Origin of the sequence: Roseibium polysiphoniae, from assembly GCF_014842925.1 — a bacterium.
Classification (GTDB): Bacteria; Pseudomonadota; Alphaproteobacteria; order Rhizobiales; family Stappiaceae; genus Roseibium; species Roseibium polysiphoniae.
Genome location: NZ_JACYXJ010000007.1, coordinates 339,044 through 395,027, shown reverse-complemented (window position 1 = coordinate 395,027; position 55,984 = coordinate 339,044). Strand labels below are relative to the sequence as shown.

General features: G+C 59.3%; 57 protein-coding genes and 1 other RNA gene (2 of these 58 cut by a window edge). 39 read left to right on the top strand and 19 right to left on the bottom strand.

The window, feature by feature from the left end:
- The 3 genes in view from IG617_RS20135 to IG617_RS20125 are tightly spaced (at most 53 nt apart) and all read right to left on the bottom strand, a layout consistent with a single transcriptional unit that may run on beyond the window.
- On the bottom strand, nt 1-999 hold the 5' portion of the coding sequence (locus tag IG617_RS20135) for an adenosine kinase (protein WP_192111005.1). 3 nt of this gene lie to the left of the window's left edge; 999 of the gene's 1,002 nt are visible here — the first part of the coding sequence; the start codon lies at nt 997-999; its stop codon lies off the left edge, out of view.
- Nucleotides 1,000-1,024: 25 nt separating this feature from the next.
- The gene (locus tag IG617_RS20130) at nt 1,025-1,915 is read right to left on the bottom strand and encodes a prephenate dehydratase (protein ID WP_192111004.1); all 891 of its coding nucleotides are present in this window, start codon (nt 1,913-1,915) and stop codon (nt 1,025-1,027) included.
- A 53-nt stretch (nt 1,916-1,968) separates the two neighbouring features.
- Entirely contained in the window at nt 1,969-2,703 is a 735-nt protein-coding gene (locus IG617_RS20125) for a 3-deoxy-manno-octulosonate cytidylyltransferase (RefSeq protein ID WP_338110046.1), read from the bottom strand.
- 196 nt (nt 2,704-2,899) lie between these two features.
- Between IG617_RS20125 and IG617_RS20120 the strand changes: the two genes are divergently transcribed.
- The 8 genes from IG617_RS20120 (at nt 2,900) to IG617_RS21860 (ending at nt 13,146) form a co-directional block, all read left to right on the top strand.
- Nucleotides 2,900-3,457 carry a c-type cytochrome gene (locus tag IG617_RS20120; protein WP_192111002.1) on the top strand — a complete coding sequence of 186 codons (558 nt, stop codon included), beginning with the start codon at nt 2,900-2,902 and terminating at the stop codon, nt 3,455-3,457.
- Nucleotides 3,458-3,757: 300 nt separating this feature from the next.
- Nucleotides 3,758-5,638, top strand: coding sequence for an extracellular solute-binding protein (locus IG617_RS20115; protein ID WP_192111001.1), 1,881 nt, complete (start codon nt 3,758-3,760; stop codon nt 5,636-5,638).
- Nucleotides 5,635-7,509 carry an extracellular solute-binding protein gene (locus IG617_RS20110; RefSeq protein WP_192111000.1) on the top strand — a complete coding sequence of 625 codons (1,875 nt, stop codon included), beginning with the start codon at nt 5,635-5,637 and terminating at the stop codon, nt 7,507-7,509. Before IG617_RS20115 ends, IG617_RS20110 begins: the two co-directional genes overlap by 4 nt.
- A gap of 30 nt (nt 7,510-7,539) precedes the next feature.
- A complete protein-coding gene (locus tag IG617_RS20105; protein ID WP_153770354.1) occupies nt 7,540-8,658 on the top strand; it encodes a microcin C ABC transporter permease YejB in 1,119 nt (372 codons plus the stop codon).
- Between the two features lie 3 nt (nt 8,659-8,661).
- The gene (locus tag IG617_RS20100; protein WP_254170636.1) at nt 8,662-9,807 is read left to right on the top strand and encodes an ABC transporter permease; all 1,146 of its coding nucleotides are present in this window, start codon (nt 8,662-8,664) and stop codon (nt 9,805-9,807) included.
- An 11-nt stretch (nt 9,808-9,818) separates the two neighbouring features.
- Nucleotides 9,819-11,459 (top strand): ABC transporter ATP-binding protein, encoded by a 1,641-nt coding sequence (locus tag IG617_RS20095; RefSeq protein WP_192110999.1) that lies wholly within the window; start codon nt 9,819-9,821, stop codon nt 11,457-11,459.
- Between the two features lie 59 nt (nt 11,460-11,518).
- Complete coding sequence (locus IG617_RS20090) at nt 11,519-13,027, top strand: BCCT family transporter (RefSeq protein WP_192110998.1); 1,509 nt, start codon at nt 11,519-11,521, stop codon at nt 13,025-13,027.
- Nucleotides 13,024-13,146: a hypothetical protein gene (locus IG617_RS21860; RefSeq protein ID WP_274611799.1), complete on the top strand. Its 123-nt coding sequence runs from the start codon at nt 13,024-13,026 to the stop codon at nt 13,144-13,146. Before IG617_RS20090 ends, IG617_RS21860 begins: the two co-directional genes overlap by 4 nt.
- Here IG617_RS21860 and IG617_RS20085 read toward each other — a convergent pair whose 3' ends face one another.
- The 5 genes from IG617_RS20085 to IG617_RS20065 all read right to left on the bottom strand — a co-directional run bounded on the left by IG617_RS20085 (nt 13,147) and on the right by IG617_RS20065 (nt 17,440).
- Nucleotides 13,147-14,349, bottom strand: coding sequence for a lytic murein transglycosylase (locus IG617_RS20085; RefSeq protein ID WP_338110045.1), 1,203 nt, complete (start codon nt 14,347-14,349; stop codon nt 13,147-13,149).
- 76 nt (nt 14,350-14,425) lie between these two features.
- Nucleotides 14,426-15,016, bottom strand: coding sequence for a histidine phosphatase family protein (locus tag IG617_RS20080; RefSeq protein WP_192110996.1), 591 nt, complete (start codon nt 15,014-15,016; stop codon nt 14,426-14,428).
- A 15-nt stretch (nt 15,017-15,031) separates the two neighbouring features.
- Nucleotides 15,032-15,979: an NAD(+) diphosphatase gene (nudC, locus tag IG617_RS20075; protein WP_209008631.1), complete on the bottom strand. Its 948-nt coding sequence runs from the start codon at nt 15,977-15,979 to the stop codon at nt 15,032-15,034.
- Nucleotides 15,980-16,066: 87 nt separating this feature from the next.
- Complete coding sequence (locus tag IG617_RS20070; protein ID WP_246542438.1) at nt 16,067-16,498, bottom strand: HIT domain-containing protein; 432 nt, start codon at nt 16,496-16,498, stop codon at nt 16,067-16,069.
- A 75-nt stretch (nt 16,499-16,573) separates the two neighbouring features.
- Entirely contained in the window at nt 16,574-17,440 is an 867-nt protein-coding gene (locus IG617_RS20065; protein ID WP_192110995.1) for a Rossmann-fold NAD(P)-binding domain-containing protein, read from the bottom strand.
- A 150-nt stretch (nt 17,441-17,590) separates the two neighbouring features.
- Between IG617_RS20065 and ffs the strand changes: the two genes are divergently transcribed.
- From ffs to recR, 4 genes are all read left to right on the top strand, one after another.
- Nucleotides 17,591-17,688: signal recognition particle sRNA small type (ffs, locus tag IG617_RS20060), an RNA gene on the top strand.
- 186 nt (nt 17,689-17,874) lie between these two features.
- Complete coding sequence (locus IG617_RS20055) at nt 17,875-19,785, top strand: DNA polymerase III subunit gamma/tau (protein ID WP_192110994.1); 1,911 nt, start codon at nt 17,875-17,877, stop codon at nt 19,783-19,785.
- Nucleotides 19,786-19,879: 94 nt separating this feature from the next.
- Nucleotides 19,880-20,200: a YbaB/EbfC family nucleoid-associated protein gene (locus tag IG617_RS20050; protein ID WP_192110993.1), complete on the top strand. Its 321-nt coding sequence runs from the start codon at nt 19,880-19,882 to the stop codon at nt 20,198-20,200.
- 117 nt (nt 20,201-20,317) lie between these two features.
- Nucleotides 20,318-20,926, top strand: coding sequence for a recombination mediator RecR (recR, locus tag IG617_RS20045; protein WP_192110992.1), 609 nt, complete (start codon nt 20,318-20,320; stop codon nt 20,924-20,926).
- Between the two features lie 30 nt (nt 20,927-20,956).
- Here recR and IG617_RS20040 read toward each other — a convergent pair whose 3' ends face one another.
- Nucleotides 20,957-21,715 (bottom strand): hypothetical protein, encoded by a 759-nt coding sequence (locus tag IG617_RS20040; RefSeq protein ID WP_192110991.1) that lies wholly within the window; start codon nt 21,713-21,715, stop codon nt 20,957-20,959.
- A 128-nt stretch (nt 21,716-21,843) separates the two neighbouring features.
- Between IG617_RS20040 and IG617_RS20035 the strand changes: the two genes are divergently transcribed.
- The 11 genes from IG617_RS20035 to IG617_RS19985 all read left to right on the top strand — a co-directional run bounded on the left by IG617_RS20035 (nt 21,844) and on the right by IG617_RS19985 (nt 31,272).
- Nucleotides 21,844-22,131 carry an ArsR/SmtB family transcription factor gene (locus IG617_RS20035; RefSeq protein ID WP_192110990.1) on the top strand — a complete coding sequence of 96 codons (288 nt, stop codon included), beginning with the start codon at nt 21,844-21,846 and terminating at the stop codon, nt 22,129-22,131.
- Nucleotides 22,128-23,186, top strand: a complete 1,059-nt coding sequence (locus IG617_RS20030; RefSeq protein WP_192110989.1) for a permease — start codon at nt 22,128-22,130, stop codon at nt 23,184-23,186. Before IG617_RS20035 ends, IG617_RS20030 begins: the two co-directional genes overlap by 4 nt.
- Nucleotides 23,187-23,244: 58 nt before the next feature.
- Nucleotides 23,245-23,481, top strand: coding sequence for a thioredoxin family protein (locus IG617_RS20025; protein WP_192110988.1), 237 nt, complete (start codon nt 23,245-23,247; stop codon nt 23,479-23,481).
- Between the two features lie 271 nt (nt 23,482-23,752).
- On the top strand, nt 23,753-24,925 hold the full coding sequence (locus IG617_RS20020; protein WP_192110987.1) for an ATP-binding protein: 1,173 nt from the start codon (nt 23,753-23,755) through the stop codon (nt 24,923-24,925).
- Between the two features lie 114 nt (nt 24,926-25,039).
- Nucleotides 25,040-25,795, top strand: coding sequence for an Abi-alpha family protein (locus IG617_RS20015; RefSeq protein WP_192110986.1), 756 nt, complete (start codon nt 25,040-25,042; stop codon nt 25,793-25,795).
- A gap of 163 nt (nt 25,796-25,958) precedes the next feature.
- On the top strand, nt 25,959-26,627 hold the full coding sequence (locus tag IG617_RS20010) for a sulfate transporter family protein (protein WP_192110985.1): 669 nt from the start codon (nt 25,959-25,961) through the stop codon (nt 26,625-26,627).
- Between the two features lie 315 nt (nt 26,628-26,942).
- The gene (sdhC, locus tag IG617_RS20005; protein ID WP_153770371.1) at nt 26,943-27,341 is read left to right on the top strand and encodes a succinate dehydrogenase, cytochrome b556 subunit; all 399 of its coding nucleotides are present in this window, start codon (nt 26,943-26,945) and stop codon (nt 27,339-27,341) included.
- 11 nt (nt 27,342-27,352) lie between these two features.
- On the top strand, nt 27,353-27,736 hold the full coding sequence (gene sdhD, locus IG617_RS20000) for a succinate dehydrogenase, hydrophobic membrane anchor protein (protein ID WP_192110984.1): 384 nt from the start codon (nt 27,353-27,355) through the stop codon (nt 27,734-27,736).
- Between the two features lie 5 nt (nt 27,737-27,741).
- Nucleotides 27,742-29,568 carry a succinate dehydrogenase flavoprotein subunit gene (sdhA, locus tag IG617_RS19995; protein ID WP_192110983.1) on the top strand — a complete coding sequence of 609 codons (1,827 nt, stop codon included), beginning with the start codon at nt 27,742-27,744 and terminating at the stop codon, nt 29,566-29,568.
- A gap of 15 nt (nt 29,569-29,583) precedes the next feature.
- Entirely contained in the window at nt 29,584-30,429 is an 846-nt protein-coding gene (locus tag IG617_RS19990) for an FkbM family methyltransferase (RefSeq protein ID WP_192110982.1), read from the top strand.
- 60 nt (nt 30,430-30,489) lie between these two features.
- Entirely contained in the window at nt 30,490-31,272 is a 783-nt protein-coding gene (locus IG617_RS19985; RefSeq protein WP_192110981.1) for a succinate dehydrogenase iron-sulfur subunit, read from the top strand.
- 426 nt (nt 31,273-31,698) lie between these two features.
- Here the strand turns inward: IG617_RS19985 and IG617_RS21970 are convergent, their stop codons facing one another.
- Nucleotides 31,699-32,103: a type II toxin-antitoxin system PemK/MazF family toxin gene (locus IG617_RS21970; RefSeq protein ID WP_192110980.1), complete on the bottom strand. Its 405-nt coding sequence runs from the start codon at nt 32,101-32,103 to the stop codon at nt 31,699-31,701.
- 203 nt (nt 32,104-32,306) lie between these two features.
- Nucleotides 32,307-32,951 carry an NADPH-dependent FMN reductase gene (locus IG617_RS19975; protein ID WP_192110979.1) on the bottom strand — a complete coding sequence of 215 codons (645 nt, stop codon included), beginning with the start codon at nt 32,949-32,951 and terminating at the stop codon, nt 32,307-32,309.
- A 168-nt stretch (nt 32,952-33,119) separates the two neighbouring features.
- Here IG617_RS19975 and IG617_RS19970 point away from each other — a divergent pair, with 168 nt between their 5' ends.
- The 3 genes from IG617_RS19970 to IG617_RS19960 all read left to right on the top strand — a co-directional run bounded on the left by IG617_RS19970 (nt 33,120) and on the right by IG617_RS19960 (nt 34,950).
- Nucleotides 33,120-34,097: a DUF808 domain-containing protein gene (locus IG617_RS19970; RefSeq protein ID WP_192110978.1), complete on the top strand. Its 978-nt coding sequence runs from the start codon at nt 33,120-33,122 to the stop codon at nt 34,095-34,097.
- 74 nt (nt 34,098-34,171) lie between these two features.
- Complete coding sequence (locus tag IG617_RS19965) at nt 34,172-34,555, top strand: VOC family protein (protein ID WP_192111128.1); 384 nt, start codon at nt 34,172-34,174, stop codon at nt 34,553-34,555.
- Nucleotides 34,556-34,572: 17 nt separating this feature from the next.
- A complete protein-coding gene (locus IG617_RS19960) occupies nt 34,573-34,950 on the top strand; it encodes a VOC family protein (RefSeq protein WP_192110977.1) in 378 nt (125 codons plus the stop codon).
- Nucleotides 34,951-35,041: 91 nt separating this feature from the next.
- Here the strand turns inward: IG617_RS19960 and IG617_RS19955 are convergent, their stop codons facing one another.
- Nucleotides 35,042-35,410, bottom strand: coding sequence for a hypothetical protein (locus tag IG617_RS19955; protein ID WP_192110976.1), 369 nt, complete (start codon nt 35,408-35,410; stop codon nt 35,042-35,044).
- A gap of 1,359 nt (nt 35,411-36,769) precedes the next feature.
- Nucleotides 36,770-37,213 (bottom strand): hypothetical protein, encoded by a 444-nt coding sequence (locus IG617_RS19950; RefSeq protein WP_209008629.1) that lies wholly within the window; start codon nt 37,211-37,213, stop codon nt 36,770-36,772.
- A gap of 100 nt (nt 37,214-37,313) precedes the next feature.
- Between IG617_RS19950 and msrA the strand changes: the two genes are divergently transcribed.
- Both msrA and IG617_RS19940 read left to right on the top strand, forming a co-directional pair.
- Nucleotides 37,314-37,955 carry a peptide-methionine (S)-S-oxide reductase MsrA gene (gene msrA / locus IG617_RS19945; RefSeq protein ID WP_192110975.1) on the top strand — a complete coding sequence of 214 codons (642 nt, stop codon included), beginning with the start codon at nt 37,314-37,316 and terminating at the stop codon, nt 37,953-37,955.
- Nucleotides 37,956-38,154: 199 nt separating this feature from the next.
- On the top strand, nt 38,155-38,700 hold the full coding sequence (locus tag IG617_RS19940; protein WP_192110974.1) for a hypothetical protein: 546 nt from the start codon (nt 38,155-38,157) through the stop codon (nt 38,698-38,700).
- A 28-nt stretch (nt 38,701-38,728) separates the two neighbouring features.
- Here IG617_RS19940 and recQ read toward each other — a convergent pair whose 3' ends face one another.
- The 3 genes from recQ to IG617_RS19925 all read right to left on the bottom strand — a co-directional run bounded on the left by recQ (nt 38,729) and on the right by IG617_RS19925 (nt 42,096).
- Nucleotides 38,729-40,606, bottom strand: a complete 1,878-nt coding sequence (gene recQ / locus IG617_RS19935) for a DNA helicase RecQ (protein ID WP_192110973.1) — start codon at nt 40,604-40,606, stop codon at nt 38,729-38,731.
- 85 nt (nt 40,607-40,691) lie between these two features.
- On the bottom strand, nt 40,692-41,588 hold the full coding sequence (locus IG617_RS19930) for a GNAT family N-acetyltransferase (RefSeq protein WP_338110044.1): 897 nt from the start codon (nt 41,586-41,588) through the stop codon (nt 40,692-40,694).
- Between the two features lie 127 nt (nt 41,589-41,715).
- The gene (locus tag IG617_RS19925) at nt 41,716-42,096 is read right to left on the bottom strand and encodes an MAPEG family protein (protein ID WP_192110972.1); all 381 of its coding nucleotides are present in this window, start codon (nt 42,094-42,096) and stop codon (nt 41,716-41,718) included.
- A 159-nt stretch (nt 42,097-42,255) separates the two neighbouring features.
- Between IG617_RS19925 and IG617_RS19920 the strand changes: the two genes are divergently transcribed.
- On the top strand, nt 42,256-42,606 hold the full coding sequence (locus IG617_RS19920; protein ID WP_192110971.1) for a carboxymuconolactone decarboxylase family protein: 351 nt from the start codon (nt 42,256-42,258) through the stop codon (nt 42,604-42,606).
- 35 nt (nt 42,607-42,641) lie between these two features.
- Here IG617_RS19920 and IG617_RS19915 read toward each other — a convergent pair whose 3' ends face one another.
- A complete protein-coding gene (locus IG617_RS19915) occupies nt 42,642-43,022 on the bottom strand; it encodes a rhodanese-like domain-containing protein (protein ID WP_192110970.1) in 381 nt (126 codons plus the stop codon).
- A gap of 179 nt (nt 43,023-43,201) precedes the next feature.
- Between IG617_RS19915 and IG617_RS19910 the strand changes: the two genes are divergently transcribed.
- On the top strand, nt 43,202-43,663 hold the full coding sequence (locus IG617_RS19910; RefSeq protein ID WP_209008628.1) for an arsenate-mycothiol transferase ArsC: 462 nt from the start codon (nt 43,202-43,204) through the stop codon (nt 43,661-43,663).
- Between the two features lie 20 nt (nt 43,664-43,683).
- On the opposite strand, the gene IG617_RS19905 is transcribed toward IG617_RS19910, so the two are convergent.
- Nucleotides 43,684-44,298 (bottom strand): GNAT family N-acetyltransferase, encoded by a 615-nt coding sequence (locus IG617_RS19905; RefSeq protein WP_192110969.1) that lies wholly within the window; start codon nt 44,296-44,298, stop codon nt 43,684-43,686.
- A gap of 184 nt (nt 44,299-44,482) precedes the next feature.
- On the opposite strand from IG617_RS19905, the gene IG617_RS19900 reads away from it, so the two are divergent.
- Both IG617_RS19900 and IG617_RS19895 read left to right on the top strand, forming a co-directional pair.
- On the top strand, nt 44,483-45,004 hold the full coding sequence (locus IG617_RS19900; RefSeq protein ID WP_192110968.1) for a protease inhibitor Inh/omp19 family protein: 522 nt from the start codon (nt 44,483-44,485) through the stop codon (nt 45,002-45,004).
- A gap of 73 nt (nt 45,005-45,077) precedes the next feature.
- Complete coding sequence (locus IG617_RS19895; protein ID WP_192110967.1) at nt 45,078-45,863, top strand: DUF7662 domain-containing protein; 786 nt, start codon at nt 45,078-45,080, stop codon at nt 45,861-45,863.
- 17 nt (nt 45,864-45,880) lie between these two features.
- Here IG617_RS19895 and IG617_RS19890 read toward each other — a convergent pair whose 3' ends face one another.
- Nucleotides 45,881-46,438 (bottom strand): GrpB family protein, encoded by a 558-nt coding sequence (locus IG617_RS19890; RefSeq protein WP_192110966.1) that lies wholly within the window; start codon nt 46,436-46,438, stop codon nt 45,881-45,883.
- A gap of 225 nt (nt 46,439-46,663) precedes the next feature.
- Between IG617_RS19890 and zapE the strand changes: the two genes are divergently transcribed.
- The 7 genes from zapE to IG617_RS19855 all read left to right on the top strand — a co-directional run.
- On the top strand, nt 46,664-47,818 hold the full coding sequence (zapE, locus tag IG617_RS19885; protein ID WP_192111124.1) for a cell division protein ZapE: 1,155 nt from the start codon (nt 46,664-46,666) through the stop codon (nt 47,816-47,818).
- 173 nt (nt 47,819-47,991) lie between these two features.
- On the top strand, nt 47,992-48,954 hold the full coding sequence (gene mdh, locus IG617_RS19880) for a malate dehydrogenase (protein ID WP_153770389.1): 963 nt from the start codon (nt 47,992-47,994) through the stop codon (nt 48,952-48,954).
- 69 nt (nt 48,955-49,023) lie between these two features.
- Nucleotides 49,024-50,223, top strand: coding sequence for an ADP-forming succinate--CoA ligase subunit beta (gene sucC / locus IG617_RS19875; RefSeq protein WP_192110965.1), 1,200 nt, complete (start codon nt 49,024-49,026; stop codon nt 50,221-50,223).
- The gene (gene sucD / locus IG617_RS19870; RefSeq protein WP_153770391.1) at nt 50,224-51,132 is read left to right on the top strand and encodes a succinate--CoA ligase subunit alpha; all 909 of its coding nucleotides are present in this window, start codon (nt 50,224-50,226) and stop codon (nt 51,130-51,132) included.
- Nucleotides 51,133-51,334: 202 nt separating this feature from the next.
- Complete coding sequence (locus IG617_RS19865) at nt 51,335-54,316, top strand: 2-oxoglutarate dehydrogenase E1 component (protein WP_192110964.1); 2,982 nt, start codon at nt 51,335-51,337, stop codon at nt 54,314-54,316.
- 70 nt (nt 54,317-54,386) lie between these two features.
- Nucleotides 54,387-55,892 carry a 2-oxoglutarate dehydrogenase complex dihydrolipoyllysine-residue succinyltransferase gene (gene odhB / locus IG617_RS19860; protein ID WP_192110963.1) on the top strand — a complete coding sequence of 502 codons (1,506 nt, stop codon included), beginning with the start codon at nt 54,387-54,389 and terminating at the stop codon, nt 55,890-55,892.
- Nucleotides 55,893-55,921: 29 nt separating this feature from the next.
- Nucleotides 55,922-55,984, top strand: the start of a protein-coding gene (locus tag IG617_RS19855) for a LysE family translocator (protein WP_192110962.1). Its footprint extends 555 nt past the window's final position; the window shows 63 of its 618 coding nt (coding positions 1-63); it begins with the start codon at nt 55,922-55,924; its stop codon lies off the right edge, out of view.

The following is a 55,984-nucleotide window of genomic DNA, read 5'->3' as shown; positions in this document are numbered from 1 at the left end:
GACTTCGAAGCCGCCCTGCTCCGCGATCGTCTTCAGCGGTTTTTCGGGGCGTGCGCCCACATGTCCGATCACGTTCGAGGCGCACAGGCAGCCCAATTCCGTTGAGGACTTCAGGTCGTAATCCCGCGCCAGGCCAAATAGGAAGCCGGAGGCGAAAAGGTCTCCGGCGCCAGTGAGATCGACCACTTCATCGACAACCTTGGCCTTGGCCTTGACGATCTCGGTTGAGGTGATTGCCATCGCGCCTTCTTCGCCGAGGGTCAGAGCTGTCAGGGCGCCGCAGTCGCGGGCTGCGCCAATGGCCGTGTCCAGATCAGCTGTCTCGTAGAGGGCTTTCAGTTCATGCTCGTTGGCGAACATGACGTCGACCACGCCGTCCTTCAAGAGGCCGAGGAACTCGGACCGGTACCGGTCAACGCAGAAGGAATCCGACAGGGTAATGCCGACCTTGCGGTCATTCGCGTGGGCGATCTTGGCGGCTTCCAGGAACGCCTTCTTCGCCTCTTCAGGATCCCACAGATAGCCTTCCATATAGGTGATCGCGGAAGCCTTGACGATTTCCGGATCGACGTCGGCTGGGCCAAACCGGGTGCAGGCACCCAAATAGGTGTTCATGGTCCGCTCACCGTCCGGAGTGATCAGGATCATGGAGCGGGCGGTGGGGTCACTGTCGACAAGACGAGGCGTTTCGAAGTGAACTCCAGTGCCCTTCATGTCGTGGGCATAGCTGTCGCCCAGTTCATCCTCGGCCACCTTGCCGAAAAACGCCGGTTTCCCGCCAAGAGAAGCGATGCCTGCGGCCGTATTGCCGGCGCTGCCACCGGAAATGCGCACCGTCTGTCCCATCTTGTCGTAAAGGCGAACGGCCTCTTCGGTGTCGATCAGGCGCATGGAGCCTTTGACAAGACTTTCCTGAAGCAGGAAGTCTTCTTCCACATGGGCGAAGACGTCACAGATGGCATTGCCGATGCACAGGGCATCATACTTGATTTCGGTCATATAGATTTCCTGATGGTCGACTTCATTAAATTTCAGGCGTCGGGCGCAGGGCCCGGTTGGCTTCAGGTTCCCTGATCTTCTCGCGGAACGGGCTGGCGTTGTAAACGCCAAGCATCTTGAACTCGGCGCAGTAGAAACGCAGCTCCTCGAGGGCGAGGCTAACGGAGGGGTCGTCCGGATGGCCCTCGATGTCCGCATAGAACATCGAGGCAAAGAACTGGCCTTCAAGCTGGTAGGATTCCAGCTTGGTCATGTTAACGCCATTGGTCGCGAAGCCGCCAAGCGCCTTGTAAAGCGCAGCGGGCACGTTGCGGACGCGGAAGATGAAGGTTGTGATGATCGGTTGCCCGGAATTGGCCGCCTTGCGATCGTCCCGGGACAGGATCAGGAACCGTGTGGTGTTGTGGGCAGCGTCCTCCACATCCTCGCGCAGGATATCGAGGCCATAGACGTCGGCCGCCATGCGTGGTGCAAGAGCTGAGGCCGTCGGGTCATTGCGTTCGGCGATCTGACGTGCAGATCCCGCGGTGTCCGCGCCGACGACGGCGTTAAGACCGAGTTCGCGGATGATGTTGCGGCATTGTCCAAGGGCCATGACGTGGCTCTGCACGCTCTTCAGGCCCTCAAGCGGGGCTCCCTTGGGCGCCATCAGCTGAAAGCGGATCGGCATGAAGTATTCGCCGATGATGTGCAGGCTGGACTTGGGCAGAAGGTGATGAATGTCGGCCACGCGCCCGGCGACCGAGTTCTCGACCGGGATCATGCCCAGTTCCGCATCTCCATGTTCCAGAGCCGAAAAACAATCCTCGAAAGTCGCGCAAGGGATGGCTTCAAAGTCAGGGTAGGCGTCGCTGCATGCCATATGTGAGTTGGCGCCGGTTTCGCCCTGAAAGACGATCTTCTTGCGGTCAGACATCGGTACTCTTCATTCCTCGATCAAGTTTGGCGATACATACCAGAGAATGGCAATCATTGCGCGGAAACAGCGGCTCGGGCCCGTTCCAGGTCGTCAGGGGTGTTCACATCCATGGGCGCCGTGTCGATCAGCGAGACATCAATGCGCATGCCGTTTTCAAGGGCACGCAGCTGTTCCAGCTTCTCGCGAACCTCCAAAGGAGAGGCCGGCAGCGCGACGAACCGGTCGAGGGCTGCCCTGCGATACGCATAGACACCAATGTGCTGAAAGAGCGGACCGTCGCCCGTGGGGGCCGTGGCTCTGGTAAAATAGAGCGCCCGATAGGCTGTAGAACCCAATGGCGTGACGACGGCTTTGACGAAACTCGGATCGTCGCGGAATTGCTCCTCGCGAATTTCCGTCATGATCGTGCCGATATCAACGCTTGCGTCAGCCAGGGGAGCAAAGGCGGCCCGAATCGCTTCAGGGGCAATCAACGGCACATCGCCTTGCAGATTGAGGACCACATCGTGGTTTCTGGCAGGGTCGATTGCGTCGGCTGCTTCCTGAATCCGGTCAGAGCCTGATTCATGATCTGCACGGGTCATGACAGCCTTGCCGCCATGATCGCGCACAGCCTGTGCAATGCTCTCATCGTCACAGGCAACGACAACGGGACCGATGTCCGCGTTTTGAGCCTGTTCCAGAACCCGGACAATCATTGGTTTTCCGCAGATATCTGCCAAGGGCTTGCGCGGGAGACGGGTGGCATTGAGGCGGGCGGGAATGACGACAAGGGCGCTGGTCACGAGGGACTCCGGTTCAAAAACAACGTGCGGGACACTGCGGCGCGCATAGCCGCGTCCGAATGTCGTACTGCGAGTTCTTTTATACCTATGGACAGCGGCGTCAAAAAATTTGTAGGGTCCGCCCAAATCGAAAAGCTTAATGGGTCCGTGATGCAAGTCGCGGACCCGGACGCGTATTAGCTTGGAGCCGGAGAGAATGGATTCCTTCACGCTGAATAAGGCCGCAGGCGCGGTCTTGATGGTGCTTCTTCTGACCATGGGTGTCGGAATTGTATCGGACATCATCTTTGAACCGACGATTCCGGGCAAACCTGGGTATGAAATCGTGGTTGCGAGCGCTGACTCGCAGGCCGCAGGCGCGGCGCCCGATGTCGAAGAGGTCGAGCCAATCGCCATCCGCCTTGCTTCGGCAACCGCTGATGACGGTTCGAAGGTCGCCAAGAAGTGCGCTGCCTGCCACTCCTTCGATGAAGGTGGCGCCAACAAGGTTGGTCCTGCGCTCTGGGGCGTCGTCGGCCGCGCGCCGGCCTCTCACGAAGGCTTTGCCTATTCGTCCGCTATGACCGCTTATGCCGAAACGCATCCGGCCTGGACGTTCGAAGAACTCGAAGCCTTCCTGATCAAGCCGAAGGATCACATCCCGGGCACGTCCATGGGCTTTGCAGGTCTGCGCAAGCCTGAAGATCGCGCCAACATGATTGCCTATCTGCGCGAGCAGGCCAGCGATCCGGTTCCGCTGCCAGCTGCCGAGTAAGGCTGGAGCTTCCAGGGCATGACCCTGTTGAATTGAAAGGCTGCGCCATAAGGCGCAGCCTTTTTGCTATCTGGATGCGGTCGTGATCATGAGGTCACAGGTGGGGGCATTGAGATCAAACCACACGCTCCGGCCTCGTGAAAAGCGACAGGCCTTTTTGTGCATTGCCTTAAATTTCTGTCATGTGTCGCCGGAACAGGTGACGGCGCCCTATTGTCTCCCCTAGTATCGCAATAAGAGATGTATTCGATGCCGGTTCGAGATTGAGCCGCAGCCCATGGGCGAAGACGGAGGAATTGGATGACAGGCCACACACGGCGATCTGGGGCGTTGAAGAGCCTTCTGACAGGCGTTCTGCTTGGGCTGTCGGTGGCAGGCGCCACAGCACCGGCTCTTGCATCCGAACCGGAGTGGCATCAGGCAACGGCGCTGACCGGCGAACCGAAGTATGGCGCTGACGCATCCCATTTCGACTATGTGAACCCGGACGCACCCAAGGGCGGCCTTGTACGTCTGTCCACGTCCGGTGGCTTTGATACCTTCAATCCAATTCTGCCCAAGGGGAATCCGGCGCCCGGCGTCGGCCTTGTCTATGAGACCTTGATGGAGAGTTCTCTGGACGAGCTCAATATCAGCGCGCAATACGGGCTCATCGCAGAAGCGCTCCGCTACCCGGAAGACTTTTCCTGGGTCGAATATCGCCTGAACCCGAAAGCCCGTTGGCACGATGGCGAGCCGATCACCGCAGCCGACGTCATCTGGTCGTTCGAGAAGGCCACGGAATTAAGCCCGCGGCAGAAATTCTACTACAAGAATGTCACCAGCGCCGAGGAGCGTCCCGGCGGCGTCATTCGCTTTGAATTCGATACGAAAAACAACCGCGAATTGCCCCACATCATGGGCCAGCTGCTGATCTTGCCAAAGCATTGGTGGGAAGGCACCAACGCCAGCGGCAAGCCGCGCGACATCGCCAGCGGCCTGCAGGAAGCCCCGCTGGGCTCCGGTCCCTACAAGGTCAAGGATTTCTCCTTCAATCGCCGCGTCACCTATGAGCGCGTCAAGGATTATTGGGCCGAGGATCTGGCGGTAAAGGTCGGGACCAACAACTTCGATGAAATTCGCTATGATTCCTATCGGGACAGCGCAGTTCTGCTGGAGGCTTTCAAGGGAGACCAATATGATTGGCGCCGGGAGAACATCGCCAAGAACTGGGCGACGGCCTATGATTTTCCGGCAGTGAAAGACGGCAAGGTCGTTCTGGAAACATTCCCCGACCACGGCTCCGGCATCATGCAGGCGTTCATTCCCAACCTGCGTAGGGAGAAATTCCAGGACGAGCGGGTGCGCGAGGCACTGAACTACGCTTTTGATTTCGAGAGCATCAACCGCACGTCTTTCTTCGATCAGTACAAGCGCATTTCGTCCTTTTTCGCGGGGACCGAGTTGGCGCAGACGGGTCTTCCGGAAGGACGGGAACTTGAAATCTTGGAAAGCGTCCGCGACCTGGTTCCGGCCTCGGTCTTCACCGAGGAATACAAGAACCCGGTTGGCGGCGGACCACAGCAGCAGCGTCAGAACCTGCGCGAGGCCCTGACCTTGATGAAGGCCGCAGGTTACAAGCTTGAAGGGCGCAAGCTCGTCAACGCCGACACCGGCGAACCCTTCACGATCGAGTTTATTGCCCAGGACCCAAGTGCTGAGCGATATGTTCTGCCCTTTGCCAACAATCTCAAGCTGATCGGCATCGATCTGACCATCCGCGTCCTCGATACCCCGCAATATATCAATCGCATTCGCAGCCGTGACTTCGACATGGCGACCCTGCTCTGGGCCCAATCCCTGTCACCGGGCAATGAACAGCGCGACTACTGGGGCTCTGAAAGCGCGGACAAGCAGCAGTCCTACAATTATGCAGGCATCAAGGATCCGGGCGTCGACGCTCTGATTGAAAAGGTGATCTTCGCAGAGGACCGCGAGGAGCTCGTCGCCGCGACGCGTGCGCTCGACCGGGTGCTGATGCACCACCACTATGTCATTCCGCAATGGTATCTCGACGTCGACCGCACCGCCCGCTGGAACCGCTTTGGCCATCCGGAGAACATTCCCGAATATTCCAACGGCTTCCCGACGATCTGGTGGTACGACGAGGCGAAGGCCGCCAAGACAGGGGTCGCGAAATGACGGCGCCCCTGGAGACAAATCGCCGGCGGTTTCTGAAGCTGACCGGTGCCGGTGCCCTGGCTGCCAGCCTGCCGCTCGGCCTGGAGAGCGCTTTCGCCAGCGACAGGCGCCACGGACTGTCTGTCTTTGGTGACCTGAAGTATCCGGCGGATTTCCAGCATTTCGACTACATCAATCCGGATGCGCCGAAGGGCGGCACCTTCGTCTTCCGGGCGCCGAGCTGGTCTTACAATCAAAATCCGCGCACCTTCAACACGCTCAACTCCTTCATCCTGAAAGGCGATGCGCCTCCACGCATGGAGCTCTGCTTTGACAGCTTGATGGCGCGCGCTCTGGATGAACCGGACGCGCTCTACGGGCTCATTGCGGAAAGCGTCGAGATCGAGGAGGACGGCAACACCTACATCTTCAACCTGCGTCCCGAGGCCCGTTTTCATGACGGGTCGAAGCTCACGGCCGAAGATGTTGCCTTCTCGCTGATCCTGCTCAAGGCCGATGGTCATCCTCAGATCAGTCAGGTTCTGGGCGAACTTCTCGATGCCGAAGTTCTGGAGACCCACAGGGTCGCCGTTCGCTTCACGGGCAAACAGACACGGCAGCTGCCGCTGGTGGTTGCGGAACTGCCGATCTTTTCCAAGCGGTACTACACCGCCTACGACTTCAAGCAGACGACCCTGACGCCGCCGCTGTCTTCAGGCCCTTACAAGGTCGGCAAACATGCCGTCGGCCGCTACCTCGAGTATCACAAGGTCGAGGACTATTGGGGCAAGGACTTGCCGGTTTCCGTCGGTCATTCGAATTTCAACGTGCTGCGCCTTGAATTCTTCCGCGAGTATCAAGTCGCTTTCGAAGCCTTCAAGAAGGGCAACGTGACCTTTCAGGAGGAGTTCAGCTCGAAGATCTGGGCGACGGAATACAATTTCCCGGCGGTCGAGGACGGCCGGGTAATCCGCAAGGAGTTTCCGGACAACAGGCCTGCAGGTGCGCAAGGCTGGTTCTTCAACACCAGACTGGACAAATTCTCCGACCCTCGCGTGCGCCGGGCCATTGGCTATGCGTTTGACTTCGAATGGTCGAACAAGTCGCTGTTTTACGGGCTCTACACCCGCACCCAGTCCTTCTTCCAGAATTCGGACATGATGGCTCAGGGCATGCCTTCTCCGGAAGAGCTTGCCTTGCTTGAACCCTTCCGTGGTCAGGTGTCGGATGAGGTCTTTGGCGAGCTCTATGTCCAGCCGGTCTCGAACGGATCGGGCTTTGATAGGTCCATGCTTCGCGAAGCCTCGCGCTTGTTGACTGAGGCGGGCTACACTCGTGACGGCTCTGTGTTGGTGGGGCCGACCGGCGAGCCGCTCACAATCGAGTTCCTCAACAATTCCCCCGGATACGAGCGCATCGTCCTGCCTTACATCAAGAACCTTGAACGGCTCGGGATCAAGGCGAACTTCCGATTGGTAGACCCTGCCCAGTATCAGGCACGGCTGAATGACTTCGACTTTGAAGTGGCCAGCCGCCGGTTCTCGCTGACGGCGACACTGAGTGACAGCATTCGTCAGTTCTGGGGCTCAAAAGCTGCCGGAATCAAGGGCAGCTACAATCTAGCGGGAATTGCCGATCCGGTGGTCGACGCCTTGATGGAAACGGCATTGTCGGCCAAAAGCCGTGAGGAAATGACGGTGGCGGCCCGCGCCCTCGACCGTGCCCTCAGACCGGGTCATTACTGGGTGCCTCAATGGACCAAGCCGGTCCATACAGTGGCCCTATGGGACATGTTCGGCTATCCGGAAAAGCCGCCATTTTACGATTTCCCGGTCGAGACCACCTGGTGGCTGGATCTGGAAAAGGCAAAGAAGATCGGCAAGGCCGGCTAGGCGCACAACACGAGGCGATAGAACAAGAACATGGGCGCCTATATCCTTCGACGGCTCCTGCTGATGATCCCGACCCTTGTCGGCATCATGGCGATCAACTTCTTTATCATCCAGTTCGCGCCCGGCGGGCCCGTGGAGCGTGTGATTGCGCAGCTCTCGGGCACCGACGTCTCCGCGACCGCCCGCATCAGTGGCGGCGGATCGGACATGGGCGGCGGCGGTGGCGACGCAGTGGGCGGCAGCGCTGCCGGAGAGAGCGTCAGCTCCAAGTACCGCGGCGCGCAAGGGCTCGACCCTGATTTCATCAAGGAGCTCGAAGCGCAATTCGGTTTCGACAAGCCTCCGCTTGAGCGGTTCCTGACGATGCTCTGGGACTACGCCAGGTTCGATTTCGGCGAGAGCTATTTCCGTGACATCAAGATCATCGATCTGATCGCGGAAAAAATGCCGGTCTCGATTTCGCTCGGGCTCTGGATGACGCTTCTATCCTACGCGGTGTCGATCCCGCTTGGGATCCGCAAGGCTGTGTCCGATGGGTCGCGCTTTGACGTGTGGACTTCAGGTGTGATTGTCGTTGCCTATGCCATACCGGGCTTCCTTTTCGCGGTCCTCTTGATCGTCCTGTTTGCCGGTGGGTCCTTTCTGGATCTCTTCCCCTTGCGCGGGCTGACTTCCGAGAACTGGGAGGCCATGTCCTGGCCGGCGCGCATTCTGGACTACTTCTGGCACCTGGCCCTGCCGTTGACTGCGATGGTGCTCTCGGCCTTTGCCACGACCACATTGCTGACCAAGAACTCCTTCCTCGACGAGATCCGCAAACAATATGTGGTCACGGCCCGGTCCAAGGGCCTGAACGAGCGTCAGGTGCTTTACGGGCACGTTTTCCGCAATGCCATGTTGATCGTCGTTGCCGGATTTCCGGGGGCTTTCATCTCGTCCTTCTTCGCCGGGTCTCTCCTCATCGAAACGATCTTCTCGCTCGACGGCCTTGGGCTGCTCGGCTTTGAATCGGTGATCAACAGGGACTACGCGGTGGTCTTCGCGACGCTTTATATTTTCTCGCTCATGGGCCTGCTTGTGAACCTGATATCCGATCTGACCTACACCTGGATCGATCCGCGCATCGATTTTGAAACGCGGGAGGTCTGAGCAATGGAAACCATGGTTCAAGGTGCGATGACCGGCACGCAAGACGAGCGCAAGCGGCGATTGTCGCCGATCAACCAGCGCCGTCTGGCGAACTTCAAGGCAAACCGCCGGGGGTTGTGGTCCCTCTGGATCTTCCTCGTCCTCTTCGTTCTGGCGATGGGGGCGGAGTTCCTGACCAACGACCGGCCGATCCTCGTGTCCTACAAGGGCGAGCTCCTGGTCCCGACCTTCGTCAACTATCCGGAAGAGAAATTCGGCGGTTTTCTGGCTGTGACCGACTACCGCGATCCCTTCATCCAGGAGGAGATCAACGCCAACGGCTGGATGATGTGGCCGTTGGTTCGCTACTCCTATCGGACTGTGAACAACGAAATTCCTGTGCCGGCCCCGGCGCCCCCGTCCTGGATGCTCGACAAGGAAACCCGCTGCGTACGCTATGCTGAGGGCGCCGAGGATCCAAACTGCGTGATCGGCAACTGGAACTGGCTGGGCACGGACGATCAGGGACGCGACGTGCTTGCGCGGCTGGTCTACGGCTTCCGCATTTCGGTCCTGTTCGGTCTGGCACTGACGCTCGCATCGTCGGTCATCGGCATCGCCGCCGGCGCGGTGCAGGGCTACTACGGCGGATGGGTCGATCTGATTTTCCAGCGCTTCATCGAGATCTGGACGGCAATCCCGACGCTCTATTTGATCCTGATCGTGTCTTCGGTGCTCATACCGGGGTTCTGGACGCTGTTCACGATCCTGCTTGCTTTCTCCTGGGTGGCGCTCGTTGGTGTGGTGCGCGCGGAGTTCTTGCGGGGCCGGAATTTTGAATACATCGCGGCGGCTCGCGCGCTGGGCGTTTCCAACCGCACAATCATGTGGCGGCATCTCCTGCCCAACGCCATGGTCGCCACGCTCACCTTCATGCCCTTCATCCTGAATGGATCGATCTCCACACTGACCGCGCTCGATTTCCTCGGCTTTGGCCTGCCTCCGGGATCTGCCTCTCTGGGGGAACTTCTGGCGCAGGGCAAGAACAACCTTCAGGCGCCCTGGCTCGGCATCACCGGCTTCATCGTCATCTCGCTCATGCTGAGCTTGTTGATCTTCATTGGCGAAGCCGTTCGCGACGCCTTTGATCCGCGCAAGAGCTTCGCCTGAGGAGAGCGGCCATGAACATACAAGCAAACACTCCTCTTCTGTCTGTTGAAGATCTCTCTGTCGCCTTCGGTCAGGGCGACAAGCAGAACCTCGCGGTCAAACGGATCTCCTTCTCCGTCAACAAGGGCGAGACGGTTGCGCTGGTCGGCGAGAGCGGATCGGGAAAATCCGTTTCGGCACTCTCGGTCTTGAAACTGCTGCCCTATCCGTCGGCCTCTCATCCCTCAGGCAAGGTGTTGTTCAATGGAACAGACCTGCTGCATGCGGATGAAAAGACCATGCGCAAGGTGCGCGGCAATGAGATCTCCATGATCTTCCAGGAGCCGATGACGTCGCTCAACCCGCTGCATAGTGTTGAAAAGCAGGTCGCGGAAGTTCTCAAGATCCACCAGGGCATGAGCGACACCAAGGCGCGTCAACGCGTTCTGGAGCTTTTGACACAGGTCGGTATTCGCGACCCGGAAACCCGCCTGAACTCCTATCCGCATCAACTTTCCGGCGGCCAGCGCCAGCGCGTCATGATTGCCATGACCCTCGCCAATGAGCCGGACCTCCTGATTGCGGACGAACCGACCACAGCGCTTGACGTCACGGTTCAGGCCCAGATTCTGAAACTTCTGAAGGAGCTTCAGGCCGCGCGCGGCATGGCCATGCTTTTTATCACCCACGACCTGGGCATAGTCCGCAAATTCGCCGATCGGGTCTGCGTGATGACGGGCGGTGAGATCGTCGAACAGGGACCGGTCGCCGAGATTTTCGACAACCCGCAGCATCCTTACACGCGCCATCTCCTGGCCGCCGAGCCGAAGGGCATGCCACCGGTCCAAAATGACAGCAGACCTGTTGTGGTCCAGGCCGATGACCTGAAGGTCTGGTTCTCGATCAAGCGCGGGTTTTTGCGCAAGACCGTCGATCATGTGAAGGCCGTCGACGGCATCGACATCAAGGTCCGCAAGGGTCAGACCCTTGGCATTGTGGGTGAGAGCGGGTCGGGCAAGACAACCCTCGGACTTGCGATCCTACGGATGATTTCGTCCACGGGACGGATCTCCTTCAACGGCGCTGACATTCAGGAAAATTCTTGGAAGGAAATGCGGCCCCTGCGCCGTGACATGCAGATCGTGTTTCAGGACCCCTTTGGCGCCTTGAGCCCGCGCATGTCCGTGTCTGATATTGTCGGCGAAGGCCTGCTGGTCCATTTCCCGGATCTGAGTGCTGAGGAACGGGACCGCAAGGTCGCTAGGGCCCTGGAGGAGGTCGGGCTCGATGCCTCCACCCGCTTTCGCTACCCGCATGAGTTCTCCGGCGGTCAGCGCCAGCGCATCTCCATCGCGAGGGCCATGGTGCTTGAACCCAAGTTTGTCATGCTGGACGAGCCGACCTCAGCCCTGGACATGAGCGTTCAGGCGCAGGTCGTCGACCTCTTGCGCGACCTGCAGCGCAAACACGATCTCGCCTATCTGTTCATTTCGCATGACCTGAAAGTCGTTCGCGCCCTGGCCAATGAAGTCGTCGTCATGCGCAACGGCAAGGTGGTCGAGTCCGGTGTCTCGGATGAGATTTTCGATCGGCCCCGCACCGCCTACACCAAGGCCCTCATGGCCGCCGCCTTCAACCTGGAAACCGCTCCTGAAGGCGTGGTGAGCGAATGAGGAATAACGGTGCTACACTAGGTAGCTGACTGCACAGCTTCACTAACGAAAGACATCACATGATTGCCGCGCGCGCATTGCTGGTTGTTTCTCTGGTCGTGATTGCGGCTATTGCGATCTGGGGCGTCGTCGATGCACCGGGGCTTGTCTCCGTCGCCTCCGTCATTGTCGATGAGTATTTCCGCAGTCGTGGCTGGTTCCTGATGCTGACGGTCACCGGCATGCTGTTCTTTTGTGTCGGCCTGGCCTTTTCGCGCTACGGCGACATTCGGCTGGGCGCCGATGACGATCGGCCGGAGTTCTCCACGGCGTCCTGGATTGCCATGCTGTTTGCCGCGGGCATGGGCGTGGGGCTGCTGTTTTGGGCCGTCGCAGAACCGCTGACCCATTTTGATTTTGCCAAGGAATTCACGATCGATCCGGTCGCGGCAGAACAGGCGCTTGTGACCACCGTCTTTCACTGGGGCATTCACGCGTGGGGCATCTATGGTGCGACCGCCCTGGTCATTGCCTATTTCAGCTTTCGGCGTGGGACGCCGATGCTCGTCAGCGCTCCGGTGACCTATCTTTTTCCGCGCGAGCGCTGGGCCAGTCTTCTGGGTTGGCTCGCCGACTTCATGGCGATTGTCGCCATCGCGATCGGCGTTGGCGGCTCCATCGCCATGGGTGTCTTTCAGGTGGCCGATGGCGTGGATGTGCTTGTCGGTGGCTCAGGCGCGGGGCCCTGGCTGGTCGGCATCGTCTTCGCAGTCATGGTCGCAAGCTATATTCCGCCGCTGATGATCGATCTGGGCAGCGGCATGTCCCGTCTGTCCAACCTGGCCATGCTGCTTGCCATCGGTCTTGTGGTCTTCGTCGTGATCTTTGGGCCGACGGAATATTTGCTCAATTCAATCCTGGGCACCTTCGGACAGTATCTCACGAACTTCATTCCGCGCGGCTTTGAGACCTTCACCTTCTTTGACGATGATGTCACCCAGCAGTTCAACAGCTGGACGCTGACCTACATGGTTTGGTGGATTGCCTGGGGCCCGTTCGTCGGCGTTTTCGTCGCGCGGATTTCCAAGGGCCGCACGATCCGCGAATTCGTGCTCGGCGTCCTCATCGGGCCGACGATTTTTTCGGTGATCTGGTTTGGCGCGTTCGGCGGCATCGGACTTTATGAGACCCTGCAAGGCACCGGCGAGTTGGCGCGTCAGGCGGCCGCGAATGCCGAGCGCGCGACCTTCGCGCTGCTGGAGCGGATGCCATTCCCGGTGATAACCACGATCATCACCATCATCGCGGCGTTCTTGTTCATCGTCACCAGTGTCGTCAGCGCCGCCTTCGTCCTCGGCACTTTCTCGACGGGTGGAGACCCTGACCCCAAGCCCCGCATTCGATTGATCTGGGGCATCCTCCTTGGCGTGCTTGGCTATGCGATGATCCTGTCCGGTTCCATGGACGCGGTCAAAAAACTGATCGCGCTCGGCGCCCTGCCGTTTGTCTTCATCACCGTGGTGCTGATGGTCTGCCTGCTACGGGCTTTGGCGGAGGAAAAAACCTTGGCAGAGGAGAAAACGTCATGATCGTCGGTGATCTGCTCGACACGGTGCTCAACCTTGGCACCTTCGCCTTCATAGGATTTCTCGTCTGGCTCATGATGCGGGATTTGCCGGATCGCGATGCGGAAAGTGGTGAAGACTGACTAGCCCACCCAGCAGGTTGGGAAATAGCCACCGGCTTCCTGATCCTTGCCGATAGAGCGGCGCGTCTTGAACCCGATGAGCCCATCAGCGCCGCCGACGTCATGGCCCTTGGCTTCCAGCGCCAGCTGCAGCGTTCTGACGGCACCCCGGGTGGTCTTCTTGGTGGGTTTCCAGGCCGCGGCAAAGCCCTTGTTGCTGCCATAGCGGTCCGCAAGATGGCCGACAAAGAGCGCATAGGTGTCGCTCTCGTTGTATTCCTTGATGACGTAGAAGTTTTCGGTCGCAATGAACGCCGGTCCATAGCGCCCGGCGGGCATGAGGATATTGCCGGGACGAGCAAGCTCATGGTCCGGGAACGGACGGCCGCTGACACGCTTGACACCGGCGGCTGCCCATTTGGAGATGGACGTTCGATTGTCCGGCCCTTCGAGGGCGCAGGAGATGCTGTCCGGAATGACGACCTCATAGCCCCAGTCGCGGCCTTTGACCCAGCCATGCTTGGCCAGATAATTGGCGATGGAGGCCATCGTGTCGACCTCGGATCCCCAGATATTCGGGTGATTGTCGCCATCGAAATCGACAGCGTATTTAAGATAACTCGAGGGCATGAACTGCGGCTGGCCCATCGCACCGCCCCAGGAGCTTTTCATTGCCTTGCGCGAGACGTCGCCGTTTTGCAGGATCTTCAGGGCGGCGATCAGCTCGTCTTTGAAGAAGTCCCGCCGCTGGCCCATGAAGGCCCGGGTCGCCAGAACGCGGATCGCGTCATGGGGGATCTTCGCGCCGCCATAGCCAGATTCCCGGGCCCAGATCGCCAGAATGATGCGTTTGGGCACGCCGTAGCGCTTCTCGATGGCAGCAAGGGACCTTGCGTGCTTTTTCATCAGCCGTCGGCCGCCCGGCACCAGCGCATTGAACTGGCTGTCTTTGAAGTAATTGGCCGGGGCGCGGAACTCGGCCTGAAAATTGACCTTCGGCGGGCTCCCCTTGCCGCCGGGGCCCACAAGGCCGGGCAAGGAGGTGTCCGGTGTCAGCCCCTGAAGCTCCCGCGAGAGCGTCGCCCCCTTGACCCCTGCCGCCTGGGCAGCGGGTTTGACCTCGGCCTCTAGAAAGTGCCTGAACTCTGCGTCATGCTTTCCGGCTTGCGCAGGAGAGACAAAAAGGCAGGAGAGGGTGGCAATTGTCAGGAAAAATCGGCTCACGAAAAGGCTCCGGGACGAGGCATCAAGGTGCCAGATCCTAACATGGACCAGGTGAACCGCTGAACCTCCGCCTGATTTATTCGGTAGATAACCGTTCCCAGGAAAGGTCCGTCGCCGTTTGCTGCAAGAGGTCCGATTTTTGGAACCGGTACCAGCACCCGCCGCCGCCGGATTGGTCATGGCTCCGAGAGATCGGCACGTTCATCAAGTGGCACTTCAACAAGGTGCCGACGCCGCCATGCCCGGTGAAGAGCACCGGTTCGGTTTCCTCGATATCTGCCAGACGGGCTGAAATCCCCGAAACGATCCGTTCTTGCGCGCCTTGGGCTGTTTCCCAGCCGCGCACGCTCTGACCCGGATGTGCGAAAAACTGGTCCGCCACCTGCTCGAATTCGTCGGGAGGTAGAAAGCCGGTCGCAGACCGGTCATTTTCGTGAAGGACCTCGATCGGGGTGACCGGCAAGCCGAAGGCCCGGGCAAAGATCTCTCCGGTTTCAATGGCCTTGCGCTCGGCGCTCGAGATCACATGCCGGATCGATGCAGCCCAGGGCAGCTGCACTGCCGCTTCGGCGCGCTGGCGGCCAATCTCGGAAAGCCCCCAGTCCGGTACGGGAACCTCAGGGTCGATCTGAACCTGCGGATGGGTCAGGTAAATGCAAAAGGTCATGGTGTCCTACTGGTATCAAGAAATGCGTTCGTCCATCCAGTCTGTGATCAGCTGGTAGGCGATGGAAATGGAGGGCGGAATCTTGTCGCCATTGGGGTGCGTGCCTTCGATCATCTGTTGCACCTCGGCCCGGTCGCACCAGCGGCAGGCTTCAAGTTCATCATCCTCCAGGAAAATCTCGCTGGACGTGGCCTTGCCGTAGCAGCCGAGCATCAGGTTGGAGGGAAATGGCCAGGGCTGGTTCGACCTGATCCAGACGTCTCCAACGGAAATGCCCGCTTCCTCCATGGTCTCGCGCCGAACCGCCTGTTCAACGGTCTCGCCCGGCTCCATGAAGCCGGCCAGCGTCGTGAAGATCCCTTCCGGGAGCCTTGGTGGCCGGCCAAGAAGGGCGCGATCGTTTTCGTCGATGATCAGCATGATCACGCAGGCGTCCGTACGTGGGAAATGCTGACCGCCACAAGACGGGCATTCGCGGCGATAGCCGGCATCGGCGAGGTTCGACGGATGTCCACACCGCGAGCAGAACTTGTGCGTCCGGTGCCAGTGGATCATCGCCCGGGCCTGAGCGAGCACACTGGTGTCTTCAGCAGAAAGATCGCCTTGAATCGCAAGGGTCCTGAGATCAATCAGCGTCAGGTCATCGAGCGCTTCGATCTCCTCATCGCTCTTTTCGATGCAGGTGGCAAAAAGCGGATCACTGCCGTCGGGCTTTTGCCCGAGAAAGACCATCTCCTCGCGCAAAGCGCCAAGCTCCAGCGCTTTTTCCAGATTGTGGCGCATGTTTGCAGGTCCGGAGGTATCCAAGATGAGCTGCGTTGCCGTGGACAGAACAATCCCGGCATCCGGGGCCTGAAGACGACTTTCGATCCAGGCCGCATCTGTCCGTTTGGTCGACTGACGATCGATCGTGTTGTCGACAAAACTCATGGGTGGGCGCGGGGTGCGATCGTTGGCCGTCATGCGGTCGGGGTCCTTGACTTGCTGAAGCCGGCAGACGTGCCGGATTGCGGGCTTGCTGGGATGGGGCGGTTGAACTGCGCTTGGGGGCTATTCGGAGAGTGCCTCTTGTAGGGCGGAAATCAGGTCATTGGCCTTGCTGCCTTCATAAGGCACGGGCGGGACCGCACCCCAGACAGGGGCTGGCCAGGCCGGATCCTCGCGGAACCGCGCAACAACATGGACATGAAGCTGAGAAACGACATTGCCGATGGCTGCCACATTCAGCTTTTCGCAATTCGTCGCGGTCTTGAGGGCTTCGCTGACCGTGCCGATCTCCTCCATCAACTTGGCCCGCTCGGTGGGGTCCAGGTCGATGATTTCGATCAGGTCCTTGCGACGTGGAATGAGGAGCAGCCAAGGATAATTGGCGTCCTTCATCAGCCGGACCGCGCAAAGCTCAAGGTCAATGACAGGATGGCTGTCGCCTTCAAGGCGCGGGTTCAGGTCGAAGGCAATCATGCTGGCTCGGTCCGTTTTCATGAGAGCCCACTTGCAGATGGAGTATAGGGCCTTGGCAGGAAAATGCCGCTGAAATCACGCCCGCGCAAAACAAGATCACGCGTTGTTCAGCGCCCACTCCAGATAGGCGTTTTGAGCATGCATCAGATAGGCTTTTGCTGCCGTGGCTGCAAACGTCGGGTGAAGCATGGCGTCTGCCGAGACCTCGCGGCTACGGCTGACCGGCGGGCAAGGGATGAAATGCCCGCCCGGGCGGATCGTGTCCAGATGCGCTGCCTCGACCTGATAGCGGCGCAGGAGCGCGTCGTTGGTGTTCTTGGGCCAGCAATCCGTGATGACCACATCGGCTTCGCGGATGGCGGACATGCTATCGGTTGTCTCGATCGAGCCACCCGTCGCCTCATCCTCGTTCATGAGGTAATTGGTGTCATAGAGCTGAACAAGACGGATCGGCAGAACCCGCGCGGCCTCGACCCAGGACTGCAGGATGTTGCCGATGGGTGCAACGGCGACAACGGTCAGACCGTCCAGTGACCCGCGCTGGGCATGCAGGTAGCTCAGGTCACCGAGGGTTTCGCAAGGGTGATTGACCTTGGTTCTCAGGTTCATGACCGGGAACGGGGCAGCCTCGGCGAACGCGCGCAGTCGGCGCAGCAAGGGTGTGCGAACAGCCACAAGATCGACCCAGTTGTTCAGATATGCCGAAAGGTCTTCCAGCGTTTCGCCACCGGCGAAGGAAATCGGCAGCTTGACGCAATGGCCGCCCATGACCTGGATGCCGAGGTCCAGCGCCGATGTGTTGCGCCAACCGCTGTCATCGACGATCAGGCCGACGCGCTTGCCTGAAAGCGATTGCGGCATCTGCCGGTCCGCCCAGGCTTGCCCGAGAACCTCGGCGCGTTGGGCGAGGGACAGGAGCAAGTCCGGCGATAGGTCGTCGAGGGCAAGCAGGTCGCGTGTCATGAAGGGCTTTTCAGTCAAAAGAAAATCTGGCGGGGAAGGCCGTCAGGCCCGCGGAAGGAATGAGATAAAATACCCAATCCGGTCGTCTGGCAAACAAACTTTGTCTTGCCTCTTGCCAAGAGCCACCCTTCTCCTGATATAAGGGCCTCGGAAGGTTGGTGGTGGACGAGCCACTCGCCAACTGGGTCAGGTCCGGAAGGAAGCAGCCCTAACGAGATCCGGCACGGGTCATCGTGCCAGCCTTCCACCTACTCCCTTTCATCTTTCGCCATCATTTTTCGAATGAATCGCCAGCGTGTGCCATGCATTGACTTGGCGTGCGCATGGGCCGATCGGTGCGTGACGCTGCGGCCGGTGGAATCTGGTAGAGCATTGCACAAAAAAGTTGATGCCAAGCCGCGACAGCTCCGCGCAAAAGACGGTAAGGTGCGCCCATGGATGATATCGCCTTTCCGACAGCGGGAGAGGGGGCAGGTGCCCCGGCTTCCAAAGACAGCGCCTACCGCGTTCTGGCCCGCAAGTACCGGCCCCAGACCTTTGAGGATCTGGTCGGTCAGGAACCCATGGTTCAGACCCTGGAAAATGCGTTTGACACTGGCCGGATTGCTCAGGCCTGGATGCTCACCGGCGTTCGCGGTGTCGGCAAGACGACCACCGCGCGTATTCTCGCCCGCGGCCTGAATTATGAAGTGCCCGGCGTGGCCGACAAGCCGACGGTGCGCCTCGAGCAGGAAGGCAGTCACTGCAAGGCGATCATGGAAGGCCGCCATGTCGATGTGATCGAGATGGATGCCGCCTCCCACACCGGCATCAACGACATTCGCGAGATCACCGACGCGGCCCGCTATCGTCCGGCCACGGCGCGCTACAAGGTCTACATCATCGATGAGGTCCACATGCTGTCGAACGCGGCTTTCAATGGTCTTTTGAAGACCCTGGAAGAGCCGCCGGAGCATGTGAAATTCATCTTCGCGACCACGGAAATCCGCAAGGTGCCGGTTACGGTACTGTCCCGTTGTCAGCGCTTTGATCTGCGCCGGATCGATCAGCCCAAGCTGGTTGGCCTGCTGCGCAGGATCTCTGACGCGGAAAACATCCAGATCACCGATGAGGCCCTGACACTGATTGCCCGCGCGGGTGAAGGTTCAGCGCGTGATTCCCTGTCTCTCTTGGATCAGGCCATGGCCCATGGCGCTGGCGCGATTGAGGCGCCGGATGTGCGCTCGATGCTGGGTCTTGCAGACCGGGCCAGGGTCATCGACCTGTTTGAACACGTCATGAGCGGCAACATCGCCGCGGCCATGGAAGAGCTCGCTGCCCAATATGCCGTTGGCGCGGACCCGGCCGTGGTTCTGACCGATCTTGCCGATTTCACCCATCTGGTCACGCGCTTGAAGGTCGTGCCCAAGGCCGGGGACGATGTCTCTTTCACCGAAACCGAGCGGGTGCGCGGCCATGAGTTTGCCGAAAAGCTCTCCATGCGGCTGTTGTCGCGGGCCTGGCAAATCCTTCTGAAGGGCGTGCACGAAGTTCAGAGCGCGCCAAAACCTCTGGCTGCTGCCGATATGGTTCTGGTCCGTCTGGCCTACGCAGCTGATCTGCCGGATCCGGGCGATGCCCTGGCGCTTTTGCGCAGCGGCGGTCTTGTGCCTGCTGGAGGCGGTGCGCCCGCTGGCCAGGGCGGCCCCTCAGGCCAAGGACCTTCAGCGCAGGCTCAGTCGGGACCTGCCCAATCTGGACATGCACCGGGCGGCAATGGCGGTCCGGGTGCGATCATGACCACATCGCTCGGCCGTCCGCGGCTGGAAGCGATCGCAGGAGGTGCTGGCCAGGCAGCTGCGCAAGCGGCCCCGCAGCGGATCATCCGTCCGGAACCGCAGGCGGAGCCTGAACCGGCCGTCGCCAAGGTGGTGCTCGCCAATCTGCGTGACTGTGTGGCGCTCGCCTCTGAAAAGCGCGACATCCCCATGAAGGTCGCGATCATGCGCCAGATGCGTCTGGTGAAGTTCGAGCCGGGCCGGATCGAGATCCAGCCGACCGAAGATGCGTCGGCGGACATCGCCGGTGAATTCGGCCGCAAGCTGACCGAATGGACCGGAACGCGCTGGATCGTGAGCGTCAGCCGCACCCAGGGCCGGCCGACGATCCATGAGGAAGAGGTCGCCAACCAGGAGCAGTTGCTGTCCGATGCGCGGTCTCACCCGACGGTTTCCGCGCTCTTGAGCAGCTTTCCCGGTGCCAAGGTCATCGATGTGCGCGTTCAGGAGAGCGAGGAAGAGGATCTGGAACTGGCCGATCCGCTACTCGCTGAAGCGCTGGGCGATGATGACCCGGACGAGATTTAGTTTGCCTCTTACCGGCAGCCCGATTAAGGCCCATATCAAGCAATAAATGCCGCAGCGCGCGGTTTTGGCACAACAGACACGGAGCGTGAGGGCAATGGATTTCCTCAAGATGATGAAGCAGGCAAAGCAGATGCAGGAGCAGATGGGCTCCTTGCAGGAAGCCTTTTCCGAGATTGAAACCGAAGGCACTTCCGGTGGCGGCCTCGTCACCATCAAGATTGCCGGCAAGGGCGAAATCCGCAGCCTGAAGATCGACCCGTCCCTGTTCAAGGAAGACGATGTCGAGATCCTGGAAGACCTGATCATCGCAGCCCACAATGAGGCGCGTATCAAGGCGGAAGCCATGATGCAGGAAAAGACCCAGGAACTCATGGGCGGCCTCGGTCTTCCAGCCGGCATGAAACTGCCGTTCTAGGCGGGTGAAAGATCTGGCTGCGCCTCAATCCTTATGGTCGTCGTCCCGGGCTTGGTCCGGGACCGGCGTACAGGGGCGTAAGCGCTTCTTTCGAAATCGCACAAACGTTGAAGGCATATGTCGCAGAACAAGGTTGCAGGCCCCGAGATTGAGCAGCTGATCAAGCTCCTGGCGAAATTGCCGGGCCTCGGCCCGCGATCGGCCCGCCGCGCGGCCCTGCATCTGATCAAGAAGAAAGACCAGCTTCTGGTTCCATTGGCAGAAGCCATGGGTGTTGCCGTCGACAGGATCGGCGTCTGTTCAACGTGCGGCACCGTCGACACGTCAGACCCTTGCGCCATTTGCGCCGATCCGCGCCGGGATCAGGCCACGCTGGTCGTGGTGGAAGATGTCGCCGATCTCTGGGCGCTGGAGCGGGCCGCAGCCATCAATGCGCGCTACCATGTGCTGGGCGGTACGCTTTCGCCGCTCGACGGCATCGGTCCGGACGATCTCAACATCACGGGTCTGGTCGAGCGCTGCCGGGTGGAAGCGATCAGCGAGGTTATCCTTGCGATCAACGCCACGGTCGAGGGGCAGACCACCGCCCATTACATCACCGATCAGCTTACCGGCCTTGATGTCAGCATCACGCGGCTGGCCCATGGTGTGCCGGTCGGCGGCGAACTGGATTATCTCGACGAGGGCACCCTCGCCCAGGCCCTCAAGGCCCGCACACGGTTTTAGCCGGTTTCCGAACGGTCTGTAGGTCGTTGTCTAATTGCTTTCCCAAAGCGTTTTCGTATCGCCTTCACTGGCCGGAATGCTGAATTCCGAACTTGCCGCGTTGCGTTGCAGTGCATGGGCCGCTGCCTGGGCATATTCGAAGATGAGCTGATTGAGGCGATTGGACTTTCCGTAGGTCGGTCCCTTCTCTGGGCCGCCGGCCAGTGTGATCGCCCCGTCATCGATGCGGCTGATCGGTTCAACCTCTCGAAACGGCAGGCCGGTGTCCATATCATAGAGTGTCAATCCGGCTACGAACTGCGGGTTGTCTGGCCGTTGCTTGCCATTGACGAAAACCTGGGTGCCGGTGAGCTGCTGCAGACCGAAGCGGCTGCGGATGAACACGGATTTGACAGTCACGACGGCGCGAACCGGGCGTGTGCCGGTCATCAGTGGCTTGAGCGAGTCCTCCACGTGCGGTTTGACGTTGGCGGCAATGGCCGTTTCCAGGGCCGCTTGTCGTCCTTGCTGATTGGTCAGGCCGAAACGTGTGCCAAGTGCGCCGAGCGTCGACCCGCCGGAAACGCTCTCGCTGATTTCACCATCCAGATCTGAGACAAGAAGCGGCCGTTCCGCGCTGGAAAAATCGACGTCCACCTGCGCGAGGCTGACCTCATTCAGATAGCTTGACTGCGGCGTGCTGGGCACGCTTTGGCACGCGGCCAGCAACAGTGCCAACGCCGCCATCATACCCGCACCGGCAAAACGCTTCAAAGACCGCGCGTGAGATTCGAAATCTGCAATCGCCACAGAAACCCCCAATTTATGTCCGTGGAAATGCGTATATCAGATTTGCGTCACGGCTAATATCGCTGATGGCTATGGGTCTATTGATATGGGTCAAAGCGCATATGCGCTAAGGCGCATAAGAAAGATCCATGCAGGATATTTTGACCGCCCTTTGTGACCCCACCCGCCGTGCGGCTCTGGCCATCGTCTGGGACGGCGGCGAGCACTGCGTTTGCGAACTGATGGAACGGCTTGATGCAAGCCAGAGCCGGATGTCCCGCCATATGAAGGTGCTGCGTGAGGCTTGCATTGTCGTCGACCGACGCGATGCGCAGTGGGTGCGCTTCCGGCGCAACCCCGGTCTTGCGCCGGAGATCGTGGCGATCATCACGGCCATATTGAAAGCGGAAAAATTACTCGAACTGGAAATCGCATGAGCACCGAAATTCAAGGCAGTGCCTATCACCGCGAGATGCCGGACTGGGGATGGTATCTGGGTGTGGTCGTCGCAGCTATCCTGTGGTGGCTGGTCTACGGACAATTGTCTGCGTTTTCCGAATGGGTGACGTCGCTGTTCCCGGTTGCCCGCGACAGCCATACCGGCGAGGCCATCGCCTTTTTCGTCTACGACGTGCCCAAGGTGCTGATGCTGTTGACCGGCATCGTCTTTGTCACTGGCGTGCTGCGCAGCTGGTTCAGCCCGGAGAAAACCCGCGCCATTCTGGCTGGCAAGCGCCAGATCTGGGGGTATCCGTTGGCAGCCTTTCTGGGCGTTTTGACGCCATTTTGCTCCTGTTCTTCGGTGCCACTCTTCATCGGCTTCGTCTCGGCGGGCATCCCGCTTGGCGTGACCTTTTCCTTTCTGATTGCGGGGCCGATGGTCGGCCCGGTCGGCCTCGGGCTGCTCTATGGCCTGGTCGGCTGGAAGATCGCCACGATCTATCTTGTCTTCGGGTTCTCCATTGCCACGACCGCAGGTTACGTCATGGGCCGGATGGGTCTGGAACGTTACCTGCAGGACTGGGTCCGGGACCTGAACGCCGGCCCGGTAGGAGATCTGCCAGAGGAGAGCCTGACACTCGCCGACAGGCTGAAGATCGGCCTCGAGCAAGTGCGTGAGATTGTCGGCAAGGTCTGGATCTGGGTGCTGGCCGGCATCGGCATCGGAGCTGCGATCCACGGTTATGTTCCCGAAGCCATGATGTTGAAGATCATGGGCGGTGAAGCCTGGTGGTCGGTGCCCTCTGCCGTTGTTATCGGTGTGCCGATGTACACCAACGCCGCCGGCGTTATCCCAATCGTCGAGGCCCTGCTGGGCAAGGGGGCAGCCCTTGGAACCACACTGGCCTTCATGATGTCGGTGATTGCCCTGTCACTTCCGGAAATGATCATCCTCAAGCAGGTTTTGACGCTTCGGCTGATCGCAATTTTCATCGCAGTTGTGTCGACCGGCATCCTCGCCACTGGTTACCTCTTCAATTTTCTGCTGTGACCGCCGATCCCGTCTTCCGTGGGCTCCTGGCCGGCAGCATTTTTCGAAAGGACATTCCATGAAATCCGTCAAGATTTACGGACCAGGTTGCAAACGCTGTGCGGAGACCGAGGCGATGGTGAAAGAGGCCGCGACCAGGCTCGGTATCGATCTTGATCTGGAAAAGGTCACGGACGCCAAATCCATCGCAATGGCCGGTGTCATGTCGACGCCGGGCATCTCGGTGGACGGCAAACTCGTACATGCGGGCGGCCTGCCCGTGGCCTCGAAGCTGGAGCAATGGCTCACGGCCTAATGCGTGGCTCCAAATTCCACCGTCATTGCCGGATCAAGTCCGGCAATGACGGTGGAGCAAAGGTCGCGTCCTTGCACCTACCCGCGCTGCCACAAATTCCGACGTCATGCCATGACTTGATCATGGCATCCATGCCGTGAACTTGCCTTTTGGGGAGCGCGTCGTTGAGGGAAGGGATAAAGGGCGCACGACAGCTCAGAAGAATTGACGTTTACGGATTTATTCATAAGTATAAGGTAACAAGAGTATACTATCGCCTAAAGAGATAAATATGGATCCAGTTCGAAATCCGTTTGCGCCTGGAGCAGGCTCTCAACCGCCGGAATTGGCGGGTCGGGAGGAAATCATTGCCGCCGCTGACACCGCGCTTCAACGTATTCTAATTGGGCGCCCGGCCCAGTCGCAAATGCTCCTGGGTCTGCGTGGCGTTGGAAAAACCGTTCTTCTCAACAAAATAGAGCAGATCGCAGAAAAACACGGCTATCTGACTTCTTTCATAGAAGCGCCAGAAGACCGCAAACTTGTCGACCTGCTCTATCCGAAAATTCATCAAGTCGTCCGGAAGCTGTCTCTTATCGAGTCTGCGAAGAACACCGCGCATGCAGCCTTGCGAGCACTTCGCAGCTTTGCAAGTGCATTCAAAGTTAACATGGGCGACTTTGAGGTATCCGTCGATCCAGAACCGGGTGTCGCTGATAGTGGCAATCTAGAATACGATATAACTGAGCTATTTCTTAAAGTTGGGGATGCCGCGAAAGCGGCTGGGAGGGGCTGGGTACTTCTGATCGATGAAGTGCAATACCTCTCGCCTGAAGAGCTCGGAGCGCTAATCGTTGCGATCCACCGGATTAACCAGAAAGCATTGCCCGTACTTTTGTTTGGGGCCGGACTTCCCGCAATTGCGGCCTTGTCTGGAGATGCCAAATCCTACGCAGAAAGGCTTTTCATCTTCCCTCGGGTGGATGCTCTCGAAAACGCCGATGCTGCGAACGCAATCCGTCAGCCAATCGAAGAAGAAGGGGAAACCATAGACGGGGAGGTACTTGACGAGATTATCGCGTTGACGATGGGATATCCCTATTTTCTGCAAGAATGGGGTTACCAAGTCTGGAATTCCTCGGCCCAATCCCCAATCGAAATGAGCTGTATTGAAGTTGCTGGGAAGGAAGCCCTTCGAAGGCTTGACGAAGGCTTTTTCAAAGTTCGAATAGATAGGCTAACCCCTAAAGAAAAAGAATACGTGATCGCCATGGCGCGTCTGGGGTCTGGGCCTTATCGGTCGTCGGATGTAGCCGAAATGCTGGGCGAAAAACTCACGACGCTAGGACCTCGGCGCGCGCAGATAATTGCAAAGGGAATGATTTACAGCCCAGCACATGGAGATATTGCATTCACGGTTCCTATGTTCCACGAGTACCTCGGACGTCACTGGATCAGGGACTGACCTTCGAAGCTGGCGCGTGGCTATGTACGAAGTCGTCGCCTGTTCTTCGAAGAGGCGAGTAAATTTTGCTCGAGAAGAAATCATTTCTAATAGGTTCTTTGGGAGAAGGAATTTATGGAAGAAGAGATCAAGGTTGTAGGCAAATCGGCGGACGCAGTTGCGGAGGCGGCAAAGACGGCGGGGAAGTTAATTGATGCCGCGAGTTCATTTGGCCGATGGCTTGATCGAATATTCGGCGATGCCGTTGAAAGTGGGGTTGGTTTAGCTTCCCAAGAATTGCGCTATCTAGAGATCCAAAGAGCAATTCGGTTAAGTGAAAAAGTCCAGAGAAAGATGAACGACGCGGGAGTGGTAGACATTCGCGCAGTATCGCCGAAGATTGGTCTGCCAATTCTGCAAAATGCCGCTATGGAGGAAGACGAAAAACTCCATGACTTGTGGTCAAATCTTCTTGCTGCCGCGCTGAACCCGAAGGGCGCCAAAGTGGAGCGTTCTTTCGTTTCCATTTTGAAAGACTTTTCTAGTGAAGACGCAGCAACTTTTCATAGGATTGCGATTGCGTGGAACGAAGAAAAATTCGTTTCTTTACCGCATAACCTGGATACGATTAGGACCGAGAATTGTGTGGTTTCGGTGGTTCAATCCGCAGAAGGGCCTCCATTCCCAGAGCAAATGATCTCTGTTACCAATTTGGCGCGCTTGGGCCTAATACGACCTTCAAATTCAACTGCAAAACTACATACAATCGTACCCGACAAATTTCACCGTTCCGACCCACGAATTCAAGAAATCACAGTTCGAGTAGCAAACGACCTAAATTTGGTAGTTTTGACGCCGCTTGGTTTTGAATTTTGGAACGCGATACGGTAGGGGTGAATAAATTTATTATTTTCGTTAGTATAATCTATGAATATGTTCTTATTTTTAAGAGTTATTATAGTATATTTTCGATTCAATTCTGCAGCGTCCCCTTGCACCTACCCGCCATTCCCCCTATGTCGAGGGCACTGATGACAAACCGTTGAAAGTGCCCATGTTCGCAGCTGCCTCCCGTGCCATGTCCCAGGTCTTCGAGCCGCAGTTTCGCAAGATCTTCCTGAAGATGCTCGGGTTCACGCTGGCCGTTCTCTTGGTGATATGGATTGCGCTTCAGGGGCTGGTCGCCGGCTTCGTCGAGCTGCCCTATCCCTGGCTGGAGACGGTGCTTTCGATACTGACCGGCATAGGCGCCGTCATCGGCCTCGGCTTTCTGATTGCACCGGTCTCGGCGCTCTTCGCCGGCCTCTTTCAGGATGAGATCGCCGATATTGTCGAGACACGGGACTATCCGCAGGACGCGCCAGGCAAGGCCATGGCGGTGATCCCGTCCATTATTCTGGCGCTGAAGTTCACCGGCATCGTTCTCCTGGGCAATCTCTTTGCCCTGTTCCTGCTGTTGATCCCGGGGATCAATCTGGTCGCGTTCTTCGTGGTCAACGGCTATCTGCTTGGCCGTGAGTTCTTTGAGTTCGCGGCGACCAGGTTCATGCCGGTTGAGGACGCCAAGCGACTGCGCCGGGCGAAAAGTGGCACGGTCTTCATGGGCGGGCTGGTGATCGCAGGGGTTCTTGCGGTGCCGATCCTCAATCTGGTGACACCGATTTTTGCGACAATTTTCATGATGCATCTGTTCAAGCGCGTGCAGGCGAATGCGCCCATCTGACGCAGATACCGCTCAACATCGCAAAATGTGACGGTGTTTGACGGGCTTTGGCGACAAAACGCTGACGTTTTCACCTCAAAAATCACCGGCCGCACAAAAACCTTTGGCAAAACTGAAACGGTTGAAGTCTGAAAAATCAGCGAAAACCGTCTCATGCACCGTCAAATTTCCCGAGAAAGCGCAGAACTCGTTTAACATTCACCCTTAGGATGCTTTGACGAGATGAGGTGTTGGCGCTAGAACCCTTCTAGACAACGCCTTGAATTGCTTACGCTTACGTGAACGTAAGATGGCGTCGTACGGGAGAGATATTCCATGTCGAATGCCGACCTGAAGGGCAATCGCCCTCTGTCGCCCCATCTTCAGATCTATAAGCCGATCCTGACGATGGTCATGTCGATCCTGCACCGCATCACCGGTGCGGCCCTTTATTTCGGGACGATCCTGATGGTCTGGTGGCTTGTTGCCGCCGCTGCCGGCCCGGCCTATTTCGAATTCGTCAGCGAGGTCTTCGGCTCGATTATCGGCCGGCTGATCCTGTTCGGCTTCACCTGGGCCCTCGTGCACCACATGCTTGGTGGTTTGCGCCACTTCGTCTGGGACATGGGCGCCGGTTTCGGTGCCGAGGCAAGAGAGTGGATGGCGCGGGCCACGATCATCGGTTCTGTCGCTCTGACCGTGGTCCTTTGGATCATCGGCTACATCGTTCGCTGAGGGAGACTGACATGACTGATATGCGCACGCCCCTCAACAAGGTCCGCGGCCTTGGCTCTGCCAAGGAGGGCACGGACCACTTCTGGAAGCAGCGTCTGACGGCTGTCGCCAACGTTTTCCTGATTTCCTTCTTCGTCATCCTCGTCATTTCCCTGCAAGGGGCTGGCTATGAGGAAACGGTCAAGGCGCTCGGAAATCCGCTTGTCGCGATCCTGATGCTGCTGGTGATCCTCTCCGGCGTCGTCCACATGAAGCTGGGCATGCAGGTGATTATCGAGGATTACGTTCATGGCGAGGGCGCCAAGGTGCTCTGCCTGATCGGCAACATCTTCTTCTGTGCCCTCATCGGATTCGGCGCGATCTTCGCCGTGCTCAAGATTGGCTTTGGAGGCTGACCCGAATGGCCAAGACATATGAATTCGTCGAACACACCCATGACGTGGTTGTGGTCGGCGCCGGCGGCGCAGGTCTTCGCGCCACCCTCGGCATGGCCGAGCAGGGCCTGAGAACGGCCTGTATCACCAAGGTTTTCCCGACCCGTTCCCATACTGTTGCGGCACAGGGCGGCATCGCTGCCTCGCTCAAGAACATGACGCCGGACAGCTGGGAATGGCACATGTACGACACGGTGAAGGGCTCCGACTGGCTCGGTGACACCGACGCCATGGAGTATCTTGCTCGCGAAGCGCCCAAGGCGGTTTACGAGCTGGAGCACTACGGCGTTCCCTTCTCGCGCACCGAGGACGGCCGCATCTATCAGCGTCCCTTCGGCGGCCACATGCAGAACTACGGCGACGGCCCGCCCGTGCAGCGCACCTGTGCCGCGGCCGACCGGACCGGTCACGCCATCCTGCACACGCTTTATGGTCAGTCCCTGCGCCACAATGCCGAATTCTACATCGAGTATTTTGCGCTCGACCTGATCATGTCGGAAGACGGCGTCTGCCAGGGTGTGATCGCCTGGAACCTCGATGACGGCACCATCCACCGCTTCTCCGCCAAGATGGTCGTTCTGGCCACCGGCGGCTACGGCCGTGCCTATTTCTCGGCAACCTCCGCCCACACCTGTACCGGTGATGGTGGCGGCATGGTGGCCCGTGCGGGCCTGCCGATGCAGGATATGGAGTTCGTTCAGTTTCACCCGACCGGTATCTATGGTTCGGGCTGTCTGATCACCGAAGGGGCCCGCGGCGAGGGTGGCTATCTGGTCAACTCCGAAGGCGAGCGTTTCATGGAACGCTATGCGCCTTCCGCCAAAGACCTTGCCTCTCGTGACGTTGTCTCGCGCTGCATGACCATGGAGATCCGCGAAGGACGTGGTGTCGGCAAGGACAAGGATCACATCTTCCTGCATCTGGATCACCTGGATCCGGCCATGCTGGCCGAACGCCTCCCGGGCATTTCGGAAAGCGCGCGTATCTTTGCAGGCGTCGATGTGACCAAAGAGCCGATCCCGGTCCTGCCGACGGTTCACTACAACATGGGCGGCATCCCGACCAACTACTGGGGCGAGGTGCTGAACGCGAACGCTGACAATCCGGACCGCATCCAGCCGGGCCTGATGGCGGTGGGTGAAGCCGGCTGTGCCTCCGTTCACGGTGCCAACCGTCTGGGCTCCAACTCCCTCATCGACCTTGTGGTCTTCGGCCGTGCGGCCGCGATCCGGGCCGCTGAAGTGGTTGATCCCAAGGAAGCTGTGCCGACCCCGAGTGAAGCCTCCTGTGAGAAAATCATGGATCGCTTCGATGGTCTGCGCAACGCCAGCGGCTCGATCGCGACGGCAGACCTTCGCGACAAGATGCAGCGGACCATGCAGGAGGACGCAGCCGTCTTCCGGACACAGGAAAGCCTGGAGCAGGGTTGCAAGCGCATGAGTGCGATCTGGGGCGAGATGAAGGACCTCAAGGTCTCCGATCGCTCCATGATCTGGAACTCGGACCTTGTCGAAACCCTCGAGCTGGAAAACCTGATGGCCAACGCCATCACCACGGTTTACGGCGCGGAGGCCCGCAAGGAATCCCGTGGCGCCCATGCCCGCGAGGACTACAAGGACGGTCCGCTTGGCGGTCGTAATGACGATGAATGGCGCAAGCACACCCTCTCGTGGGTGGATGAAGCCGGCAACGTCAAGCTCGACTACCGCGCAGTTGTCACCGAACCCTTGACCAAGCTCGAGGACGGCGGCATCGACCCCAAGAAGATCGCGCCGAAAGCGCGAGTCTACTAAGGAGCGGCGGAACCCTTGAGCGCACAGGCGACCCTCACGGACACGGTCAGCCCCTTCGGCACCTACAAGGTCGAAGGGCTGGTCCGCTACGCCTGGAAGCTGGCGGATCATCACGATCTGTCGGCCTCCCTGCGCAAGCGCATCCGTGCCCTGGTCGCACATCTGTTCAAGGGTCCCTATGACACGGAAGCCGATGGTCTGAAGTTCCGGATCTATCCGGGTCAGAACTACGACGACCGCAAGATCCTGGCCAAGGGGCGCCTCCCGGAGCGGGCCGAGCACAAGCTGCTCAAGCCTTATCTGGCCCCTGGTTCTGTCTTCGTCGACGTTGGTGCCAACATTGGCAGCTATGCGCTTTTCGCCGCCCATTGCGGCGCCGAGGTTCTGGCCGTGGAAGCCAATCCGGAAACGGCCGCGAAGCTGCGCTTCAACCTGACGGCCAACGGCCTTGGCAAGGTGCAGTTGGCGGAAGTTGCCATCGGCGACAAGGCCGGCACCCTGTCTCTGTGGTCCGAGCCAACCAACTGCGGCTTTGCAACGCTGGTGGAAGATCTGACCACCGGTGAATGGGCTGGCGACTGGTCGCCGAAGGACGTGGCCGTGCGTCCGTTGGCCGATGTGGTTGCCGACAAGGGCCTGAGCCGGATCGATGTCCTGAAAGTGGACGTGGAAGGTTTCGAGGACCGTGTGGTTCTTCCCTTTCTGCGCACCTCGGACCGGGCGCTTTGGCCCCGTGTCATCATGCTTGAAACAAACTGCCGGCCGCATTGGGCTGAGGACTGCACTTCCGAACTGGAAGCCCTCGGATACCGCGCAGCCGGATCGACACATGACAATACGGTCTTTGAGCTCGCAAGCTAGAGATCGGTGACTTAAGCGGCCCGGACGCGAAACCAGGGCCCAAACGCGGAGCGATGAAAAATGGTTCAGCTGACGCTTCCCCGGAACTCACAGGTGACGGAAGGCAAGGTTTGGGACAAGCCTGCCGGCGCGACAAACCTGCGTGAGTACCGCATCTACCGCTGGAATCCGGATGATGGCCGCAACCCGCGGGTCGACACCTATTTCGTCAACGCCGACGATTGCGGTCCGATGGTTCTGGACGGTCTTATCTACATCAAGAACAAGATCGACCCGACCTTGACCTTCCGCCGGTCCTGCCGCGAAGGCATTTGTGGCTCCTGCGCCATGAACATCGACGGCACCAACACCTTGGCCTGCACCAAGGGTACGGATGAAGTCGCCGGCGATGTGGTGAAGATCTACCCGTTGCCGCATATGCCGGTGGTCAAGGATCTGGTGCCTGATCTCACCAACTTCTACGCCCAGCACCGCTCCATCGAGCCCTGGCTGCAGACGGTCTCGCCGGCCCCGGAGAAGGAATGGCGTCAGTCCCACGAAGACCGCGCCAAGCTGGATGGTCTCTATGAGTGCATTCTCTGCGCCTGCTGCTCGACCTCTTGCCCGAGCTACTGGTGGAACGGCGATCGCTACCTCGGCCCGGCCGTTCTGCTGCAGGCCTACCGCTGGCTCATCGACAGCCGCGACGAAGCCACCGGAGAGCGTCTGGACAACCTGGAAGACCCCTTCCGCCTCTACCGCTGCCACACCATCATGAACTGCTCTCAGGCATGCCCGAAAGGCCTCAATCCGGCCAAGGCCATCGCCGAGATCAAGAAGATGATGGTCGAACGCCGCGTCTGATCTTCAGCCGCAGCCCGCATTTCGAAAGGCCGCCCCTCGGGGCGGCTTTTTTGTTGGGATTCGGATTCGCCGCACCGTGGATTGGATTCCCGCACAAGGCGGGGATGACCGTTTTTGTTTGAGGTCAGCATCGCCGCGTGTAGGAGAACTACCCTCACTAGTGGCTGGTCATTCCACAGGGTTTGAGCACCAGTGCTGCAAGAGCAGTGGCGAACCGGCGTGTAGTGCGCGTGGACCATACGACTATTCGGAATTGTAAATCATATTGGCTGCGGGAAATTGAAAAAAGCCCCGCTGTTGCGGAGCTTTTTTCTGACACTGAGGACAGCTTGTCATGGCCGTGGACAGCGGCCCTTTCGGGACTTAAATCCCAGATATCTCTGGGGCCACCTAGATAGATGGGCTTATTCTCTATCTAAGTCAACCTCACATACCAAGCGAGTGCTTAATGCATTCTTTAATTTCTACAATTTTGTCGTCATCTAACACTCGTATGTCATAAATACGCTGTCCATCGCCATCTTTGCCTGCGTGCAATAGCTTCAGACGATGAAATGCGACGCACATGACCATATCGGCCTTTACCCACATACGTTGAGAGTCATACGGAAAGGGCAAAGGTGGATCGAGTTCAATGATACAGTTAAATGGCTGCATGCGGCGTGGTGCCGTAGTGCTAAGTGGAACAATCGTACAAAGTTGCTGTCTGTCCTGCAGTTCAGGAGATATAACTACGCAAGGACGGCGTTTTCGCATTTCTGGTGTACGAAAGCCCTCATTCAAATCAACTCGAAGAATTGTCCCTACCTGAGGGTGTTTAACAATGGCCATACAATTAAATATGCATGATTCCTTGCGGGTTATGGAAGCCTATTGTTAAGCGGTCGCTATAACAGCAGTCTCTTCCCGTCCTTATAAGAAGTAATGAGACCTTGCAAACCGAAGTTCCTCAGAATGAGGGATACGTAGTTTGTGAGCCGGACCAAATACTTATGGTTGTTAGGCCCGTACGGAGGAGCGGCCGCGACGCCGCTCTACGGCGCGTTGCGCTGGGACGGGTCCTTGGCAAAGGCTCCGGTTCCGGCCGCTTGCTGGCGCTGCCGCGCGGCAGCCTCGCCCCACCAGACAAGCTGGTCGAAGGTGCGCGCGAGATAGGTTTGCCACCGGCCGGCTTCGACATCCTCGGCATAGTCGCCGTCTTCGGTGAAGACCTCCTGGGCTTTCGGCACATGGATCATGGCCGACACCGGCAGGCAACCAAGTTCGCTCAGAAACGTGCGCATGTTGACCGCCGCCCGTGCGCCGCCCCATTGGCCGGCGGAATAGGTCGCGATGGCGCTTGGCTTGAAGGCAAACAACGAGGCGCCGAAATGGTTTAGCAGATTGGCGAGCGCCGGGCTCATGGAGTGATTGTATTCCGGGCTCACCATGACATAGCCGTCTGCTGCTTCGATCTTCTGCGCGAGCCTGTCCAGAGCCTCCGGTGCCTTGCCCGCCGCATAGGAGAAGTGCGGCTTGAAGACGGCATCGAGCTCAAGCTCCAGCGGATCGACCAGCTCCACCGCGTGACCCTGCCTCGCCCACTGGTCTACACAGGCGCGCGCGACCCGCTCTCCTAGTCTGGCCGGACGCGGCGGCGTGCTGTCGCGCACGGATCCCAGGAACACAAGGATTTTCATGACGATGTCTCCGGCTTTGGCGTGTGTTGATCGGCACAATGGAAGGTGGGGCGGCAGTTGGCCAGAGGGAAAATTCCGGCTGGACCGGGTGCCGGATCTTTCCGCATTTGGCTTGTCGCAAAATCAGGCTAAGTTCCCCGAAAGCATGAAGATGATTCTGGAGCACGCATGAGCGGACTACTTGCCCTTCTCGATGATGTCGCCGGCATTGCCAAGGTGGCGGCGGCCTCCGTCGATGATGTGATCGGTCAGGCCGCCAAGGCCGGGTCCAAGGCCGCTGGCGCGGTGATCGATGATGCGGCCGTCACGCCCAAATATGTCGCCGGCTTTCATCCGGCCCGGGAGCTTCCGATCGTCTGGCGCATCGCCAAGGGATCGCTCAAGAACAAGCTGATTTTCCTGTTGCCGATCGGCCTGCTGCTCAATGCCTTCTTGCCGGGGATCATCACGCCTTTGCTGATGATTGGTGGCAGCTATCTGTGTTTCGAGGGCGCGGAGAAGATCATCCACATCTTCAGTCCGCATCACGTCGACGCGGACCAGCCGAAGGATCTCGTTCAGGATCCGACCCATCTCGAAGAGCAGAAAGTCGCCGGCGCGATCAAGACCGATTTCATCCTCTCGGCGGAGATCATGACCATCGCCCTGTCCGAGATCCCGGACGGCAGCATCTGGATGGAAGCAGCGACCCTTGCCGTGGTCGCTGTCGGCATCACGGTCATGGTCTATGGCTCCGTGGCGCTGATCGTCAAGGCAGACGACATGGGCCTGATGATGGCGCAAAAGGGCGCGCTGTCGATTGTTCGCGGCCTGGGCCACGGCATCGTCAAGGCCATGCCCTGGTTGATGAAACTCCTCATGGTTGTCGGCACGGCCGCGATGCTCTGGGTCGGCGGTTCCATCGTCATTCACGGGCTGAAGGACCTGGGGGTGAAGAGCCTCTACGACACCATCCATGATCTGGCTCATGGCTTTGCGCAGTCCATCGGCACCGCTGAAGGTTTTCTCGCCTGGTTCGCCACGGCGACCATGGACGGCATTCTCGGGCTTGCTCTCGGCATGATCCTGGTTCCGGTCGTAACCAAGCTCATTGAGCCGCTCTGGACGCTGGTGCGTGGCAAATCGGGTGCGGCGAAAGATCATTAAGGGCTTGTCAAAAGCGCTTAAATGTTCTTGTATTGTTCTTGCTTATGACCTTCATGTAGGAGCAATCCTTGGCCATCATCGATCACATTGGCTTTGACGTGTCCGACTACGCCGCCGCCAGGGCGTTTTACGACATGGCACTGGCGCCACTCGGGATCACCATGCTGATGGAAGTCGGCCCGGAGCAGACCGGCAGCATTTCCTTTTGCGGCTATGGCACGGACAAGCCGGAATTCTGGATTGGCGGTGCAAACGCGATGGGCGGTACCCTGCATGTCGCCTTCGCAGCCCCGACCCGTGCCGTCGTCGACGCCTTCTACGAGGCCGCGATCGCTGCTGGCGGCAAGGACAATGGCGCGCCGGGTCTTCGTCCGCACTACCATGAGCATTACTACGGCGCCTTTGTGCACGATCCGGATGGTCACAACATCGAAGCCGTCTGTCACCTGCCCGAATAGCGCATAAGGAGCCTGTCATGCACAAGAGCCGTCTGGGCGTCATGGTGATCGACTGTGAGGCCGATGACCTGAATTCTCACGAGACTTTCTGGGCCGGTGTGCTGGGCCGCGAACGGGAGGCCGGCTCCAAGGATCCGAAGTACCGCGACCTGAAAGGTCCGCCGTCCGAGCTGCGGGTGCTGCTTCAGTCCGTCGACCACGCGCCCCGTGTCCACCTGGACATCGAGACCGACAACATTCCCGCCGAAGTCGCGCGCCTGAAAGCGCTTGGCGCAGAAGAGGTCGGCGCCTGCAAGGGCTGGGTGGTCATGCAGGCCCCCAGCGGTCACCGTTTCTGTGTCGTTTCTCCCCAGCGCCCGGACTTTGCAGAAAACGCCAACGTCTGGAACGACTGAGCAGGGGCAGCCCGGCCTTAGGGCCAGAGAGTGCAGATCCAGAAATTGCAAAGCGGCGGGCTAGCTCGCCCGCCGCTCATGGATGCAAGGGTTAGGGTTTCGCGGCGTAGTAATAGCGGACGATCCAGCCTTCGTTGGTCAGATCCGGGCCTTCGCCAAGTTGCCAAAAACGTGCGTCGTGGCCGGTTTCGGCTGGAATGATGGTCAAGCCAGTCGGTCCGTTGAGACTGGTGGTGAAGCTCAAAAGTGTGTTTCCATCATCCGGAGTATAAACCCACTCGGCGCTATAGGGCGTTTCTGAGCTCGGCAATCCAAGGCCGCCGTAGGTTCCCCTGGTAAGCGTTTCGGGAAGTTTGAGCGTGCTTGCACTGCTGGAGCCGATCACTTTGCATGACTTTAAGGTCAGGTTCTGTGAGGAAGAGTTTGTCAAAAGGATTGTCAACGCTGCAGTGGTGGTCATGGCATTTCCTCCGAGTTCAGCCGATGGTGGCTCGGAAATGTGTATCAAGGCGAGAATAACAATAAATTACAACTATAGATAAACTTCTCATGCATGATGCACCCGCCATCGTCTTGTGGAGGGCGTGAGCAGAAACGCCTTGCCTCCACCTCTGCCGTCATCCCCGCCTTGTGCGGGGATCTATTGGCACACGAGGCATCAAGCTCATCGCGGCGACAGCACGGCGGTTCCTGGCACCAAGCCTTACACACAACACCAGATCCGCCGCAGGATCTCTCCCCGGCGTTTTGGCTGGTCTCAGTTTCCCGTGAGAGACGGGATGGCAGGCGCTCCGGACTTGCCCGGCGGTGGTTGGGAATATGGGAGGTGACAAGGCCGTTACGCCTGCCCAGGTTCCGTGTCCCATATGACTAACGTGCGTCTTTCTCTTTTCTGCGCGCCGGAGGTAGAGCGTCCTCCGGTTTGCCAGATACGAAACGCGCCTGAAATCTGCGGCGTCACTCCCCGCTGCAGGTCCAAGCTGCCAGTCATCGGATAGGGGCTGGTCCGTTATACCAGACCCCATCCTCGAAACCCGGTCCCAGCCACCGCGAACGGACGGTCCATAAGCGGCCCCGTGATGGCAGGAACGAGATCAATGATACGCTAGGTCCGGCGAGGGAGGATAAGTTTCAGCTATTCAAAGCCAGTGGGTGTGTTTTCAATAGTTTGAGAGGTGCCTATCCCCACCCGAATGAGGGATAAGGTCTGTTCAACCCTCTCGTTGCCTTCCCTGCGCAGGCAGGGATCCAGTAATCGCTGGCGGTGCCGCATGAACCGTGAGGTTCCGGTGTACTGGATCCCGGATCTGCGCGTTGCTCGTCCGGGAAGGCGCGGAGTTTGTGGCAAGGCCCACCATAGCAACTGGCGTCATCCTCGGGCTCGTCCCGAGGATCCACTCCTCCAGTCTTTTTCCGTGGTGCTATTTGGATTGCCGGGACAAGCCCGACAATGACGAAGGAGGGGGTGTTTTCAGCGGATAGGATGATGGGGTCTCGCGCCATTCTCTCAGCCGTCATCCCCGCCTTGTGCGGGGACCAATTGGCTCCCGAAGCGCGGCGACGAAAGCAGGACGCCTGCGGCCAGTCTCACCCCCCTAACACCCGTCCGGCCTGCCGCAATGAGGACTGGATCCCCGGACAAGGCGGGGATGACCGCCGGTGGTTCGTGGAGTGCTAATAGATCTGCCATACCCCCGCCCATTGCAGGGCGGAACGATCGGCAAGGCGTAAGCAAACCCTCAGCCGCATCCAAAGGACCCACCTTCAAACCGTGCCTGCTTGGGTGCTCGCGCCATAACATATGCAGTCAACAGACATCTTAGCCGATCAGCCCGCCCAAACGCGCGGTGTCGCCATGCAGAACGCCGGCCGAGATGGCCAGGGCCTCGAGCCGGCAAGATTGCTCGCCGACGGGAAAGAGATAGACAACCGGCTTCCCGAGCGCATGGGCGCAGGCCGCTTCCATCAGGGAGTTTGCACCGATGTATCCCGGGATGCCGTGTTTTTCGAAATTGGCGATCAGGACGATGTCGCTGCGGCGGATCTCGTCAAAATAATCATTCAGAAAATCAGCCTTGCGGGCCACGGCAGCTTCGAGTGAAAGCGTCTCCCAATGAAGGTCGCTCTCCTCCCGTTCCGGTGTTGAGACCAGAAATCCGATGGCGGACAATCGCGCTGCCAAGGCTTCCATGTCTTCGATGAACGCCATGGAGCCGCAGATGCAGACACGCCTGGCCTTGGGGCCTGCCGCTTCATAGCTCATGATCGATGTCCTCACCGCGGAGTGTCGGTTTCGTGTTTCAGGTTGAATTGCCTTTTCCCACCCATGGTCTAGCTATCAGATAAACAGTGGAGCGAACATCATGATCAAATTTCTTGCCCTCGCCCTCATCGCCAGCGGCGCCCTCGCAGCGCCTGCAAAGGCTGAGACCGCCGTTTTTGCTGGCGGGTGTTTCTGGTGTGTCGAGTCTGATCTGGAGGCAGTGCCCGGCGTGCGCGATGTGGTCTCGGGCTACGGCGGCGGAAGCACCGAAAACCCGACCTACAAAACATACAGGAAAGGTGGCCACCGGGAGGTGGTGAAAGTCGATTTCGATGAAACCAAGCTCAGCTACCGTGATCTTGTCGGTATCTTTCTGCGCACCATCGACGTCACCGATGCCGGCGGGCAATTCTGCGATCGCGGCCACACCTATTCCTCTGCGCTTCATCCTTTGAACGCGGCACAGGCCAAAGCCGCGCGCGCCGCTGTCGCGGAGGGTGAAGCGGCTCTCGGGCGCGAGATCGTGACGCCGGTGGAAGGTGCCGTGCTGTTCTGGCCTGCCGAGGACTATCATCAGGGCTACTACAAGAGCGGCCAGCGAACCCTGACCCGCTTCGGGTATGTCACCCGCGCCACCGCCTACAAGGGGTACCGAGGTGCTTGCGGCCGGGATGTGACCGTCAAAAAGGTCTGGGGCAAGGAAGCCTACAAAGGTGTGCCGAAGGGCGCTCACGGGTCTTGATGTAAGGCGAGAGGAACTGCGGAAAGGTGTCGGCGTATATTCGTCGCCGATGCCGCAAAGTCATCTTCTTAGATAGTGATGTAATGATTTGCATTACGGTGCGAAAAACTTGTGCGATCGGCCTATTTGCCAGGTGAGAAAAAGAAAGTTACCATAGAACAATTATTCCGTGGGTCTCCGGTTATAGGGAGATGGTCGCATGGGCAGTTTGTTTTCAAATGGATTGTTTAATTCGGGCAAGAGTTCAGGCCTGCCTCAGGAACCGGACTTTGTTTCCGAGTTGAAGCTCGCCGAGGTGGAAGACCGCTTGAGGCGAAACATCAGCGCGGTTCTCGCGGCCCACGACCGCGAGCTGCCGGAGGTCGGCTCGCCGACCGAGTTTGCTGTTGCGGCCACGGTCGAAACGGTCGAACTGATTATTGTCTGTTCTGGCCGCAGACGAAGCCATCTCAGCTTTGAACAGCGTTTTGTCGTTGGCCTTTTCGCATTCCTCATCGCCCACGAGCTCGGGCGGCGAACTCTGGCTGATCTGGGCGTCGTTCTGGCGGCCTCGGCTCTGGAGCTTTTCACGACCGACGAGATTGCCGATATCTACCGGCTCGGGGCCTCCTACCGTCGCTTGCGCGAGCACAAGAAAATGCACCGCTTCCTGCATCAAAGCATCAGCGAATGGTTCAATGATCCGTCCGAGGAACGTCTGCAGGATCTGGTCGAGATTTTCGACCTGTGCTGCACACCGAATTGAGCAAATGCTTCAAAGGGGAAAAGAGCGGCTACACGCCCGCCTCAAAGGCTTCGACGACTTCGATGAACTCGCGACCGTATTTTTCCAGCTTGCTCTGGCCGACGCCGGAAACTTCAAGAAGAGACGTGTAGGTCCCAGGCCGTGCCTTGGCGATGCCGGCGAGCGTGGCATCTGGAAAGACCACATAAGGCGGGACTTCCGCGTCACGGGCCAGTTGGGTTCTGAGCCGTCTGAGGCGTTCGAACAGAAGCCGGTCATCCGGATCCAGATCATCGGCAAGGCTGGCGGACCGAGCGCCGCGCGTTTTCTTCAAGCTTGAAGCGGCGCGGTCCTTGCGCAGCGGAACTTTCCGTTCGCCCCGGAACACGGCGCGGGCCTCTTCGGTCAGCACCAGCGCCCCGAAATTGGCGTGGTCGACGTCAATGAGACCGGCCGCGACCAGCTGACGCGCAACCGATTGCCAGACTTTGGCATTGTGTTCCTGGCCAATGCCGTAGACGGACAGGGTGCCGTGGCCGAACCGCGTGGTCTTGTCGGTTTCCTTGCCCAAGAGCACGTCGATGACATGCCCGGTGCCAAAGCGCTGCTCGGTCCGATACACCGCCGACAGGAATTTCTGCGCCGCTTCCGTGCCGTCCCAGGTCTCGACCGGGGACAGGCAGGTGTCGCAATTGCCACAGGGCTCGGGATAGGTCTCGCCGAAATGGGCCAGCAGCGCCTGACGGCGGCAGCCGGAGGTTTCGCAGATGCCGAGAAGGGCGTTCAGCTTGCCGTTTTCCGCGCGCTTGATCTCGTCCGGGGCGTCGCCCTCGGCAATCATGCGCCGGCGTTGCACCATGTCGGCCATGCCGTAAGCCATCCACGCCTCCGAGGGCGCACCATCACGTCCGGCCCGGCCCGTCTCCTGATAATAGGCCTCGACCGAAGACGGCAGGTCCAGATGGGCGACAAACCGCACGTCCGGCTTGTCGATGCCCATACCAAAGGCGACCGTGGCGACGAGGCACAATCCCTCTTCAAGCAGAAACGCATCCTGATTGGATGCGCGGGTCTCGGCCGGCAGTCCGGCGTGGTAGGGCAGGGCGCGCACGCCCTTGGAGTTCAGCCATTCGGCAATGTCCTCCACCTTGGCGCGGGACAGGCAGTAGACGATGCCGCTCTCGTCCTTGTGTCGCTTGAGGAAATCCAGAAGCTGTTGGCGCTGGTTGGTGCGCTCAACGATCTCGTAGCGGATGTTGGGCCGGTCAAAGCTGGTGGAAAAGACTTCCGCAGTGTCCAGCTGCAGCCGCGCAATGATGTCCTCACGGGTGTGAGGATCGGCGGTCGCGGTCAGCGCCACACGCGGCACACCCGGATAACGATGGCCGAGCGCGGCCAGAGACAGATATTCCGGCCTGAAGTCGTGGCCCCACTGGCTGACGCAATGGGCCTCGTCAATGGCGAAAAGTGAAATCTCCAGCGTGTCGAGGAACCGGCGAAAGCTCTCGCTCGCCAGCCGCTCCGGCGTCACGTAAAGCAGCTTCAGTTCGCCGGACCGCGCCTTGTCGCGAACCGCGTCCTGTTCGTCCGGTGACAGCGAGGAATTCAGCGCCGCGGCAGAAACGCCAGCACCTGTAAGTGCGCCGACCTGATCCTTCATCAGGGCAATCAAGGGCGAGATCACGATGCCGATGCCGGACCGGCAAAGAGCCGGGATCTGGAAACAGAGCGACTTGCCGGCGCCGGTCGGAAACAGAACCACCGCGTCCTTGCCTTGAACCAGCGTGTCGACCACCTCCGCCTGACGGCCGCGAAAGTCCGGATAGCCGAAGACATCGCGCAGAACGTCACGCGGATCAGCGCCATGGGGCGCTATGGAGTGACTCTGGTCCTGTGCGCTGGCCGGTAACGGCTGCGATGCAAGCATGTGCGGCTGATTCCCTGATTTGCCGCAGTCTCCCTTATTCGCAAGGGTTCGGCAATCTCGGCCTGTGGATGATTTTGTCCCGCGCTCAGCCTTCTTCGAACACCGCCTTGGGGTTCTGACCGAGCGTTTCCGCGCAATGGGTTCTCATCCGTTCCGTCAGGCTGTTCAGATCGCCTTCCAGCATCTTCGGGTCGATTGGCTGGCCGAAGTGCACCTTGAAGGAGGCCTTCTTCTTGTTCAGAAGTTCGTTGAACACCGTCATGTCCCGCAGTTCGGTTGAGACGCGCGCCAGGAAATAGAACAGGCCTGAATTCCGCCCTCCCATGTGAACCGGGATGACGGGAACCTTGTTGCGCCGGGCAAGGGCAAGCGCGGATGTCATCCACGGCCGCTCGGTCAATCGTCCCTCGTTCCAATAGGCCAGCCGGCCGGAGGGAAACAGGACGATGGCGCGGTTCTGCGCGAAGGCATCTGCGGCGAGTTTCAGGGTTTCCCGTGTTTTTTCGCGGTTCTTGAAGTCGGGCCGCCACTCCACCGGAACGATCATTTCGGCAAGGCGGGGATTGATGCGAATGGCATCGCGGTTGGCGAAGATCGACAGATCCTTGCGCCGGGAGCCGATGGCGTCATAGAGCACGACGCCATCTGCGATGCCGGTCGGATGGTTGGAGACCAGCACGATCGGGCCGTTGGCGGGAACATTTTCCAGACCGGCCACCTCGACGTTGAGCTGCAACAATTCGCTCAGATGGTCGAAAACATCCTCGGCGGGCAGGGGGGCAATGGCATTGGCCATCTCCAGCGCCTGGCGATACCGCAGAATGCGAAAGGCGATGGGCCGCAAGAGCGGCCACCAAGGGGCTGCCATGACCTGCCGGCCGCGTTCGTCAATCAAGGTGTCGACGATGTGCTGGTGCCCACGACCAACGGAAGTCTCTCCCTCTTTCGAGAGCGCCAGGGTCGTCTGGTGCGGGTAGGCCACTGGGTATTCCTAATCTGCTTAGTGCGTTCGATGAACACCGGATTGTTAACGAAGCTGTAAGGATCAAGCAATGGAAGCCGTCTTACGATCGCAAACTTTCATCGAAACGTCATGGTGGAACTTTGTCTCACACGCTCCAGATCGGGCTCGTGAAGATCGCGATTGTGGCCAGGAAAGAGGCCGCCCAGGCCAGGGACCGCGGCCCGGACCGATCCATGTAGTAACAGAAGATGTAGATCATTCTGAGGCCGATGAAGAGCACCGACAGCCGGTCGATCCAGTCCGGTGAACCGCCCTGCCACAGCCCGATGATGACGGCGACCGCGAAGAACGGCAGGGCCTCGAAGCCATTGGCCTGGGCCGCGTTGGCACGTGCCCGGAAGCCTTCGCGCCAGTAGTCCGGGTTGCGCGGATTCGCGTTGTCGAAATCCTTGCTGAGCTTAGCCGGGAATACGGTGGCGATCGGGAGAATGGCGGCAATCAGAATGCACCAGATGGCAAGAGGCATAATTGTTTCCTGGCTCAGCTCTTCAAGTCGGCGCGCCGGGAACGACACGGCGACCCTGTTAAAATGAGGACGTTTTGAGTGAAATCAACGTTCTTTGTTCCCATCGGCTCTAACTCGGAAAAGCAATTGATTGCACCGATGCATACAGGAGAAGATCCGATGGCCGTCAGCGACTGGCAAGCTTTCATTTCCCAGACAGACCAGCGTATGGGTGAGCTCAGGGGCGGCATCCCTGGTGTCACCAAGGGATTTCACGAGGTCGCCCGGTCTGCGATCCAGGAAGGTGCGCTGGATTCCAAGACAAAGGAACTCATTGCCCTGGCGATCGGTATCACGGCGCGCTGCGACGGCTGTCTGGCCTATCATTCCAAGGCCGCTGCCAAATACGGCGCAAGCCGCGAGGAGGTCATGGAGACCATCGGCGTCGCGGTCTATATGGGCGGTGGTCCGTCGATGATCTACGGTGCCGAGGCGCTCGCAGCCTTCGACGCTTTTAGCGCCAAAGACTGACCGCAAGACTGGCCAAAAGCCTGGCGGCGAGGTTGTCAGGGCCGCGGGACGTTGGCGCCAGTCGCCGGGTCGGTGCCAAGGAATCCATTGCCGGCCTGTTTCCATGCACCGAAGCCGCCGGCCATATGGGCGATTTTGGCGAAGCCGGCTGCAAGGTATTTCTCGGACATTTTCCGCGAGCGCATGCCGGACCCGCAATAAAGAACGATCGGCCGTTCCTCGGTCGGGGTTGGCAGGCGAGCGGGATCAAATCCGGACATGGGCGCGAGCAACGCGCCGCCGATGTGCTCAAAGGCATATTCGGCCGGTGTTCTGACATCGATCAGAACGACTTCGTTCTTCTCATAGAGAGATTTCACTTCGTCGACGGTCAGGGTTGTCAGCGTGCCGCCGCTGACTGCTTCTGTTTCCGACATGCTTTGAGCCTCCATTTGCGTGATCGCAGCGAGAGTGCCGTGCTCTCCGACCTGCCGACAATCCGCAGTACTGCGGATGTGATTGTCTGCTTCTCGCATAAATTTCAGTCATTTCGCAATTTGTCACAAAGGCTCATGAACGCAGCGGTAGATGAAGGGCGAACCACACCGAATCACGTTTGCCGAAACGGAGATCCGACCTGCGCAAGACAACGGTTCTGTTCGTGTGTCCCGACAATGCCCTGTTGGGGCCGCTTGCCGAGGCATATCTCAACGCCCAAGGAGCAGGCCTGGTGAGAGCCTTCTCCGCAGGGCTGAAGCCCCGGTCCGAGCTGCATCCCTCTGTGGCCAAGCTCTTGTCTTCGCGGGCACTGTCCGCCGAGGGGCTGGAGCCCAAGAGCCTCGACATCTTTCTGATGCCGCATGCGCCCAAACCGGACCGGATGATCTATCTGGCCGACATGGAGAAGCCCGAGCTTCCGGATGATTGGCAAGAGAGTGTCCGCGAACATGCCTGGGCCGTGGCGGGCAAGCCGCCGTTTCCGGCTTCATTCGCAGCGTCAGTAGAATACTTCAGGCGCATCCGGCAGGCGATTGATGACGCCGTCGCACCTGCAATGGCGACTATTCCCGCTGCGTGACGGTCGCCCGAGGAATTTGTCTAGCTCCAGCGGGAGAGCGTCGCCTGTGCCTTCGGCATCTGCCGCAGAACCCATTGGCGCAGCCGGTCCGTCGGTGCTGCTTCGGGCGGCGAGATATGCCCGATGACATCGCCGGCCTCAAAGCTCATGTCTGCGGAGAATTTGCGCGCAAGCGCCTGCATCTTGCGGTTCGTGGCAAGGCAATTGATGTAGATATGCCGTGTTTCGCGCGCCCTGGCTTCCTGAAGCAGGAGATCCATCAACCGGGTGCCGATGCCCAGGCGGCGCCAGTCTTGCTCGACGCAAAAGGCGGCTTCGGCGGTGTCGGCGTTGCCAAGGGAGCGCAGTTCGGCAGTTCCGCGCACGATCCCGTTCTCGAGATAGGCGTAGATCACCGTATCGAGCGTGAAGGAGGTTTCGACATAGGAACGCAGGAAAGCATCAGTCGCATGCATTGCGAAACGGCTACGGCGGGTGTCGCCGTCAAGCCGAAGCAAGTGGTCGCGAAACAGGTGTTTCTCGGAGGCGTCCAGCAAACGGATCTCACCGCCCGCGAAGAGTTCGGGGACGCGTCGGGGCTGCTCGGCTGGGAACAGCCGGCTCAGCAGGGATCGAATGTAGACAGACAGCTGCATGGAGCGCTCCTGATGACAACACTGTCCTCCCTGCGCTCCTCCAAACGCTTATGAACATATATCAGTCGTATTGGTCTTGTTTCAATAAGCTTTGGTCTACTACTTGAGTCGAGTTTTGCCATCTGGCGAGGTGGTGCGGTAAAACGGTGGACAGTGTTCGCGGCGGAACGGGGATTGATTCGATATGAAACGGAATGTGGCAATTGCACTGGCGTTGACCTGTGCGGTGGTTGTGACGGGGTGTCAGCGCTTTTCCGGCAGCCGAAATTATGCGGCGCCCTTGCCTGCAACGCCGACCACGCCGGTCGGGCAGGGAGATCTGCAACCTCTTGATCCGCTGGCGCCGGCGCCGGGGACCGTCGACACGGGCGTGCCCGGTACCGATGTTGCCGCTGCACCTGTCGTTGCACCGGCCGGCGCGCTCGAAATCGGCCGCAGCGATATGGCCGGCGGCTGGAAGATCGCCTCTGCAGGCGACAACTGCATGGCCTTCATGGCGCTGACCACCTGGTCCGGCGGGTATCGCGCCAACACCAGGGGCTGCTCCTCACCGGCGCTTTCGGGCATCTCCGCGTGGGATCTGAACGACAAGCAAGTCGTGCTCAAGGACGGCAGCGGCAGTATTGTGGCCCAGCTTTACGCCACTTCGGCGGAGCAGTTTAACGGTCAGACGTCAACCGGCGTGCCGATCTCGCTGTACCGTTAACAACCCTAGGTAAAAATATCTGGACGTTTCGCGCGTTAGCTGCAAAACTCGGTTATCCGAGGAGGCGGTTCGCATGTCCAAATATGATCCTTTGAGAGAACACCTGGCCCGACTGGATGATGTGGTCTGGGCTGCAAAGCTGGGCGACCTGGAATCAATTCTTGGCTCCGGCCTGCCCAAAAGCGCGCGTGAACACAGAACCTGGTGGGCAAATTCTGGCGGAAGCCTGGTTCACCAGAACGCGTGGCTCGATGCAGGTTGGCGCGTCGAGAGAACGGACCTTCCACGCGATGTGGTTGTGTTCCGGCGCCGCAGGATCGCCGGCACCTCGCTTGCAGTCTCGTCCCGGACCAATGCCGCCAAGCTGGCCGACGGGGGCAATTTACGCGAAAGACGGCTCGCCAAGGAAATGCCGGCCCTGCGGCAGCCGGTGACGGTGACCCTTCGCGTTGAATGGACTGCGCTGGGCGCTGTTCACAAGGTGCCGTGCTCGACGGCCGCAATTCCTGCAGGTGCCGGTGTGGCGCGGATCGTCTATCTCGATGGCGATCAGCCCCGTTCGGTGATCATTGAAACGACGAACATTCAGCCATTCTACCGAGCATTGCGTCTTGAACTGAAAGCCGCATCAGAGGGTGGGCAGGAACAAGCTCAGTGTGCGCTCTGGGATCGTCTCGGACTCAATGTGTCGGATCCGATGGAATTCGATCTGATCCGTGCCGGCAATGCCTGGCTCCTTACGGATGGGCGCGGCCGCAAGGCGGATCTTGAGGTCGATGAGGAACGGGGACTTGTCGCGCAGTTGCTTGTGCTTCAGGAGCGCCAGGCCGGCATTCCGACCAGCTTCGTCAGGCTCTGACCAGAGAACGGATGGTTTTACAGGCTATCGGTGAAGCCGAGGTCTGCGCGGTTCAGGTTGCGTAGAGCGGTCTCAATGAACTGCGTCTTCCCTGCCGAATAGGCATCCCAATCCTGATTGTCTTGCGCGATCAGTCTGCGCTTCAAGGCTTCATAGTCATGGCGAAGGTTGCTGTCTGTGGTCAGTGCATCGCGAAAGGCCGCGCGCCTGCGGGGCGCCAGAGCGTTCGGGAAACAGAGGCAGACCCGGTGAGCGGGTTGGAGCACGCACACGCCGTTCTCTTCGGGCATGTTTGTGCTGGCGCGTGTCAGATGAAAGACATCGCGCTCATACAAAAAGCCCAGAGGCGCGTACTCGGCTGCCTCCAGCCGGGAAACAGCCTCGCCCAGATGATTCGCATCGTCCAGGATGACATCAAGATGAAACTTCGGCTTGGCCGGCAGGTCTTTGACAGCGGTGCTGCCGACGTGATGGATGCGTGCGATCAAATCTTCCAGAACGAGCCTCACTAGCGCCATCAGCGCATCGGCCTGCTGGTCCCGGAGCGGCGTATAAGCGCCGAGTTCGATAGGCATTGTTGCGTTTCCGATGCGAGCGGTGAGCATGGAAAAATCGTCAAACAAAAGTGGTCCAACGGTGATTTAAATGGATTCGACTGGGGTTTCCAGAAGCTGTGCACAGGAGATGCGCTTGCATCTTGTTCGGTTTGACCTTATGCGAGCAGGCAGGGCGACAGTTTGGCGCAGCCTGAGGTCTTGGGCGCGCGGACGAAATGTCAGGAACGGAGCGCCAAGGTGAAAGTGGAACTGCCGGTCAGTCGGGCTCTTCAGAACCGATATGAGGCATTGGTATCCTCGGGAGAGATCAGCGAGGATCCGATCCAGTTGGGTATTGTGCGCCAGCTTGATCTCCTGAACACCGAGCTCTCCAATCTCCGCCTTGCCTCCAAGAAAAGCTCCCTCGGCTGGCTCTTTGGCCGCAACAAGAAGAACGAACGCAGCACCAAGGGACTTTATGTCTGGGGCGGCGTTGGCCGCGGCAAGACGATGCTCATGGACCTCTTCATGGAAGTGGCCGTGGTCAAGCGCAAGCGCCGCGCACATTTTCACGAATTCATGGCGGACGTGCACGAGCGCATTCATGCCTATCGTCAGGCGTTGAAGTGCGGTGAGGTAAAGGGCGATGACCCGATTCCGCCGGTGGCAGAGCAAATCGCCGATGAGACGCGTCTTCTGTGCTTCGATGAATTCTCGGTAACCGACATTGCCGATGCGATGATCCTCGGCCGTTTGTTCACCCAGCTCTTTGCCCGCGGCGTTGTCGTGGTCGCCACGTCGAACGTGGACCCTAAGGATCTTTACCGCGACGGCCTAAACCGACAGCTGTTTCTGCCCTTCGTGGCGCTGCTTCAGGAGCATGTCGATGTGGTCATGCTCGACAGTCCGACGGACTACAGGCTGGAGAAGCTGGCAGGTGCGCCGATCTACCTGACGCCGCTCGGAGCGGAAGCCGAGAGCGGAATGGACGCTCTCTGGCGCAAGCTGACCCACGGCGTGACGCCTCATGCAGAGGAACTGGAGCACAAGGGCCGCAAGATTCCGGTTCGGGTCGCTGCAGCAGGTGCCGCGCGCTTCTCCTTCGATGACTTGTGCATGCAGCCTCTTGGGGCGGCTGACTACCTGCGCATTGCCCATGCCTATGGAACCGTCTTCCTGGAAGGCGTGCCCGTGATGAGCAAGCAGCGGCGCAACGAGGCCAAGCGCTTCATCAATCTCATCGATACGCTCTATGACAATGGTGTCAAACTCGTCGTGTCCGCGGAGGCCGAGCCCACGGGGCTCTATGTATCGGGCGACGGCACAGAGGCATTTGAATTCGACAGGACCGTGTCTCGTTTGATCGAAATGCGGTCTGAAGCTTATCTTGCGGGAGACCAAACGCGCTTGCGCGCATAAGTATGCGTTCCCAATACGTCACCTATAAAGACGGGAAGGCAGTCAAATATTTCCGTTCCGTTCGCAATATTCTTTTGGTTAGCTTGCACGGAACGAACAAAGGGAGTAGTGCCATCCGCAGTCATCAGCGGATGGCATAAGGTTCCATCTTACGTAAAGGGAAACTTTCGGATATGGCGCGGAACAAGATTGCTTTGATCGGCTCTGGTCAGATCGGCGGTACGCTCGCTCATCTTGCTGGCTTGAAAGAACTGGGAGACATCGTTCTCTTCGACATCGCGGAAGGCACACCGCAGGGCAAGGCCCTCGACCTGGCTGAATCTTCCCCGGTCGACGGATTTGATGCCAAGCTCGCCGGTGCAAATGACTACGCAGCCATCGAAGGCTCCGACGTTGTCATCGTCACCGCAGGCGTCCCGCGCAAGCCGGGCATGAGCCGCGACGATCTTCTCGAGATCAACCTGAAGGTTATGGAGCAGGTCGGTGCCGGCATCGCCAAATACGCTCCCAACGCTTTTGTCATCTGCATCACCAACCCGCTCGACGCGATGGTCTGGGCTCTGCAGAAGTTCTCCGGCCTGCCGAAGAACAAGGTCGTCGGCATGGCTGGCGTTCTCGACAGCGCACGGTTCCGCTATTTCCTCGCCGAGGAATTCAACGTTTCGGTTGAAGACGTCACCGCGTTCGTTCTTGGCGGCCACGGCGACACCATGGTGCCGCTGACCCGCTACTCCACCGTTGCCGGCATTCCGCTCACCGACCTGGTCAAGATGGGCTGGTGCACGGCCGAGCGCCTGGAAGAAATCGTCCAGCGCACCCGTGATGGCGGCGCAGAGATCGTTGGCCTGCTGAAGACCGGTTCGGCCTTCTACGCGCCTGCATCCTCCGCAATCGCCATGGCGGAAAGCTACCTCAAGGACAAGAAGCGCGTTCTGCCTTGCGCAGCTGCCCTCGACGGCCAGTACGGCCTCAAGGACACCTACGTCGGCGTTCCGGTTGTCATCGGCGCCGAAGGCGTCGAGCGCGTCATCGAGATCGACATGGCTTCCGACGAGAAGGCCATGTTCGACAAGTCCATCGCATCCGTCGATGGCCTGGTCGAAGCTTGTAAGAAGATCCAGCCGGCGCTCGCTTAAGCGTCTGCCGAATGTAAAGATGGCCGCCACTGATCCTCGGTGGCGGTCCTCCGACAACGGGGGAAACTGATGAACATCCATGAATATCAGGCCAAAGCGGTTCTGAAGGAATACGGCGCGCCGGTTGCAGAAGGTGTCGCCATCTTCTCCGCCGACGAGGCAGAAGCTGCTGCCAAGAAGCTTCCCGGACCGCTCTGGGTCGTGAAGTCGCAGATCCACGCTGGTGGACGCGGCAAGGGCAAGTTCAAGGAACTGCCTGCAGATGCAAAGGGCGGTGTTCGCCTCGCATTCTCGCTGGATGAAGTGACATCCCACGCGAAAGACATGCTCGGCAACACCCTGGTCACCGCTCAGACCGGTGACGCGGGCAAAGTCGTCAACCGTCTCTACATCGAAGATGGCGCCGACATCGAGCGCGAACTCTACCTCTCCATCCTGGTTGACCGCACCGTCGGTCGCCCGGCTTTCGTGGTTTCCACCGAAGGCGGCATGGACATTGAGGCGGTTGCGCACGACACCCCGGAAAAGATCCACAATGTTGCGGTTGATCCGGATACAGGCGTCACCGAAGCCGATGCTGCCGCACTCTGCGACGCTCTTGAGCTGACCGGTGTTGCCCGCGAAGACGGCATGAAGCTCTTCCCGATCCTCTACACGGCCTTCGTGGAAAAGGACATGGCGCTTCTGGAAGTCAACCCGCTGATCGTTATGAAAGACGGCCGCCTGCGTGTTCTTGACGCCAAGGTCTCCTTCGACGGCAACGCGCTCTTCCGCCACGACGACATCATGGCCCTGCGCGATGAGACTGAAGAAGACGCCAAGGAAATCGAGGCGTCCAAATACGACCTGGCCTACGTTGCCCTCGACGGCGACATCGGCTGCATGGTCAACGGTGCCGGTCTCGCCATGGCGACCATGGACATCATCAAGCTCTACGGCGCTGAACCTGCCAACTTCCTTGATGTTGGTGGTGGTGCGACCAAGGAGAAGGTGACGGCTGCGTTCAAGATCATTACCTCCGATCCGAACGTCAAAGGCATCCTGGTCAACATCTTCGGCGGCATCATGCGCTGTGACATCATCGCGGAAGGCGTTTTGGCCGCCGTGACTGAAGTTGGACTTCAGGTTCCGCTCGTTGTGCGCCTCGAAGGCACCAACGTCGAGCTCGGCAAGAAGATCATTTCCGATAGCGGAATGAACGTCATTGCCGCTGACGATCTCGACGACGCCGCCCAGAAAATCGTGAAAGCCGTCAAGGGGGGCGCGTAAATGTCGATCCTCGTCAATAAAGACACGAAAATCATCGTTCAGGGCCTGACCGGCAAGACCGGCACGTTCCACACGGAACAGGCGCTGCAGTATTACGGCACCCAGATGGTTGGTGGCGTGCATCCGAAGAAGGGCGGCGAAAGCTGGACGTCCAGCCTCGACGCTGATGCCAAGCTGCCGATCTTCGCGACTGTTGGTGAAGCCAAGGAAGCCACCGGTGCAGACGCGTCGGTGATCTATGTTCCGCCAGCAGGTGCAGGTGCAGCCATCATCGAAGCAATCGATGCGGAAGTTCCGTTCATCGTCTGCATCACCGAGGGCATCCCGGTTGCCGACATGGTCAAGGTCAAGCGCCGGTTGGAAAAGTCCAACTCCCGCCTGCTCGGCCCGAACTGCCCCGGCATCCTGACCCCTGAAGAGTGCAAGATCGGCATCATGCCGGGCTCCATCTTCAAGAAGGGCTCTGTCGGCGTTGTTTCCCGCTCCGGCACGCTGACCTACGAAGCGGTCTTCCAGACCTCGAACGCAGGCCTCGGCCAGACCACAGCTGTCGGCATCGGCGGCGACCCGGTCAAGGGCACCGAATTCATCGACGTCCTGGAAATGTTCCTGGCGGATGATGAGACCAAGTCGATCATCATGATCGGTGAAATCGGTGGTTCTGCTGAAGAAGAAGCCGCTCAGTTCCTGAAGGACGAGGCCAAGAAGGGCCGCTCCAAGCCGATGGCCGGCTTCATTGCGGGCCGTACGGCGCCTCCAGGCCGCACCATGGGTCACGCAGGTGCCGTGATCTCTGGCGGCAAGGGCGGCGCGGAAGACAAGATCGCCGCGATGGAAGAGGCCGGTATCAAGGTTTCTCCGTCTCCGGCCAAGCTTGGCGAGACCCTTCTCGAAGTCTTGAAGGGCTAAAGTATAATTATGCTGGTGCCGAGGCGTAAATTGTTTACGTTTTGGTAGGCATAGTGACGCGACGCGGTCGAGACGCCCCTGGTGCCTTGACCGCATTTCATGAGGGGGTCGGTGTTTACATCGGCCTGAAAAGGAACCCAGGACGGGCTCATCCGGGTCCACCTGAAAGAACAAGGGCGGGGCACCCCTCCGCTGGATGGACATGGCACGGCAGGAAGCGAACAACGTATTCGCACTGACGTCGTTGCTTTACGGCGCCAACGCAGCCTATATCGAAGACCTCTACGCTCAGTACAAGGAAGACCCGAGCTCGGTTGATGCCGAGTGGCAGGAGTTTTTCGCGAGCTTCCAGGACGCCAAGGAAGACGTCCTTAAGGAAGCACGCGGTGCGCCGTGGAAACGCAAGGATTGGCCGATTGCGGCCAACGGCGATCTGGTCAACGCATTCGATGGCAACTGGGCTCCCATCGAGCAGAAGCTCGGTGACAAGCTCAAGAAGAAATCCGAGGCCAAGGGCGCACCGATGTCCGACGCCGAGGTCCATCAGGCGACGCGGGACTCCGTCCGTGCCCTGATGATGATCCGCGCCTATCGCATGCGCGGTCACCTCCATGCGGATCTCGACCCTCTGAAGCTTTCGCCTCCAGGCGACCACGAGGAGCTGCATCCCTCGTCCTATGGCTTCGTGGATGCCGACTGGGATCGCAGGATTTTCATCGACAACGTGCTCGGCCTTGAATACGCCACGCTGCGCGAAATGATGGACATCCTGAAGCGGACCTACTGTTCGACGCTCGGTGTCGAATTCATGCACATCTCCGATCCGGCCGCCAAGGCCTGGCTTCAGGAGCGCATCGAAGGTCCGGACAAGCATGTTGCCTTCACCAAGGAAGGCAAGAAAGCGATCCTGAACAAGCTGGTCGAGGCCGAAGGCTTCGAAAAGTTCCTGGACGTGAAATACACCGGCACCAAGCGCTTCGGCCTTGATGGCGGCGAAGCGCTGATCCCGGCGCTGGAACAGATCATCAAGCGCGGCGGCCAGCTCGGGCTGAAGGACATTGTTTTCGGCATGGCCCACCGTGGTCGCCTGAACGTTCTGACACAGGTCATGGGCAAGCCGCACCGTGCTGTCTTCCACGAGTTCAAGGGCGGCTCCGCTGCTCCCGATGATGTCGAAGGCTCGGGCGATGTAAAGTATCACCTCGGTGCCTCTTCCGACCGCTCGTTCGACGGCAACGATGTTCACCTGTCGCTGACAGCGAACCCGTCTCACCTTGAAATCGTCAACCCGGTCGTTCTGGGCAAGTCCCGCGCAAAGCAGGATCAGCTGTCGGCAGTGGATGGCCATTGGGTCGACACCACCGAGGTTGACCGCTCGAAGGTTCTGCCGCTTCTCCTGCATGGCGATGCGGCTTTTGCCGGGCAGGGCGTGGTTGCCGAATGTTTCGGTCTTTCCGCACTTCGCGGCCACCGCACAGGTGGCTCGCTCCATGTTATCATCAACAACCAGATCGGCTTTACGACGAACCCGCGCTTCTCGCGCTCGTCTCCGTATCCGTCCGATATGGCCAAGGTAATCGAAGCGCCGATCTTCCACGTCAATGCGGATGATCCCGAAGCCGTAACCTTTGCGGCCAAGATCGCGATTGAGTACCGCCAGACCTTTGGTCGTCCGGTAGTGATCGACATGATCTGTTACCGCCGCTTCGGCCACAACGAAGGCGACGAGCCGGCGTTCACCCAGCCGATCATGTACCGGAAGATCCGTAAGCACGCGACAACGCTGCAGATCTATTCCGAGCGCTTGGTCAAGGAAGGCGTCTTGAGCGCCGACGAAGTCGAAAAGATGAAGTCCGATTGGCGGGCGCATCTCGATGGCGAATTCGAAGCTGGCAATGCGTTCAAGCCGAACAAGGCAGATTGGCTCGACGGCAAGTGGTCCGGCATGAAGCGTGCTGATGACGAGGAAGATCCGCGTCGTGGCTCCACCGGTCTGTCGGACGGGGATCTGGAGACAATCGGCAAGGCGCTGACCACAGTTCCTGACGGCTTCAACGTGCATCGCACGATCGCCCGCTTCCTGAACAATCGCAAAAAGATGTTCGACAGCGGCGAAGGCGTCGATTGGGCGACAGCAGAAGCGCTGGCTTTTGCAGGCCTCCTGCACGAAGGCCATGCGGTTCGTCTGTCCGGCCAGGACTGTGAGCGTGGGACATTCTCCCAGCGTCATTCGGTTCTTTATGATCAGGAAGACGAAAGCCGCTATATCCCGCTGAACAACATTTCCAAAGATCAGGCGCGCTATGAGGTCATCAACTCGATGCTCTCCGAGGAAGCGGTGCTTGGCTTCGAATACGGTTATTCGCTGGCCGAGCCGAATGCGCTGACCCTTTGGGAAGCACAGTTCGGTGATTTCGCCAATGGTGCGCAGGTCCTGTTCGACCAGTTCATCTCCTCGGGCGAACGCAAGTGGCTGCGCATGTCCGGCCTCGTCTGTCTCCTGCCGCACGGCTACGAGGGGCAGGGGCCGGAACACTCCTCCGCACGTCTGGAGCGTTTCCTCCAGCTCTGCGCGGAAGACAACATGCAGGTGGCGAATTGTACGACGCCGGCAAACTACTTCCATATCCTGCGCCGTCAGATCCGCCGGGATATCCGCAAGCCGCTGATCCTGATGACGCCGAAGTCGCTTCTGCGCAACAAGCGGGCCGTCTCCAAGCTGAGCGAGATGGACCAGGACAGCTCATTCCACCGCCTGCTGTGGGATGATGCCGAAATGGGCAGCTCGGAAACCAAGCTGGTGGCGGACGACAAGATCCGCCGTGTGGTCATGTGTTCGGGCAAGGTCTACTTCGATCTGCTTGATGAACGTGAAAAGCGCGGCATCGATGACGTCTACCTGCTGCGCGTCGAACAGCTCTATCCGTTCCCGAAGAAGGCCCTGGCGCAGGAGCTTAACCGCTTCAAGAACGCCGATATGGTCTGGTGTCAGGAAGAGCCCAAGAACATGGGCTCCTGGTTCTTCGTGGAACCTTACATCGAATGGGTTCTGGAGCAGATCGGCGCCAAGGTGAAGCGCCCTGTCTATGCAGGCCGCAGCGCTATGGCTTCAACGGCGACAGGTCTGATGTCTGCGCATCTAGCGCAGCTTCAGGCGTTCCTCGACGAGGCATTTGGAAAGTAATTGTGTAGGGGGCCGCTTGCGGCCCCCGTCATGACCGGAAATGGCCAGGCAAACTTAAGAGAAGGCGACCATGGCAACCGAAATTCGCGTGCCCACGCTGGGTGAATCCGTATCAGAAGCAACGATCGCCCAGTGGTTCAAGAAGCCGGGTGATGCCATCAAGGCTGACGAGCCGCTGGTGGAACTGGAAACCGACAAGGTAACCGTCGAAGTGCCGGCTCCGGCCTCCGGAACCCTGGAGAGCATCGTGGTCAACGAGGGCGACACCGTCGAGGTTGGCGCTCTTCTTGGCCAGATCGCCGATGGCGCAGGCGCGGCAGCTCCGGCTCCCGCCGCCAAGAAGGAAGAGGCCGCACCGGCTGCAGCTTCCGCCGCAACGATCGTTGACGTTGTCACCCCGAGTGCGGGCGAAAGCGTCACCGAAGCTGAAGTTGGCGAATGGAGCGTCAAGGTCGGTGATGTGGTCAAGGCCGACGACACGCTCGTCGAACTTGAAACCGACAAGGCGGCCCAGGAAGTTCCTGCCCCCGTTGGCGGTACCATCGTCAAGATCGCAGCCAACACCGGCGATACCGTCGAGCCGGGCAAACTCCTGTGCCAGATCGACAGCTCCGGTGCTTCGGCTGCTGCTGCACCGGCCGCAGAAGCGTCTGCTCCGGCAGCGGCTCCGGCCTCAGGTGGCTCTTCCATGCCGCCGGCACCGTCTGCAGCCAAGATGATGGCCGAAAAGAACATCTCTGCTGATCAGGTTGCCGGGTCCGGCAAACGTGGCCAGGTGCTCAAGGGTGACGTGATCGCGGCCGCTGCGGCTGGCGTGACCGCAGCTCCCGCTGCAGCTTCCACCGCACCGCGCGGTCCGGTTTCTGCTGATGATGAAGTGCGTGAAGAACGCGTCCGCATGACCAAGCTGCGCCAGACCATCGCGCGCCGCCTGAAGGACGCCCAGAACACGGCGGCCATGCTGACCACTTACAACGAAGTGGACATGGGCCCGGTCATGGAACTGCGCAAGCAGTACAAGGACCTGTTCGAGAAGAAGCATGGCGTGAAGCTTGGCTTCATGGGTTTCTTCACCAAGGCAGTTTGCCATGCGCTGAAGGAAATTCCTGCAGTCAATTCCGAGATTGACGGCACCGATCTGATCTACAAGAACTTCTGCCACGTCGGCGTCGCCGTTGGCACGGACAAGGGTCTTGTTGTTCCTGTCGTTCGTGATGCGGACCAGATGAGCATTGCCGAGATCGAACAGGAAATCGGCAACCTTGGCCGCAAGGCTCGTGACGGCAAGCTCGGCATGGCCGACATGACCGGTGGCACCTTCACCATCTCCAACGGTGGTGTTTATGGCTCGCTCATGTCCTCACCGATCCTGAATGCGCCGCAGTCCGGTATTCTGGGCATGCACAAAATTCAGGAACGCCCGATGGCGGTCAACGGCCAGGTTGTCATCCGTCCGATGATGTATCTGGCTCTGTCCTATGATCACCGGGTTGTCGACGGCAAGGAAGCTGTGACCTTCCTCGTCCGCGTCAAGGAAAGCCTGGAAGATCCACAGCGTCTCGTGCTGGATCTGTAAGCAAACGGAGTGACGTCGGGAGCCCGAGCATGAGTCTTGAATTCCTGATAACGGCCCTCGTGGTCGTTCTGGTCCCGGGCACCGGCGTCGTC

Bases quoted from the DNA above. Each gene is read 5' to 3' on its own strand.
- odhB (WP_192110963.1), top strand. From the start codon at position 54,387: ATGGCAACCGAAATTCGCGTGCCCACGCTGGGTGAATCCGTATCAGAA.
- IG617_RS21970 (WP_192110980.1), bottom strand. From the start codon at position 32,103: ATGGCCATTGTTAAACACCCTCAGGTAGGGACAATTCTTCGAGTTGAT.
- IG617_RS21860 (WP_274611799.1), top strand. From the start codon at position 13,024: ATGATCGTCGGTGATCTGCTCGACACGGTGCTCAACCTTGGCACCTTC.
- IG617_RS19985 (WP_192110981.1), top strand. From the start codon at position 30,490: ATGGTTCAGCTGACGCTTCCCCGGAACTCACAGGTGACGGAAGGCAAG.
- sucC (WP_192110965.1), top strand. From the start codon at position 49,024: ATGAACATCCATGAATATCAGGCCAAAGCGGTTCTGAAGGAATACGGC.
- recQ (WP_192110973.1), bottom strand. From the start codon at position 40,606: ATGCTTGCATCGCAGCCGTTACCGGCCAGCGCACAGGACCAGAGTCAC.
- IG617_RS19920 (WP_192110971.1), top strand. From the start codon at position 42,256: ATGGCCGTCAGCGACTGGCAAGCTTTCATTTCCCAGACAGACCAGCGT.
- msrA (WP_192110975.1), top strand. From the start codon at position 37,314: ATGATCAAATTTCTTGCCCTCGCCCTCATCGCCAGCGGCGCCCTCGCA.
- IG617_RS20030 (WP_192110989.1), top strand. From the start codon at position 22,128: ATGAGCACCGAAATTCAAGGCAGTGCCTATCACCGCGAGATGCCGGAC.
- IG617_RS19865 (WP_192110964.1), top strand. From the start codon at position 51,335: ATGGCACGGCAGGAAGCGAACAACGTATTCGCACTGACGTCGTTGCTT.
- IG617_RS20015 (WP_192110986.1), top strand. From the start codon at position 25,040: ATGGAAGAAGAGATCAAGGTTGTAGGCAAATCGGCGGACGCAGTTGCG.
- IG617_RS19975 (WP_192110979.1), bottom strand. From the start codon at position 32,951: ATGAAAATCCTTGTGTTCCTGGGATCCGTGCGCGACAGCACGCCGCCG.
- IG617_RS19905 (WP_192110969.1), bottom strand. From the start codon at position 44,298: ATGCAGCTGTCTGTCTACATTCGATCCCTGCTGAGCCGGCTGTTCCCA.
- IG617_RS19890 (WP_192110966.1), bottom strand. From the start codon at position 46,438: ATGCCTATCGAACTCGGCGCTTATACGCCGCTCCGGGACCAGCAGGCC.
- IG617_RS19955 (WP_192110976.1), bottom strand. From the start codon at position 35,410: ATGACCACCACTGCAGCGTTGACAATCCTTTTGACAAACTCTTCCTCA.
- IG617_RS20065 (WP_192110995.1), bottom strand. From the start codon at position 17,440: ATGACACGCGACCTGCTTGCCCTCGACGACCTATCGCCGGACTTGCTC.
- IG617_RS20080 (WP_192110996.1), bottom strand. From the start codon at position 15,016: ATGACCTTTTGCATTTACCTGACCCATCCGCAGGTTCAGATCGACCCT.
- IG617_RS20130 (WP_192111004.1), bottom strand. From the start codon at position 1,915: ATGTCTGACCGCAAGAAGATCGTCTTTCAGGGCGAAACCGGCGCCAAC.
- sdhA (WP_192110983.1), top strand. From the start codon at position 27,742: ATGGCCAAGACATATGAATTCGTCGAACACACCCATGACGTGGTTGTG.
- IG617_RS20025 (WP_192110988.1), top strand. From the start codon at position 23,245: ATGAAATCCGTCAAGATTTACGGACCAGGTTGCAAACGCTGTGCGGAG.
- IG617_RS19900 (WP_192110968.1), top strand. From the start codon at position 44,483: ATGAAACGGAATGTGGCAATTGCACTGGCGTTGACCTGTGCGGTGGTT.
- IG617_RS20055 (WP_192110994.1), top strand. From the start codon at position 17,875: ATGGATGATATCGCCTTTCCGACAGCGGGAGAGGGGGCAGGTGCCCCG.
- IG617_RS19950 (WP_209008629.1), bottom strand. From the start codon at position 37,213: ATGAGCTATGAAGCGGCAGGCCCCAAGGCCAGGCGTGTCTGCATCTGC.
- IG617_RS20100 (WP_254170636.1), top strand. From the start codon at position 8,662: ATGGAAACCATGGTTCAAGGTGCGATGACCGGCACGCAAGACGAGCGC.
- IG617_RS20105 (WP_153770354.1), top strand. From the start codon at position 7,540: ATGGGCGCCTATATCCTTCGACGGCTCCTGCTGATGATCCCGACCCTT.
- IG617_RS19960 (WP_192110977.1), top strand. From the start codon at position 34,573: ATGCACAAGAGCCGTCTGGGCGTCATGGTGATCGACTGTGAGGCCGAT.
- IG617_RS19970 (WP_192110978.1), top strand. From the start codon at position 33,120: ATGAGCGGACTACTTGCCCTTCTCGATGATGTCGCCGGCATTGCCAAG.
- IG617_RS20010 (WP_192110985.1), top strand. From the start codon at position 25,959: ATGTTCGCAGCTGCCTCCCGTGCCATGTCCCAGGTCTTCGAGCCGCAG.
- IG617_RS19925 (WP_192110972.1), bottom strand. From the start codon at position 42,096: ATGCCTCTTGCCATCTGGTGCATTCTGATTGCCGCCATTCTCCCGATC.
- sdhC (WP_153770371.1), top strand. From the start codon at position 26,943: ATGTCGAATGCCGACCTGAAGGGCAATCGCCCTCTGTCGCCCCATCTT.
- IG617_RS20120 (WP_192111002.1), top strand. From the start codon at position 2,900: ATGGATTCCTTCACGCTGAATAAGGCCGCAGGCGCGGTCTTGATGGTG.
- recR (WP_192110992.1), top strand. From the start codon at position 20,318: ATGTCGCAGAACAAGGTTGCAGGCCCCGAGATTGAGCAGCTGATCAAG.
- nudC (WP_209008631.1), bottom strand. From the start codon at position 15,979: ATGACGGCCAACGATCGCACCCCGCGCCCACCCATGAGTTTTGTCGAC.
- IG617_RS20050 (WP_192110993.1), top strand. From the start codon at position 19,880: ATGGATTTCCTCAAGATGATGAAGCAGGCAAAGCAGATGCAGGAGCAG.
- sucD (WP_153770391.1), top strand. From the start codon at position 50,224: ATGTCGATCCTCGTCAATAAAGACACGAAAATCATCGTTCAGGGCCTG.
- IG617_RS20035 (WP_192110990.1), top strand. From the start codon at position 21,844: ATGCAGGATATTTTGACCGCCCTTTGTGACCCCACCCGCCGTGCGGCT.
- IG617_RS19915 (WP_192110970.1), bottom strand. From the start codon at position 43,022: ATGTCGGAAACAGAAGCAGTCAGCGGCGGCACGCTGACAACCCTGACC.
- IG617_RS20095 (WP_192110999.1), top strand. From the start codon at position 9,819: ATGAACATACAAGCAAACACTCCTCTTCTGTCTGTTGAAGATCTCTCT.
- IG617_RS20115 (WP_192111001.1), top strand. From the start codon at position 3,758: ATGACAGGCCACACACGGCGATCTGGGGCGTTGAAGAGCCTTCTGACA.
- IG617_RS19895 (WP_192110967.1), top strand. From the start codon at position 45,078: ATGTCCAAATATGATCCTTTGAGAGAACACCTGGCCCGACTGGATGAT.
- IG617_RS20090 (WP_192110998.1), top strand. From the start codon at position 11,519: ATGATTGCCGCGCGCGCATTGCTGGTTGTTTCTCTGGTCGTGATTGCG.
- IG617_RS20020 (WP_192110987.1), top strand. From the start codon at position 23,753: ATGGATCCAGTTCGAAATCCGTTTGCGCCTGGAGCAGGCTCTCAACCG.
- sdhD (WP_192110984.1), top strand. From the start codon at position 27,353: ATGACTGATATGCGCACGCCCCTCAACAAGGTCCGCGGCCTTGGCTCT.
- mdh (WP_153770389.1), top strand. From the start codon at position 47,992: ATGGCGCGGAACAAGATTGCTTTGATCGGCTCTGGTCAGATCGGCGGT.
- IG617_RS19940 (WP_192110974.1), top strand. From the start codon at position 38,155: ATGGGCAGTTTGTTTTCAAATGGATTGTTTAATTCGGGCAAGAGTTCA.
- IG617_RS20110 (WP_192111000.1), top strand. From the start codon at position 5,635: ATGACGGCGCCCCTGGAGACAAATCGCCGGCGGTTTCTGAAGCTGACC.
- IG617_RS20070 (WP_246542438.1), bottom strand. From the start codon at position 16,498: ATGAAAACGGACCGAGCCAGCATGATTGCCTTCGACCTGAACCCGCGC.